Source organism: Enterocloster aldenensis, from assembly GCF_003434055.1.
In the GTDB taxonomy this organism is placed as follows: domain Bacteria; phylum Bacillota; class Clostridia; order Lachnospirales; family Lachnospiraceae; genus Enterocloster; species Enterocloster aldenensis.
In genome coordinates, this window is the sequence record NZ_QVEX01000024.1 from 1 (window position 1) to 57,021 (window position 57,021).

The 57,021-nt window shown below is 49.2% G+C and carries 59 protein-coding genes and 2 pseudogenes; 46 read left to right on the forward strand and 15 right to left on the reverse strand.

Going from position 1 to position 57,021, the window contains the following annotated elements; all coding sequences use genetic code 11:
• Positions 1-142: 142 nt before the first annotated feature.
• From DWX59_RS26100 to DWX59_RS26115, 4 genes are all read left to right on the forward strand, one after another.
• Positions 143-544, forward strand: a complete 402-nt coding sequence (locus DWX59_RS26100; protein ID WP_117563084.1) for an RrF2 family transcriptional regulator — start codon at positions 143-145, stop codon at positions 542-544.
• Positions 545-676: 132 nt separating this feature from the next.
• Entirely contained in the window at positions 677-2,560 is a 1,884-nt protein-coding gene (gene cooS, locus DWX59_RS26105) for an anaerobic carbon-monoxide dehydrogenase catalytic subunit (RefSeq protein ID WP_117563085.1), read from the forward strand.
• A gap of 11 nt (positions 2,561-2,571) precedes the next feature.
• Positions 2,572-3,024, forward strand: coding sequence for a 4Fe-4S dicluster domain-containing protein (locus DWX59_RS26110; RefSeq protein ID WP_117563086.1), 453 nt, complete (start codon positions 2,572-2,574; stop codon positions 3,022-3,024).
• The gene (locus DWX59_RS26115) at positions 3,021-4,253 is read left to right on the forward strand and encodes an NAD(P)/FAD-dependent oxidoreductase (protein WP_117563087.1); all 1,233 of its coding nucleotides are present in this window, start codon (positions 3,021-3,023) and stop codon (positions 4,251-4,253) included. The genes DWX59_RS26110 and DWX59_RS26115 overlap by 4 nt, the downstream gene beginning before the upstream one ends.
• On the opposite strand, the gene DWX59_RS26120 is transcribed toward DWX59_RS26115, so the two are convergent.
• A complete protein-coding gene (locus DWX59_RS26120; RefSeq protein WP_235845198.1) occupies positions 4,248-5,108 on the reverse strand; it encodes a Nif3-like dinuclear metal center hexameric protein in 861 nt (286 codons plus the stop codon). The genes DWX59_RS26115 and DWX59_RS26120 overlap by 6 nt on opposite strands.
• Positions 5,109-5,342: 234 nt before the next feature.
• On the opposite strand from DWX59_RS26120, the gene DWX59_RS26125 reads away from it, so the two are divergent.
• Positions 5,343-6,179 (forward strand): Mrp/NBP35 family ATP-binding protein, encoded by an 837-nt coding sequence (locus DWX59_RS26125; protein WP_117563088.1) that lies wholly within the window; start codon positions 5,343-5,345, stop codon positions 6,177-6,179.
• Between the two features lie 171 nt (positions 6,180-6,350).
• Positions 6,351-7,064 carry a GTP pyrophosphokinase gene (locus DWX59_RS26130; RefSeq protein WP_117563135.1) on the forward strand — a complete coding sequence of 238 codons (714 nt, stop codon included), beginning with the start codon at positions 6,351-6,353 and terminating at the stop codon, positions 7,062-7,064.
• Between the two features lie 44 nt (positions 7,065-7,108).
• Here DWX59_RS26130 and DWX59_RS26135 read toward each other — a convergent pair whose 3' ends face one another.
• Positions 7,109-7,930 (reverse strand): GNAT family N-acetyltransferase, encoded by an 822-nt coding sequence (locus DWX59_RS26135; protein ID WP_117563089.1) that lies wholly within the window; start codon positions 7,928-7,930, stop codon positions 7,109-7,111.
• 236 nt (positions 7,931-8,166) lie between these two features.
• Here DWX59_RS26135 and DWX59_RS26140 point away from each other — a divergent pair, with 236 nt between their 5' ends.
• Genes DWX59_RS26140 through DWX59_RS26160 form a run of 5 tightly spaced genes read left to right on the forward strand, consistent with a single transcriptional unit; the run spans position 8,167 to position 13,007 of the window.
• Positions 8,167-8,547, forward strand: a complete 381-nt coding sequence (locus DWX59_RS26140) for a CidA/LrgA family protein (RefSeq protein ID WP_117563136.1) — start codon at positions 8,167-8,169, stop codon at positions 8,545-8,547.
• A 5-nt stretch (positions 8,548-8,552) separates the two neighbouring features.
• Positions 8,553-9,260: an LrgB family protein gene (locus DWX59_RS26145; RefSeq protein ID WP_117563137.1), complete on the forward strand. Its 708-nt coding sequence runs from the start codon at positions 8,553-8,555 to the stop codon at positions 9,258-9,260.
• A gap of 47 nt (positions 9,261-9,307) precedes the next feature.
• Positions 9,308-11,092, forward strand: a complete 1,785-nt coding sequence (gene pepF, locus DWX59_RS26150) for an oligoendopeptidase F (RefSeq protein WP_117563090.1) — start codon at positions 9,308-9,310, stop codon at positions 11,090-11,092.
• Complete coding sequence (locus tag DWX59_RS26155; protein ID WP_117563091.1) at positions 11,089-12,480, forward strand: MATE family efflux transporter; 1,392 nt, start codon at positions 11,089-11,091, stop codon at positions 12,478-12,480. The genes pepF and DWX59_RS26155 overlap by 4 nt, the downstream gene beginning before the upstream one ends.
• Before the next feature lie 23 nt (positions 12,481-12,503).
• Positions 12,504-13,007 (forward strand): GNAT family N-acetyltransferase, encoded by a 504-nt coding sequence (locus tag DWX59_RS26160; protein WP_117563092.1) that lies wholly within the window; start codon positions 12,504-12,506, stop codon positions 13,005-13,007.
• A 90-nt stretch (positions 13,008-13,097) separates the two neighbouring features.
• Here the strand turns inward: DWX59_RS26160 and DWX59_RS26165 are convergent, their stop codons facing one another.
• The gene (locus DWX59_RS26165; protein ID WP_117563093.1) at positions 13,098-14,642 is read right to left on the reverse strand and encodes a phospholipase D family protein; all 1,545 of its coding nucleotides are present in this window, start codon (positions 14,640-14,642) and stop codon (positions 13,098-13,100) included.
• Between the two features lie 121 nt (positions 14,643-14,763).
• On the opposite strand from DWX59_RS26165, the gene DWX59_RS26170 reads away from it, so the two are divergent.
• Both DWX59_RS26170 and DWX59_RS26175 read left to right on the forward strand, forming a co-directional pair.
• A complete protein-coding gene (locus DWX59_RS26170) occupies positions 14,764-16,422 on the forward strand; it encodes an amidohydrolase (protein WP_117563094.1) in 1,659 nt (552 codons plus the stop codon).
• Complete coding sequence (locus DWX59_RS26175; RefSeq protein ID WP_117563095.1) at positions 16,380-16,604, forward strand: hypothetical protein; 225 nt, start codon at positions 16,380-16,382, stop codon at positions 16,602-16,604. The genes DWX59_RS26170 and DWX59_RS26175 overlap by 43 nt, the downstream gene beginning before the upstream one ends.
• A 90-nt stretch (positions 16,605-16,694) precedes the next feature.
• Here DWX59_RS26175 and DWX59_RS26180 read toward each other — a convergent pair whose 3' ends face one another.
• The 3 genes from DWX59_RS26180 to DWX59_RS26190 all read right to left on the reverse strand — a co-directional run bounded on the left by DWX59_RS26180 (position 16,695) and on the right by DWX59_RS26190 (position 19,422).
• Positions 16,695-17,138: an Hsp20/alpha crystallin family protein gene (locus DWX59_RS26180; RefSeq protein ID WP_117563096.1), complete on the reverse strand. Its 444-nt coding sequence runs from the start codon at positions 17,136-17,138 to the stop codon at positions 16,695-16,697.
• A 417-nt stretch (positions 17,139-17,555) separates the two neighbouring features.
• Positions 17,556-18,494, reverse strand: coding sequence for a GNAT family N-acetyltransferase (locus tag DWX59_RS26185; protein ID WP_117563097.1), 939 nt, complete (start codon positions 18,492-18,494; stop codon positions 17,556-17,558).
• 37 nt (positions 18,495-18,531) lie between these two features.
• Positions 18,532-19,422 (reverse strand): class I SAM-dependent methyltransferase, encoded by an 891-nt coding sequence (locus DWX59_RS26190; protein WP_117563098.1) that lies wholly within the window; start codon positions 19,420-19,422, stop codon positions 18,532-18,534.
• A 162-nt stretch (positions 19,423-19,584) separates the two neighbouring features.
• On the opposite strand from DWX59_RS26190, the gene pyrF reads away from it, so the two are divergent.
• The 6 genes from pyrF (at position 19,585) to DWX59_RS26220 (ending at position 24,205) form a co-directional block, all read left to right on the forward strand.
• Entirely contained in the window at positions 19,585-20,502 is a 918-nt protein-coding gene (gene pyrF, locus DWX59_RS26195) for an orotidine-5'-phosphate decarboxylase (RefSeq protein ID WP_117563099.1), read from the forward strand.
• Between the two features lie 60 nt (positions 20,503-20,562).
• On the forward strand, positions 20,563-21,423 hold the full coding sequence (locus DWX59_RS26200) for a dihydroorotate dehydrogenase electron transfer subunit (RefSeq protein WP_117563100.1): 861 nt from the start codon (positions 20,563-20,565) through the stop codon (positions 21,421-21,423).
• Between the two features lie 17 nt (positions 21,424-21,440).
• Complete coding sequence (locus tag DWX59_RS26205; protein WP_117563138.1) at positions 21,441-22,343, forward strand: dihydroorotate dehydrogenase; 903 nt, start codon at positions 21,441-21,443, stop codon at positions 22,341-22,343.
• A 223-nt stretch (positions 22,344-22,566) separates the two neighbouring features.
• Positions 22,567-23,244: a helix-turn-helix domain-containing protein gene (locus DWX59_RS26210; protein ID WP_117563101.1), complete on the forward strand. Its 678-nt coding sequence runs from the start codon at positions 22,567-22,569 to the stop codon at positions 23,242-23,244.
• Positions 23,241-23,897, forward strand: a complete 657-nt coding sequence (locus tag DWX59_RS26215; protein ID WP_147325869.1) for a DDE-type integrase/transposase/recombinase — start codon at positions 23,241-23,243, stop codon at positions 23,895-23,897. The genes DWX59_RS26210 and DWX59_RS26215 overlap by 4 nt, the downstream gene beginning before the upstream one ends.
• 11 nt (positions 23,898-23,908) lie before the next feature.
• Positions 23,909-24,205: an integrase core domain-containing protein gene (locus DWX59_RS26220; protein WP_268878129.1), complete on the forward strand. Its 297-nt coding sequence runs from the start codon at positions 23,909-23,911 to the stop codon at positions 24,203-24,205.
• Positions 24,206-24,280: 75 nt separating this feature from the next.
• Here DWX59_RS26220 and DWX59_RS26225 read toward each other — a convergent pair whose 3' ends face one another.
• Both DWX59_RS26225 and DWX59_RS26230 read right to left on the reverse strand, forming a co-directional pair.
• On the reverse strand, positions 24,281-25,198 hold the full coding sequence (locus tag DWX59_RS26225; RefSeq protein WP_117563104.1) for an adenine-specific methyltransferase EcoRI family protein: 918 nt from the start codon (positions 25,196-25,198) through the stop codon (positions 24,281-24,283).
• Positions 25,199-25,207: 9 nt separating this feature from the next.
• A complete protein-coding gene (locus DWX59_RS26230; protein ID WP_117563105.1) occupies positions 25,208-26,038 on the reverse strand; it encodes an EcoRI family type II restriction endonuclease in 831 nt (276 codons plus the stop codon).
• A gap of 285 nt (positions 26,039-26,323) precedes the next feature.
• On the opposite strand from DWX59_RS26230, the gene DWX59_RS26235 reads away from it, so the two are divergent.
• Positions 26,324-27,538, forward strand: a complete 1,215-nt coding sequence (locus DWX59_RS26235) for an IS110 family RNA-guided transposase (RefSeq protein ID WP_117563106.1) — start codon at positions 26,324-26,326, stop codon at positions 27,536-27,538.
• A gap of 133 nt (positions 27,539-27,671) precedes the next feature.
• Here DWX59_RS26235 and DWX59_RS26240 read toward each other — a convergent pair whose 3' ends face one another.
• The 4 genes and pseudogenes from DWX59_RS26240 to DWX59_RS26255 all read right to left on the reverse strand — a co-directional run.
• A complete protein-coding gene (locus DWX59_RS26240) occupies positions 27,672-28,595 on the reverse strand; it encodes a DNA-methyltransferase (RefSeq protein ID WP_117563107.1) in 924 nt (307 codons plus the stop codon).
• 29 nt (positions 28,596-28,624) lie between these two features.
• Positions 28,625-28,786, reverse strand: a complete 162-nt coding sequence (locus DWX59_RS29095) for a DNA-binding protein (protein WP_235845200.1) — start codon at positions 28,784-28,786, stop codon at positions 28,625-28,627.
• Between the two features lie 540 nt (positions 28,787-29,326).
• Positions 29,327-29,407: a hypothetical protein gene (locus DWX59_RS26250; RefSeq protein ID WP_117563108.1), complete on the reverse strand. Its 81-nt coding sequence runs from the start codon at positions 29,405-29,407 to the stop codon at positions 29,327-29,329.
• Between the two features lie 947 nt (positions 29,408-30,354).
• Positions 30,355-30,551: pseudogene (locus DWX59_RS26255) on the reverse strand (VapE domain-containing protein); the annotation flags it as partial.
• A 212-nt stretch (positions 30,552-30,763) separates the two neighbouring features.
• Here DWX59_RS26255 and DWX59_RS26260 point away from each other — a divergent pair.
• The 3 genes and pseudogenes from DWX59_RS26260 to DWX59_RS26275 all read left to right on the forward strand — a co-directional run.
• Positions 30,764-31,345: pseudogene (locus DWX59_RS26260) on the forward strand (IS5/IS1182 family transposase); the annotation flags it as partial.
• Positions 31,346-31,842: 497 nt separating this feature from the next.
• Positions 31,843-32,106 carry a helix-turn-helix domain-containing protein gene (locus tag DWX59_RS26270; RefSeq protein ID WP_117563110.1) on the forward strand — a complete coding sequence of 88 codons (264 nt, stop codon included), beginning with the start codon at positions 31,843-31,845 and terminating at the stop codon, positions 32,104-32,106.
• Entirely contained in the window at positions 32,107-32,820 is a 714-nt protein-coding gene (locus DWX59_RS26275; RefSeq protein WP_117563111.1) for a DNA-methyltransferase, read from the forward strand. It begins immediately after the preceding gene.
• Between the two features lie 37 nt (positions 32,821-32,857).
• Here the strand turns inward: DWX59_RS26275 and DWX59_RS26280 are convergent, their stop codons facing one another.
• Positions 32,858-33,145: a hypothetical protein gene (locus DWX59_RS26280; protein WP_117563112.1), complete on the reverse strand. Its 288-nt coding sequence runs from the start codon at positions 33,143-33,145 to the stop codon at positions 32,858-32,860.
• Between the two features lie 202 nt (positions 33,146-33,347).
• On the opposite strand from DWX59_RS26280, the gene DWX59_RS26285 reads away from it, so the two are divergent.
• The 6 genes from DWX59_RS26285 (at position 33,348) to DWX59_RS26305 (ending at position 37,508) form a co-directional block, all read left to right on the forward strand.
• Positions 33,348-33,560 (forward strand): hypothetical protein, encoded by a 213-nt coding sequence (locus tag DWX59_RS26285; protein ID WP_147325871.1) that lies wholly within the window; start codon positions 33,348-33,350, stop codon positions 33,558-33,560.
• A gap of 119 nt (positions 33,561-33,679) precedes the next feature.
• Entirely contained in the window at positions 33,680-34,357 is a 678-nt protein-coding gene (gene pyrE / locus DWX59_RS26290; protein WP_117563114.1) for an orotate phosphoribosyltransferase, read from the forward strand.
• Between the two features lie 31 nt (positions 34,358-34,388).
• On the forward strand, positions 34,389-34,538 hold the full coding sequence (locus DWX59_RS28935) for a hypothetical protein (protein WP_025486672.1): 150 nt from the start codon (positions 34,389-34,391) through the stop codon (positions 34,536-34,538).
• A gap of 15 nt (positions 34,539-34,553) precedes the next feature.
• Complete coding sequence (locus DWX59_RS26295) at positions 34,554-35,027, forward strand: VanZ family protein (RefSeq protein WP_117563115.1); 474 nt, start codon at positions 34,554-34,556, stop codon at positions 35,025-35,027.
• A complete protein-coding gene (locus DWX59_RS26300; RefSeq protein WP_117563116.1) occupies positions 35,024-35,347 on the forward strand; it encodes a hypothetical protein in 324 nt (107 codons plus the stop codon). The genes DWX59_RS26295 and DWX59_RS26300 overlap by 4 nt, the downstream gene beginning before the upstream one ends.
• Positions 35,348-35,363: 16 nt before the next feature.
• Entirely contained in the window at positions 35,364-37,508 is a 2,145-nt protein-coding gene (locus DWX59_RS26305) for an aminopeptidase (protein WP_117563117.1), read from the forward strand.
• 30 nt (positions 37,509-37,538) lie between these two features.
• Here the strand turns inward: DWX59_RS26305 and DWX59_RS26310 are convergent, their stop codons facing one another.
• Positions 37,539-38,177 (reverse strand): CatA-like O-acetyltransferase, encoded by a 639-nt coding sequence (locus DWX59_RS26310; RefSeq protein ID WP_117563118.1) that lies wholly within the window; start codon positions 38,175-38,177, stop codon positions 37,539-37,541.
• A gap of 144 nt (positions 38,178-38,321) precedes the next feature.
• Positions 38,322-38,996 (reverse strand): FadR/GntR family transcriptional regulator, encoded by a 675-nt coding sequence (locus DWX59_RS26315; protein ID WP_117563119.1) that lies wholly within the window; start codon positions 38,994-38,996, stop codon positions 38,322-38,324.
• A gap of 230 nt (positions 38,997-39,226) precedes the next feature.
• Here DWX59_RS26315 and DWX59_RS26320 point away from each other — a divergent pair, with 230 nt between their 5' ends.
• The 17 genes from DWX59_RS26320 to DWX59_RS26400 all read left to right on the forward strand — a co-directional run bounded on the left by DWX59_RS26320 (position 39,227) and on the right by DWX59_RS26400 (position 56,919).
• A complete protein-coding gene (locus DWX59_RS26320; protein WP_117563120.1) occupies positions 39,227-40,342 on the forward strand; it encodes an ROK family transcriptional regulator in 1,116 nt (371 codons plus the stop codon).
• A 4-nt stretch (positions 40,343-40,346) separates the two neighbouring features.
• Positions 40,347-41,327, forward strand: coding sequence for a BadF/BadG/BcrA/BcrD ATPase family protein (locus DWX59_RS26325; RefSeq protein ID WP_117563121.1), 981 nt, complete (start codon positions 40,347-40,349; stop codon positions 41,325-41,327).
• Positions 41,324-42,553, forward strand: coding sequence for a hypothetical protein (locus DWX59_RS26330; RefSeq protein ID WP_117563122.1), 1,230 nt, complete (start codon positions 41,324-41,326; stop codon positions 42,551-42,553). Before DWX59_RS26325 ends, DWX59_RS26330 begins: the two co-directional genes overlap by 4 nt.
• Positions 42,554-42,569: 16 nt before the next feature.
• Entirely contained in the window at positions 42,570-44,066 is a 1,497-nt protein-coding gene (locus tag DWX59_RS26335; protein ID WP_166460311.1) for a sugar ABC transporter ATP-binding protein, read from the forward strand.
• Positions 44,067-44,097: 31 nt separating this feature from the next.
• On the forward strand, positions 44,098-45,039 hold the full coding sequence (locus DWX59_RS26340; protein ID WP_117563140.1) for an ABC transporter permease: 942 nt from the start codon (positions 44,098-44,100) through the stop codon (positions 45,037-45,039).
• 33 nt (positions 45,040-45,072) lie between these two features.
• On the forward strand, positions 45,073-46,149 hold the full coding sequence (locus DWX59_RS26345; RefSeq protein ID WP_235845201.1) for a sugar ABC transporter substrate-binding protein: 1,077 nt from the start codon (positions 45,073-45,075) through the stop codon (positions 46,147-46,149).
• Between the two features lie 227 nt (positions 46,150-46,376).
• Positions 46,377-47,108 carry a sigma factor gene (locus DWX59_RS26350; protein WP_117563124.1) on the forward strand — a complete coding sequence of 244 codons (732 nt, stop codon included), beginning with the start codon at positions 46,377-46,379 and terminating at the stop codon, positions 47,106-47,108.
• On the forward strand, positions 47,105-48,181 hold the full coding sequence (locus tag DWX59_RS26355) for an anti-sigma-I factor RsgI family protein (RefSeq protein ID WP_117563125.1): 1,077 nt from the start codon (positions 47,105-47,107) through the stop codon (positions 48,179-48,181). The genes DWX59_RS26350 and DWX59_RS26355 overlap by 4 nt, the downstream gene beginning before the upstream one ends.
• Positions 48,182-48,227: 46 nt before the next feature.
• Positions 48,228-49,052 (forward strand): nitroreductase family protein, encoded by an 825-nt coding sequence (locus DWX59_RS26360; protein ID WP_117563126.1) that lies wholly within the window; start codon positions 48,228-48,230, stop codon positions 49,050-49,052.
• Between the two features lie 135 nt (positions 49,053-49,187).
• A complete protein-coding gene (locus DWX59_RS26365) occupies positions 49,188-50,069 on the forward strand; it encodes a PepSY domain-containing protein (RefSeq protein ID WP_117563127.1) in 882 nt (293 codons plus the stop codon).
• A gap of 324 nt (positions 50,070-50,393) precedes the next feature.
• Positions 50,394-50,699: a PTS sugar transporter subunit IIB gene (locus tag DWX59_RS26370; protein WP_117563128.1), complete on the forward strand. Its 306-nt coding sequence runs from the start codon at positions 50,394-50,396 to the stop codon at positions 50,697-50,699.
• A gap of 10 nt (positions 50,700-50,709) precedes the next feature.
• On the forward strand, positions 50,710-51,939 hold the full coding sequence (locus DWX59_RS26375) for a PTS sugar transporter subunit IIC (protein ID WP_117563129.1): 1,230 nt from the start codon (positions 50,710-50,712) through the stop codon (positions 51,937-51,939).
• On the forward strand, positions 51,932-52,342 hold the full coding sequence (locus DWX59_RS26380) for a PTS lactose/cellobiose transporter subunit IIA (protein WP_227117020.1): 411 nt from the start codon (positions 51,932-51,934) through the stop codon (positions 52,340-52,342). Before DWX59_RS26375 ends, DWX59_RS26380 begins: the two co-directional genes overlap by 8 nt.
• Entirely contained in the window at positions 52,335-53,771 is a 1,437-nt protein-coding gene (locus DWX59_RS26385; protein WP_117563130.1) for a glycoside hydrolase family 1 protein, read from the forward strand. Before DWX59_RS26380 ends, DWX59_RS26385 begins: the two co-directional genes overlap by 8 nt.
• 57 nt (positions 53,772-53,828) lie before the next feature.
• Entirely contained in the window at positions 53,829-54,854 is a 1,026-nt protein-coding gene (locus DWX59_RS26390; RefSeq protein ID WP_117563131.1) for a DMT family transporter, read from the forward strand.
• A gap of 688 nt (positions 54,855-55,542) precedes the next feature.
• Positions 55,543-56,646, forward strand: a complete 1,104-nt coding sequence (locus tag DWX59_RS30305; RefSeq protein ID WP_390417718.1) for a BglG family transcription antiterminator — start codon at positions 55,543-55,545, stop codon at positions 56,644-56,646.
• Between the two features lie 15 nt (positions 56,647-56,661).
• Positions 56,662-56,919, forward strand: coding sequence for an HPr family phosphocarrier protein (locus DWX59_RS26400; protein ID WP_117563133.1), 258 nt, complete (start codon positions 56,662-56,664; stop codon positions 56,917-56,919).
• Positions 56,920-57,021: the final 102 nt, after the last annotated feature.

Below are 57,021 nucleotides of genomic sequence, written 5' to 3' on the forward strand. Positions count from 1 at the left end.
AGGTACTAGGGTGTGTTTGAAAATTGCTTTCCGTCAGATGGTATTTATATAAATATGACTTTCTTACTTGATAATTTTTGTCAAATTTGGTATAATATTACATATGAATTGTTATATCTTTAACAATTAAGGCGGAATGGACATGATGATAACAAGAGAATCCGATTATGCGGTGCGCATGATCCGCGCCCTGAAGGACGGGGAGCAGCTGACCATTGAGCAGATATGCCGGAAGGAGCAGGTGCCGAGGCAGTTTGCCTATAAGATTTTAAAGAAGCTGGAGAAGGCAGGACTGGTGCGTATCCGCAGGGGAGCGGGCGGCGGATGCAGCCTGGGACGCGGCCTTGATGTGCTTACGCTTCTGGATGTCATACGTGCCACGGATGAGGAATTTTTCCTTAATCCCTGCCTGAAGCAGGGGTATCGGTGTGAATATGCAGAGGGCAGCGGCCATAATTGCCTGGTCCACTGTGAACTGGCCAGGGTACAGGCAATCCTGGAGCGGGAACTGCAGCACAGGACGCTGGCAGAGCTGTTTTGCTGACCGGGAAATCCATATCCCCCTATTTTTTAATTGAAAAGTGGACTGTTTTTATCCACTTTACGGTATAGATTATTTTACCATTTAACCCAAACCAATAGTTTCATCCAAAACTTCAAGTAGGAGGTATTTACCATGAACAATTGTTACAGCTGCACAACCTGCAAAAGCGCAGATAAACCACTGGAAGGATACATAGCAGGACTTCCAATGGAGACATCCCACCACAGGGTGGAGGGCCAGTCCGTCAAATGCGGCTTCGGGCTTCAGGGTGTCTGCTGCCGTCTCTGTTCCAACGGTCCATGCCGCATCACCCCGGAAGCGCCCCATGGCATCTGCGGCGCGTCGGCAGACGTAATCGTGGCGAGGAATTTCCTGCGCGCCGTTGCGTCCGGCTCCGGCTGTTATATCCATGTCATTGAGACCACTGCCCTGAACCTGAAGCAGACCGCCCTGGCAAAGGGGGAGATAAAGGGCATGAACGCGTTAAAGCATCTGTGCGGGCTTTTTGGAATCCGGGAAAGCGACCCGTACACAGAGGCAGCGGCCGTGGCCCAGGCCGTGCTGGATGATTTATACCTGCCGGATTACGTGCCCATGAAGCTGCAGCAGAAGCTGGCCTACGGTCCGCGCCTTGAAAAATGGAGGGAGCTTGGCATCCTGCCCGGCGGGGCCAAATCCGAGGTCTGTGCAGGCGTGGTAAAATGCTCCACCAACCTGAACTCGGATCCGGTTGACATGCTGCTCCACTGCCTGAAGCTTGGTATATCCACCGGTGTGTACGGCCTTATGCTGACCAATCTCCTCAATGATGTGATGCTGGGGGAACCGGAAATCATGCCTGCTCCTGTTGGGCTTGGCGTCATTGACCCGGATTACATCAATATCATGATAACAGGCCATCAGCACTCCATTTTCGTGCATCTTCAGGAACAGCTTAAGAAGCCGGAGGTCCAGGAACTGGCCAGGTCGGCCGGCGCAAAAGGTTTCCGTCTGGTTGGCTGTACCTGCGTGGGTCAGGATCTGCAGCTGCGGGGCGTGCATTACCAGGATATATTCAGCGGTCATGCCGGCAATAACTATACCAGTGAGGCCGTGCTTGCCACAGGGGCCATTGACGCGGTGCTCAGCGAATTCAACTGCACCCTTCCGGGAATTGAGCCCATCTGTGACTCACTGCATATTAAGCAGATATGCCTGGATGACGTGGCCAAGAAGCAGAACGCCCAGCTGAAACCATTTATATTTGAGGAAAGGGAACGGATCAGCAGGGAAATCATAGAGGAAGTGCTGGCTTCTTACAGGGAGCGCAGGTCATGCGTGCCCCTCAACCTTCTTAAGGGCCATGGCAACCAGAACACCATTACAGGCGTAAGCGAGGTTTCCCTGAAAAAGTTCCTGGGAGACAGCTGGAAACCCCTGATTGACCTGATTGCATCCGGCGATATCAAGGGGATTGCAGGTGTGGTGGGATGCTCCAACCTGACAGCCGGAGGCCATGATGTGCTGACCGTGGACCTGACAAAGGAACTGATTGCCAGGGACATCCTGGTACTGACCGCCGGCTGTTCCTCAGGCGGCCTGGAAAACTGCGGCCTTATGAGACCTGAGGCGGCGGAGCTTGCAGGACCAAAACTTAAGGCAGTCTGTCAGTCCCTTGGGATTCCGCCCGTACTTAACTTCGGGCCATGCCTTGCCATCGGAAGGCTGGAGATGGTGGCAACCGAGCTTGCGTCCGCCCTTGGGGTGGATATCCCCCAGCTCCCCCTGGTGCTTTCCGCCGCCCAGTGGCTGGAAGAACAGGCCCTGGCCGACGGCGCCTTTGGCCTGGCCCTGGGGCTTCCCCTTCATCTGGGGCTTCCTCCCTTCATAACGGGCAGCAGCCTGGTGACCAAGGTCCTTACAGAGGATATGAAGGCCCTGACCGGAGGCCAGGTCATTGTCAACAGCGATGCAGTGGAAACCGCAGGGATATTGGAACAGATCATTGAAGAAAAACGGAAAGCGCTGAATATATAGGAGGGGTGGCTATGAAACGAATATGGATTGACGCCTGCAAGTGCGATGGCTGCCTGAACTGCACACTTGCCTGTATGAATGCCCACAGGGCGGACAAAGGCAGCATATATGACCTGGATCTGGCGGACCCGTCCAATGAGGGCCGCAATTTCATCCACAGGCAGCCGGACGGCACGTACCGGCCCGTGTTCTGCCGGCATTGTGATGAGCCGGAATGTGTAAACTCCTGCATGAGCGGCGCACTAAGCAAAAATCCGGAAACAGGGATTGTGGAGTATGACGAAAGACGCTGTGCCGGCTGTTTCATGTGTGTGATGAACTGTCCCTTTGGCGTCCTGAAGCCGGACAGCGCCACTAAGAGCCGGATCATAAAGTGTGATTTCTGCAAGGACAGCGGCAGTGAGCCAAGCTGCGTTAAGGCATGTCCAAAAAAGGCAATCTGGGTAGAGGAGGTGCGGTCATGAGGTATGTGGTTGTTGGAGCCGGCGCAGCCGGGATCAGCGCGGCAAGGACGCTGCGCCAGCTGGACCGGGAAGGGGACATTGTCCTGGTATCCAAAGATGATAAAGTCCATTCCCGCTGTATGCTGCACAAATATCTGGGCGGCCAGAGGACGGCGGGGGAGATTGACTTTACGCCGCCGGATTTCTTTGAGTCGTTGGGCATTGACTGGATTGCAGGAAAGGCCATGACAAGGCTTCACTGTGAGGAAGAGAGGATTGAACTGGACGATGGGACATTGATACCATATGACAGGCTATTGATATGCAGCGGCGCATACTATCTGGTCCCCCCCGTGCCGGGGCTTAGGGAGGCAGGAAATGTTTACGGGTTCCGTGACCTGTCAGATGCAGAAGCAATTAAAAATGCCGCCGGCCCGGGGATGAAGGCTGTGATCATAGGTTCGGGCCTGGTGGGCATGGACGCTGCGTATGCGCTTTTAGAAAAGGGGATAAGCCCTGTGATCGTGGAGATGGCAGACCGTATCCTTCCGCTTCAGCTGGATGGCCTGGCCGCAGCCGAATACCAGAAGCTCTTTGAAACCCATGGCTGCAGGTTCCGGCTGCCAGCCAAGGCCTCGGGAACACGTCTGGATGCTGACGGGAATGCGCGGGCCCTGATCCTTGACACCGGGGAAGAACTGGAATGTGATTTCATCATAGTGGCGGCAGGGGTCCGCCCGGAAATCCGATTCCTGGAGAACAGCAGGGTTGGGACCGGAAGGGCCATAACCGTGAACCAATACATGGAAACCACGGTTCCCCATGTCTATGGGGCCGGTGATGTCTGCGGCCTGTCCGGAATCTGGCCCAATGCAATGAAGCAGGGAGTGGCCGCGGCCAAAAACATGTGCGGGATCCCCACGGTTTATGACGACACCTATGCCATGAAAAATACCATGAATTTCTTTGGCCTGCCCGCCCTCTGTATCGGTGACATCAACCGCAGGGGGGACGGCACCCAGGTCATCACTGAGGAAGACAGGTGCAATTACAGGAAGGCGCTGGTGGAGGATGGGATCCTTAAAAGCATACTCCTGCTTGGCGACATATCGGGAAGCGGCATCTACCAGTACCTGATTAAGAACCAGATAAAGCTGCCAGTCACTGGCCGGGATATCTTCCGCCTTTCTTTTGCGGATTTTTACGGGTTTGACAAGGCAGATGGAGGATATGCCTGGAACTGCCTATAAATCCTCCAGATACCAGGTCCCCTCCAGGAATTCAGCCGGAACCCCGGCCTTTGCAAAATAACCGGTCATGGCCATGCAGGCAAATTTTTCCGTGGAATAATGGGTTGCCCCAATGACATTGACCCCATGGTCCCTGGCCAGCCGGTGGAACGCAAGGGTCGGCTCAAAGTGGGGCAGGGGTTTGGTGAAACCGGTGATATAACAGTGTACGTCCTTCTGCGCAAGTTCGGTAATGACAAATGGGTAGCTTCCGCCGCCTGCGGCAATGGCTACCCTGCCGTCCTTGATGGAGGGCTCACCGTATGGGTACAGCTTTGTATCGTGCCCCACCGTGCGTGACACAAGGTCCTGAAGTTCCAGGACAGAAGACATATCGGTCCGGCAGATGACACCCGCCTGGGTATGTTCATCATACCGGCAGAAGGGTTCCGCAATCCGCAGTCCCAGCGCCTTTGCAAGACTGACAGAAGTGGAGTATTCCCCGTACTGGTCCAGGGGCGTGTGCAGCATGTAGAATGAAATCCGCCGTTTTTTCATTTCCTTAAGATAATCCAAGGGAATGTCATGGAACGGGAAACCTTCATCTGATGCAATGTATTCCATTGCATGATGGGCGAACAGCAGCACATCTGTCTCATTTCTCCTAAAAATCTCATCTATGACTGCCTTGTCTGGAAATGTGGCAGTATAAACTTTCCGGATGTGTTCCGTGTTATCAGCCACCAGTCCCATGTACCTGCTTTTAAATTCAGGAAAAATGAAATCATTGTCAAGGGACATGAAGCTCCAGTCATCCTTCATGTCCTTCAGGTTAAAATCCAGTTCCAGTCTGCGGTACAGGCTCCGTGAATCCATAGGCGTCCTCCTTTGGGCGGTTTTGATTATTTTACCTATTCTATCACATTGCAGATTTACCTGCCACCTAAAAATAGGTCTGTTTCCATTTCAAGAGTTTTTTACTTTCATGTATATTTTATTGATGAAAGAATGGACAATAGTTTCAAATGGTTTTATAATGTACATGATATGGTTAGTGTTTGAAACCTTTGAACAGACACAGCCAAACAAGAATTGGAAGGAGAACGAAAAATGAGTGAATGTAACCACGACTGCGGTTCCTGCAGTGCCAATTGCGAGAGCCGTACCGTTGATAAAAGTGAATTCCTGGAGGCGCTGAATCCAGCCAGTTCCGTGAAAAAGGTAATCGGTGTGGTCAGCGGCAAGGGAGGGGTGGGAAAATCCCTGGTAACTTCCATGATGGCTGTCAGCATGAACCGCAAGGGCAGGAAGACTGCCATCCTGGACGCGGATATTACGGGGCCGTCCATCCCCATGGCATTCGGCATAGGCAATGAGGGCGTCATGACTTCGCCGGACGGCAAGCTGATGCTGCCGGCCAGATCCATGGAAGGTGTGGAAATCATGTCCGCCAACCTGCTTCTTGATAAGGATACGGATCCTGTTATCTGGAGAGGGCCTGTGATTGCGGGCGCTGTTAAGCAGTTCTGGTCAGAAACCCTGTGGCAGGACATTGATTACATGTTTGTGGATATGCCTCCCGGGACAGGCGATGTCCCGCTGACCGTATTCCAGTCCCTGCCGGTGGACGGCATTATCATCGTTACCTCGCCCCAGGAGCTGGTAAGCATGATTGTGGCAAAGGCAGTGAATATGGCCAAGAAGATGGATATCCCCATTGTGGGAATCGTTGAGAACATGAGTTATCTGGAGTGTCCTGACTGCAAGAAGCGCATCAGCGTATTCGGCGAAGGCCATGTGGAAGAGGTGGCGAAGGAACACGGCATACAGGTCCTTGCGCAGATTCCCATTGACCCCATGATTGCCCAGATGGTAGATGCGGGACGGGTGGAATACCTGGATATGCCGTGGTTTGGGCATGCAGTGGAGATAGTCGGGGCACTGTGATACCTATGGTGCGGTATCATGCGCAGTAGTATCATGAGCAGCGGCATCGTACACAGCGGCACCATGAGCAGCGGCATCGTACGCAGTAGCATCATGTGCAGCGGCGCCTGAGGGTATCGGACAGGATGTATGAGATAAAATTGCAACAGATAATGAGGCGAACCGATGAATATGAACATTAACATGAATCCCAACAGCGAACTTCATCAGTCCATCGTCAATGTGCCGGATCTGGTACAGGTGCCGGAAGTCTGGGTAAACCAGGCGCGTCAGTTTCAGCAGGCAATGATGAGGTATACCTGCGCAATCCGTGAAGTGAAGACAAAGCTGGAAGTGCTCAATGATGAATTGTCTGTGAAGAACCAGCGCAATCCCATTGAGATGATTAAATCCAGGGTGAAGAAACCCGTGAGCATTGTGGAGAAGCTTCAGCGCAGAGGGTTTGAGGTTTCGCTGGATTCAATGGAAAAGAACCTGGATGATGTTGCGGGAATCCGCATCATCTGCTCCTTTGTGGATGATATCTATGAAGTGGCCGACATGCTTGTGCGCCAGGATGATGTGACTGTAATCATGGTCAAGGACTATATTAAGAACCCGAAGCCCAACGGCTACCGGAGTTACCACATGATCATAGAGATTCCTGTGTTTTTTTCCGACAGCAAGAAGCCAATCCGGGTGGAGGTGCAGATCCGCACCATTGCCATGGATTTCTGGGCCAGCCTGGACCATCAGCTGAAGTATAAGAAATCATTTATTGACGACAATGGAGAAATCAGTGAGGAACTGAGAAAGTGCGCTAACGTGATTGCTGAGACCGACCAGAAGATGCTTGCGATACGCAAGCGGATTGAGGCCCAGGGCGTTACGGTGCGCAGGGACTGATGACGGGCGGCAGCCCCGGTAACAGGATATTGCCCCAGAGACAGCTAATATAAGTAATAGGACAGGGTTTCCGTTATGCGGAACCCTGTTTTTCTGTAGAGGCCAAGGGCCGGTGCATTGGTTCCTGATACCTGCAGGCGCAGGCGCCGGCATCCCTGTCCTGCCAGCCTGGACATGATGTGGTATAAAAACCATGTTCCCAGACCTTTCTTACGGTGCCGGGGAAGGATTTCCAGCCCGTAGAGGTAAGCGCCGGTCCCATGGACAACAATCCGGCAGGTCCCGGCAGGCAGGCGGTCACGGGAGTCCGTAAGGGAATCGGGACACGACCTGTCCGTGGCAGAGGAATCCCCTCCGGGGGTAATCCACATGGTCAGGGACATTTCCCCATCCTCCTCCAGGCATTCTGCAAAGACATGATAGCGGCTGTCCAGGTTCTGCAGCCCCGGTCCTTCCTCTGCCAGGGGGAGGTCAATCTCCATCATATATTCATCATATAAGAATTCCGCATCCAGATGCCGGAGCACCTTAAGTGTATCCGGGCATCGGTTGTCCGTGACAAAGCACAGGTCAGGTCCGCCTTCCTCCTGGCTGTCCCTGCACGCCTGTTCCAGCAGCGCATGGAAATACCCCTGGTTCCGGCAGCCGGGACGGGTAAATGCGCTGCATTCCCAGGAGGAACCATCCATCTTATAGACAGCGAGAAAGGCCTGCATCCGGCTGCCGTCCCCATATAAAAGCCAGAAATGATCCCCGTCCCCTGGACAGGACAGGGTTGTGCCGTCTGTTTGGCGGCAGAGGTCGGTGATGGTGCGTATGTCATGGGCCTGTTCCCGGGATAATGATGGTGTATGGATGATCTTCATGGCGTTTTCCTTTCTTTTTCCATCCGCACAGACCCTAAGGTCTGTGCGGATGCAGCAAAATGATATCTTCTTATTGTAGGGGATGGGACGGAAAAATGCAACGGTGCAGGATTGTATTTCTTGTGTATTTCGCAATCTACGGGTTGAATCTGGAAAAACCGGGTGGTAGAATAAAAGCCATGTGCGGGGCAGATCCGACATTTCTCCGCCAAAAGCATCAGAAGGAAGGCATAAAGATGAAATATGTAAAACAGATTGGAATTGTTCTGGGCATTACCATGGCAGGCGAGGTCCTGTACCAGGTGCTGCCCCTGCCTGTCCCGGCAGGCGTGTATGGGCTGTTTATCATGCTGGCAGCCCTTATGGGCGGGGCAGTGAAACTGGAAAGCGTGGAGGGAACCGGCAATTTCCTCATGGACACCATGACCATGATGTTCATACCAGCCACCGTGGGAATCGTGGAATCCATAGCCGAGGTCAGGGCTGTGCTGGTTCCGTTCCTTGTGATTATAGCTGTCAGCACCGTACTGGTCATGATCGTGACCGGCCGGATGGCCCAGTGGGTCATGGGGCGCAAGGAAGCAAAGCAGGGGATAAAAGGGGGAAATGCAGCATGAGCACTATAAGGGACAGCATCCGTCTTATATTAGAACAGTCCCAGTATTTTGGCCTGGTCCTAAGCATCGGGGCGTATCTGTTTGCCTGCTGGCTGAAGAAAAGGACCGGACTGGCAATCCTGAATCCGCTGCTGGTTTCCGCCGCGCTTATAATTGCCTGTATATTTGGAGTAGGAATGGATTATGAAACATATAATAAGGGTGCATCGTATCTGAGCTGGCTTTTGACCCCTGCAACCGTATGTCTGGCAATCCCGCTTTATAAGCAGCTGCATCTGCTCAAAGAGCATGGGGATGCGGTTGTCCTGGGAATCACGGCAGGTGTGGCGACCAGCGCGGTCAGCGTTTTCCTGCTGTGCCGGGTCCTGGGGCTGACCCACACACATTATGTGACCCTGCTGCCAAAGTCCATTACCACGGCAATCGGCATGGGCGTCAGCGAGGAGGCCGGCGGCATCGTGACCCTGACGGTGATGAGCATCGTGCTCACCGGCGTCCTGGGCAACATGGCCGGCGAATCCATATTAAGGCTTGCCAGGATACACCATCCCGTGGCCAAGGGCCTTGCCCTTGGAACCAGCGCCCATGCGGTGGGGACGGCCAAGGCCCTGGAGCTGGGGGAAATCGAAGGCGCCATGAGCAGCCTTTCCATTGCAGTGGCCGGGCTGATGACCGTGATTGTGGTGCCTCTGGCGGCAAATCTGATAAAATGATAATAAGACGGTTCAACAGACATTAGTTAAGAAGGGAGCGTGGCCGCATGAAGAAACGCAGTGAAGTGGAAATCAAGGACACATGGAAGCTGGAGGATATGGTTGCCAGCGACAGCCAGTGGGAACAGTTGTTTGAGGAGGCATCCTCCAGGGTGAAACAGTATGCGGATTATAAGGGAAGGCTGGATGAATCCGCGGATACGCTGTACGCGTGCCTGAAGTTTGACGATGAGATATCCAGGGAGACGGAACTGCTCTATGTATACTCCAGGATGCGCTCCGACCAGGACACGGCAGACCAGAAATACCAGGATATGTTTTCAAGGGCCCAGTCCCTGTCCTACCGGGCCTCTGAGCATTCCTCCTATATCGTGCCGGAAATCCTTGCCATTCCAAAGGAAACGCTGGACGCATACATGAAGGCGGACAATGGGATCAGCCATTTTAAGCGTGCGCTTGAAATGGTGCTGAACAAAAGGGAGCATACCCTTTCCGGGGAAATGGAGGAACTGCTGGCCCAGTCCTATGACGCTACCCAGGGAGCCAGCCAGATATTTACCATGTTCAACAATGCGGATGTGAAATTCCCTGTGATTACAGGAGAGAACGGGGAGGCTGTGCAGATAACCCACGGCAACTACATTTCCCTGATGGAGAACCAGGACCGCAGGATCAGGAGGGATGCCTTTGAGGGGCTTTACAGTGTGTATGCCCAGTATTCCAACACCTTGTCAGCTGCATTTTCCTCCAATATCAAACAGGCCGTGTTCTATGCCAGGGCAAAGAAATATGAGTCCGTCAGACAGTATTACCTGGCGGAAAATGAGGTCCCGGAACTGGTTTATGATAATCTGGTCCGGGCGGTGAGGGATAACCTTCCAAAGCTTCACCGCTACGCAAGACTGCGCAAAAAGCTTCTGGGCGTGGAGGAGCTTCATATGTACGACCTGTATGTGCCCATGGTAGCTGAATTTGACCGCCGTTATACCTATGAGGAGGCCAAATCCATTGTAAAAGAGGGTCTGGCCCCGCTGGGAGAGGAATATCTGTCCATCCTGCAGGAAGGTTTTGACAGCCGTTGGATTGATGTGTATGAAAATGAAGGGAAAAGAAGCGGGGCGTATTCCTGGGGGACTTATGGCAGCCATCCTTATGTGCTCCTTAATTTCCACGGCACGCTGAATGACGTGTTTACACTGGCCCATGAGATGGGACACTCCATACACAGCTGGTATTCTGATAAAAACCAGCCGTTTACCTATGCCGGTTATAAGATTTTTGTGGCGGAAGTGGCATCCACCTGCAATGAGGCGCTTTTGATCCGCCACATGCTTAAGAAGGCGGGAAGCAGGGAAGAGAAGGCATATCTGCTGAATCATTTCCTGGAAAGCTTCCGTGGAACCTTGTTCCGCCAGACCATGTTTGCTGAGTTTGAGGACATGGCCCACAGGAAAGGGGCTGCCGGGGAAAGCCTGACAGCGCAGAACCTTTGCCAGATGTACCGCCAGCTGAATGTGGATTATTTTGGGCCGGAAATGAATGTGGATGCCCAGATCGACTATGAATGGGAGAGGATTCCCCATTTTTATACCCCGTTTTATGTATATCAGTATGCAACCGGGTTTTCCGCGGCAGTGGCAATCAGCAGCAGGATCATGAAAGGGGAAGAGGGCGCGCTGGAGGGCTATAAGAAATTCTTGAGCGGCGGCTGTTCCATGACGCCCATTGAACTGTTAAGACTTTGCGGTGTGGATATGTCCACCACCAGGCCTGTGGATGAGGCGCTGTCATTTTTTGGGGAGCTGCTGGATGAATTTGAGGGGCAAAGATGAGTCGGGATACGTTAAGAGAAAACGCCTCAGGGCGTCAGCTGAAAAAACAGGTTGACCTGACAGGGGGCAATCCGGGCAAAAGTCTCCTGATGTTTGCATTTCCCATGATTCTGGGCAACCTGTTCCAGCAGTTTTACAATATGGCGGATTCCATGATTGTGGGTAACTTTGTGGGGGAGGACGCACTGGCGGCAGTGGGTGCCTCCTATGCCCTGACCAATGTGTTCATCATGATTGCCATTGGCGGCGGCAACGGCGCCTCGGTGCTCACCTCCCAGTACCTGGGCGCCAGGCAGCATGGGAAGATGAAGACATCCATCTCCACCGCCCTTATCACATTCCTGGCCGTCAGCCTGGTATTAGGCGGCCTGGGATTTGCCATGAACGGGACAATCCTGACAGCCCTTAATACGCCGGAAAACATAATGGGCCAGGCCAGGCTGTACCTGGGGATTTATTTCCTGGGACTGCCGTTCCTGTTCATGTACAATGTGCTGGCAGCTATTTTCAATGCCCTGGGGGATTCCAGGACGCCCTTGTATCTTTTGATATTTTCCTCCATCCTGAACGTGGTCCTGGATATCATCTCCGTTACATGGCTGGGCATGGGCGTGGACGGGGTTGCAATTGCCACGGTCATGGCCCAGGGCATCTCAGCCCTGATTTCCTTTGGTCTGCTGCTGAGGAAGCTGAAGGGGTATGAACGCGCCCAGGAGGACGGTTTCCGGTTCTATGACAGGGCCATGCTGGGCTCAGGCACCAGGATTGCGGTGCCGTCCATCCTGCAGCAGTCCATTGTTTCCATCGGAATGCTGCTGGTACAGTCTGTTGTCAATGGATTCGGCTCCGCGGCGCTGGCCGGATACTCTGCCGGAAGCCGCATCGAATCCATCTGCGTGGTGCCCATGATTGCCACGGGCAATGCAGTGTCAACCTTCACGGCCCAGAACATTGGCGCGGGAAAGCTGGAGCGTGTAAAGGAAGGGTACCGTGCAAGCTACCGGATCATATTGGGGTTTGCTGTCATCATTGCAGTGGTGGTATCCCTGTCAAACGGCGCGGTAATTGCATCCTTCCTGGGCGGGGATATGAGCCCGGAGGCATATGCGGCGGGTACGGGATATCTGTCCTTTATCGCTTACTTTTTCCTGTTCATTGGGCTTAAGGCGGTGACGGACGGTGTGTTGCGCGGGTCCGGTGATGTGCTGGTATTCACCATTGCCAATCTGGTCAATCTGGGAATCCGCGTTTTCGCGGCATTCCATTTTGCGCCTGTGTGGGGCGTTGCGGCTGTGTGGTACGCAGTGCCTATGGGCTGGATTGCCAACTATGTGATTTCCTTTAGCCGGTATCTGACCGGGAAGTGGAAGGATAAGAAAGTGATATAGGATAGGAAAGGGATGCAAAAAGGATGGGAAAGATTGAGTTAAGGAAATGGACGTTCCATGATAAGGAAAACCTTATGGCAATATGCAATGCGGTCAACCGAGGTTACCTGTCCAACCGGCTGCCGTTTCCATATACGGAGTCAGATGCCAAATGGTGGCTGGACATGGTGGAAGAGCACGATGGAAAAGACGGTATCTTCCGCGCTGTCTTGGTGGATGGGACCATTGTGGGCAATATTTCTGTTGAACAGAAATCAGATGTTTATGGGAAAGATGCGGAAATCGGCTACCTGCTTATTACGGAGAAATGGTCGCAGGGAATCATGACAGAGGCAGTGGGACAGATATGCAATCTTGCATTTTCCTCATTAGATATCATCCGTATTACCGGGCTGGTCTATGAACCGAACAGCGGTTCACGCAGGGTCCTGGAAAAGAACGGGTTTATATTGGAGGGAATCCTGAAACATGCAGTGGTAAAGGATGGCAGTATTTATAATCTCTGCATTTATGGAAAACTGAGATAAGTCCATGGTCCATCATACCATATCCGATCCACCCATATGGACAGACAGCCGGAGGAAAACGCCTCCGGCTGTCTTTTTAAAGGGGAATATCTATATTAAAAACCGGAAGGGCTGCATCACAAAGCCGACCACCTTCCATGCCGCCCTTTTATAAAACGGGACATAGGCCACCGTGATGTGTTCCGGTATGTCATAGGTGCCGTCCGGCAGGAGTCTCCTGCAGTCCGCCTCATAGGATTCCATATAATCCTCCAGCTGGGATGTAAGCTCAGGACTTTGGATGACCAGCATCAGTTCCGTGTCCATATAAGTGCTTCTCAGGTCAAAATTATAGGAACCAACGGCACACAGCTCATGGTCAATCAGAAGGGACTTGCCATGGTAGGAAAGGCCGCCGTCGTATTCCAGGATTTCCATACCGGTCCCGATGAAGGCTTTCTTATGCCTTGGATAATCGCTGGAAGCAAAGAAATTGTCCCCGTTTTCAACTGAATTGATCATCATGGTTACCGGCACATGGGACGTGACCTCTGTCAGGGTGTCATACATGTAGTTGTTGAATACCGCATAGGGGGTGTGGATCACCACCTGTTCCCTGGCGCTCCTCATCAACTCAGTCATGGTGTAGAAAACCACTGGTTCCTTTGCATAGATGTCAGTGGGGTTGGATACAAGTGTTATCTTCCCGGCAGGAACCGTGTGTTCTTCATAATAGGCAAGGGGAGCCGGCTGGGTGGAGGCCGGTATCTCCCTGTCATTGTCATTGATGTCCGGGTCAATGGGAAGGGCCGGACAGGCGGGCTGCCCAGGATTTTCCATTTCCCAGCCCAACAGTTCCGGATTTTTGTTTGCCAGCATATTATATCTGTCCCTTAAAACCCCGGCTGCCTTTTTAACGGAATCCTTTTCAGCCAGCGTTTCATCATCATGGAACAATGAGGATACATCCAGATTCCACACCTGGTTAAAGTAAGCCTCCACCTGGTTCAGGGAACTTTGGCTGGTCCCGGCAGTGCCGTGGGCTGTGTTATAGACCAGGACTTCCCGGTCATGGCTGCGGGAATTGGTGGGATAGGAGCCAATGAAGTAGTCAAAGGTATTACGGCCCCCAAGGATATAGCCGTAGTCATCGGCAATCACATATTTGTCATGCATCCTGCCCTGGGTCTTCCAGGGAAGGAGCAGGTTGATTTTGTTATAAATCTTAATCTCTATATTGGGATGGCTGGAAAGCGCGTAAAAATAGCTGTTCCGCTCCATGCGCACCAGCCCGGAAAAACCGTCAACCAGAATCTGTACCTTTACCCCCTGGTCTGCTTTATGGAGCATGACCGCCATGATATCCCTGGGGCTTTCACCGTCCCTGAAATCAAATGTGGACAGTATGATCCGTTCCTTTGCCAGGCTCATGAGGCGCATCCTCTCATCCCATGCGCTCTGATTGGTCTCCAGGATCATGGCCCTGTCACAGCCCGGTCCATCCTGATAAAAGGCGGAAGCAGAAGTATTGGCTTTCGTTATCCCGGAAACCGGTTTATAATGGTAAAAGGGTGCGGCCGCACCGATGACCAGATACAGGAATATAAATAGCAGGACGGTCATGGCCCTGTGTTTTTTAATCCATTTGATAATCATAAGGAACTCCTTTTGTGAGCATACTTTAAACAAATGGGAAACAACCTATAGGGTAATATACTAAGAATGGACAAGAAAGTCAAATCATTTAAAACGCATGAATGGGAAGGGAGCGCAGTACATGGGACAGACACTTTATCATAACGGGACCATACTGACCATGGAGGACCAAAAGCCGTGTGTGGGTGCGGTACTCACTGAAAATGGCAGGATTCTCGGCACCGGGGACTATGAAACCTTAAAGGACATGGCGCAGCCAGGGGTACAGACAGCAGATTTACAGGGAAATGTGATGCTGCCCGGATTCATTGACCCCCACAGCCATTTCACGGCCTGTGCCAGCCAGACCATGGAGGTGGATTTAAGCCATGCCGGGGATTTTGGGGAAATCATCCAATGCATCCAGGTTTTCATAAAGGAGCAGAAGATACCGGAGGGACAGTGGATACAGGCGGCAGGATATGACCACAACAGCCTGAGGGAAGGAACCCATCCCCGAAGGAAGGTGCTTGACAAAGCAAGTCCCAGGAACCCGCTGATTGTAAAGCATCAGTCGGGCCATATGGGCGTGTTTAATACCATGGCATTAAACCAGCTGGGCGTGGATGCCCAGACCCGGTCACCCCAGGGCGGATTCATTGAAAAAGAGGATGGGATTCCCACCGGATATATGGAGGAACGGGCGTTCCTGGAGTATCAGGATAAGGTTCCCATGCCATCGCCCGAGGCGTTCCTGAAAGCCTATGGCCGCGCCCAGGAGCTGTATGCATCCAACGGTATCACCACGGTCCAGGAAGGAATGCTGCCTGCAAAGCTTCTGCCGCTTTACCGGATGCTGGAAGGGTCCGGACTGCTGAAACTGGATCTGGTGGCTTATGCCGATATCCGGGAAAGCGATGCAGTGGCAGAGGCCATGAAGGATTATGTGAAATGTTACAAGAACCATATAAAACTTGGGGGCTATAAGATGTTCCTGGACGGATCCCCCCAGGGCAGGACGGCCTGGATGCGGGAACCATATGAGCAGGTGGAAGGGTGGGACCAGCCGGCTGATTATAAAGGGTACGGCACGCTCTCTGATGAGGAGGTATTGGCCGGCATCCTGAAGGCGGAAACGGATAAAATGCAGCTGCTGGCCCATTGTAACGGGGATATGGCCTGCCAACAGTATCTGAACCAGCTGGAGGCCGCGTACAGGTCTTTGGAGGAGCAGAAGGGCAATGCATGTTATCCCGGGGATATCCGTCCTGTCATGATCCACGCACAGCTCCTTTGTCAGGACCAGCTTCCCAGGGTAAAGGAATTAAAAGTAATCCCCTCCTTTTTCCTGGCCCATGTGTACCACTGGGGCGATGTGCATGTCCGCAATTTCGGCATCAGAAGGGCCAGCCATATTAGCCCGGCAGGCTCTGCCTTAAAGGAGGGGATTATATTTACCCTGCACCAGGACAGCCCGGTCATCAGCCCGGACATGCTGGAAACCCTATGGTGCGCCGTGAACAGGGAGACAAAAGGCGGCATGGTCCTTGGCAGGGAGGAATGCCTGCCTGTATGGGAAGCATTGAAGGCCCTGACCATAAACGGGGCTTATCAATATTTTGAGGAAGATGAAAAAGGCTCCATTGTCAACGGAAAGGTGGCTGATTTTGCAATCCTTGACCGCAATCCCATGTCCGTGGAACCGGAGGCCATAAGGGACATCCGGGTATTGGCCACGATTAAGGAGGACAGGCTGATATGGAAGAGACAGCAGGGCGGGGTGTGCGGAATGACAGGCTGATATGGATGAGACAGCAGGGGACGGCAGGATGTGAGGAATGGCAGGTCATATGGAGCGATAGGGCATATGGAGCGGCGGGGCATATGGAGCGGCGGGACACATATAAGAATAAGCCGCTTATGATGACAGAATGCAGGATGCCGTCCAGGTTGGGGGACCTGGCGGCATCCTGCATGACATAAGATATATATTAAAAGGGAGTGGTGGTAAAAAAAGTGGAACGGTTATAATATACGCGGGATTGTTTACTGCATGCAGTACCGTCAGCCCGATTACAGTATATCGATATACTTTGGCGTATCTTCTACCTTAGGACTATCCTTTGGTACCTGAAGCTTTAGGATGCCGTTTTCAAAACCAGCCTTGATATCTTCCTGTCTGATCTGTTCTCCCACAAAGAAGGATCTCTTGCAGGAACTGGTGTAGCGTTCCTTATGGATAACAGTACCACGCTCGTCCTTGTTTTCAGCGGAGCTGCTGGATTCAGCCGTAATGGTGAGATAGCCGTCCTTTAATTCAGCCTTGATATCTTCTTTCTTAAATCCGGGAAGTTCAATCTCCATTAAGTAGTTGCCGTCTTTTTCCATGATGTCGGTACGCATGATGGGAAGCTTCTTGCTGTCATTGCCCTTTTCGGTGGAACCGCTGAAAAATGGGTCATTGAAAAATTCATCAAATAAATTAAGTCCATAATTTCTTCTTGGGATTAACATCATAATCATATCCTCCTTACATATATGAAACTGTTTGAGTTGTTTTATTTTTCATAACTGTATTATAACACGATTGTTAGCACTGTCAAGAGGTGAGTGCTAATAAAAATATAAAAAAATTATTAACTCAGATCCATCCAGCAGTTTTACCTGGGAAGAATCTTTCTGCCTGAACCGCAGGGGACCATCATCCACTATTTCAGATACATGGTGATACGTTCCGCTGTCAGTATGAACTGTCCAGGTCTTCCTGCTGTACATTCACGCCGTCCACATAAAATTCACGGTAGTGCAGGGAGAGTGATATGGATTCATTGCCCTGGCTTGTTCCCCTCCCCATACATCCGTCTGGTCCTTGATTTCATGATATCATAAATTTTTTTTGGGTGAGGGGGGGGGCATTAACATTCCTTTAAGTAATCATTGAGATTTCTCACGCCAGAATAATCCTTCCGACTGAGCCAGGGGTTTTAAGATTTCCCGTACCCCGCTGCTTGGCTGGTATACAGTCATATGGAGGGAACGGCCTTCCAGGCAGATTAAGGTCTGCTCCTGTGTAAGAAGCAGGCCCAGTCCTCCCTTGCTGTTTTTCACGGCGTGGCGCACTGCTTTTTCCAGCCTTTCAGCGGATACGCCGCTGTGCCAGCCCTCTGTGTGCATGTCCATATCAAAATAACAGTGCAGTTTTACCAGCATGCGTGCCAGTTTACGGGCAAGACGTTTGGATTCACCGTTATCCAGGAACAGGCTTTCTGTTTCCAGATATATGCTGCTCCGGTCAGCCGGAACCTGTACCGGGAATACATCAATCACGGCATAAGGCTTCTGTAAAAGTCCTTCCATCAGGGAGTCCCTTTGCCTGTCCGGCGTTTTCCAGAAGTCTTTAAATTCCTTTTCTGTTATGGTTCCCCCTGTAATCAGAAGTTCATATGTCACGCCGCGCCAGCGGTAGGTGATGCCGGACCCGGTGTACCCGTTCTTCAGGTAAAAATCCCGGCGCTTCAGGCGCTGGCTGTGGTTGTCCGCATGTTTGTCCACGGCCTCGATATCCAGGATGATGCGGTTATCCGGTTTCAGGCTTCGGATGGCCTGAAGCGCCCTGGTGCCGCAGCCATTGCCCCTCAGGGATTCCTCAACCGCCAGGAACAGGATGTTAGTAAGGTCACCAAAGGTCAGCAGATAGAAAAATCCGCAGAATACATCCCCCTGGTAAAATGCAATGAAGTCCCCGTTTCCCTGGTGGCCATTTTCCAGATAACGGATAGGGATGCGTTCCTCTGGAGGAAATGCATTTTCATATAACGTTCTTACCTTTGTATAATCCTTGTGGCCTGCTGTCATTGTTTCTGTCCTGAACATGATTTTCCCCTATCTTTTTTACGTTGGTTTTTTTGATTCAATATGTCTGGTGGATGTTCCATAGCAGCCGCCCATAGGTAAACAGCGAACGTTCCTGGAGGTTGCCTTCTGTGTCCGCGTGCATTTCCATCCACTGGAATATCTTATGGATATTGCGGCTGGTCCGTTCCTTCTCCGGCAGTATGATGGAAGCGGATATCTCTGCAAATTCCCTGCTGGCCGGGCGTTCATTTTCCTTGGCCTGCCGGTAATAGCTGGTCATGGGCTGATAACCTGACAGCAGAAGGATGTTGAAGGTGGTGTAAAAATGCTGTCCATTCCAGCTTTCCAGTGTTTCCTTATGAAAAACCTCCCTGGCAATGCGCTGGTGGAGTTCGTGACGGCCGGATACAATGGAGTTCATACAGCACCAGGAACGGGTGAGCCCCATGAACCGGGACAGGCCCTCCCTTCCTGAGACGGCGGGGGAGAGGGAGCAGAACGCAAGGTCGTATATACTTTTAAGGCCGGCGGATTTTAAATCAAGGGATAAAAAGTCGCTGACAAGGAAACCGGTATTCATCTGCCCGCTCTCCTTTGTAAACAGACGGGCATATTCAATGGCCCGTGGGGAAATGTCCACGCCCACCACCATACGGGCGGTGCGGGCAAACTCTGAGACAAAACGTCCCGGGCCGCAGCCGATATCAATTACATCCGTATCCGGTCCCAGGACCCCTGCCTGCTTCAGATAAGCAGCGGTTTCCCTGACCCTGGCCATGGATTTGCCGGAACCGTTGTCCTTAAGGTTGGCTGTCCAGAAGTTCTGTTTCCAGTTTTTCATCCTCTTGTCCCATATGTCTGCCGTATGGTCAGGGCAGCCGCTCCTGTTATTTCCCTGCAGTTCAAACATGTGCTCCAGTTCCCTGTCTTTGTGGAATTCACTCATGATGGTTTCTCCTGATCCTGTTCCTGATTTATGTATGGTAAAGTAGTATTAGCATACAATAAAAATCCGGAAGAGTAAATACGTTCCGCCCTTGAAACACGGTACTTTATATGTTAGAATGAGGAAAGGGTTTTTTCAGTACCCATACATAAGGAGGAAACTATGATTAGCCAGTTGATTGAAAAGATAAAAAAGACCAATGCCCCCATCTGTGTCGGACTTGATCCGATGCTGTCCTATGTGCCGGAGCATGTGGTGAAGAAATCCTTTGACACCTACGGCGAGACCCTGAAAGGCGCTGCAGAGGCCATCTGGGAATTTAATAAGGAAATCATTGACCATACATGGGACCTGATTCCGGCCGTTAAGCCGCAGATTGCCATGTATGAGCAGTTTGGCATAGAAGGCCTTATTGTATATAAGAAGACAGTGGATTACTGCCACGAAAAGGGCCTGATTGTAATCGGCGACGCCAAGAGGGGCGACATTGGTTCCACATCTGCTGCATATGCAGCCGGACATCTGGGCAAGGTGCAGGTGGGAAGCAATGCATTCAGCGGATTTGACGTGGATATGCTGACTGTGAACCCATACCTGGGAACAGACGGCGTGAAGCCGTTTGTGGATGTGTGCAGCAGCGATGACAAGGGACTGTTCGTTCTGGTGAAGACCTCCAACCCAAGCAGCGGCGAGTTCCAGGACCGTCTCATTGACGGAAGGCCTTTATATGAGTGGGTGGCTGAAAAGGTGATGGAATGGGGGGAAGCCTCCATGGACGGCGTATACAGCAACGTGGGCGCCGTGGTTGGGGCCACCTATCCTGAGATGGGCAAGATCCTGCGCAGGCTTATGCCGCATACGTATTTCCTGGTGCCGGGGTACGGCGCACAGGGCGGTACGGCAGAGGATTTGAAGCACTGCTTTAATGAGGACGGGCTGGGCGCCATTGTAAACTCATCCAGAGGCATTATTGCCGCATATAAGCAGGAGAAGTATAAACAGTTTGGGCCGGAACAGTTTGGCGGGGCATCCAGACAGGCTGTTGTGGACATGGTGAATGATATTAACAGCGTACTGTAAATAACTGCAGCACCGGCAATACCTGCCGGTGCTGTAAGAACATAAAGATGGAGATTATCTATGGCAAAGATAAAGATGACAGCTGTGGTTACAGGACAGGAGCAGCTGACTGAGGATATATTTGATATGAGGATTCAGGCGGCCCGGATTGCGGAGGACGCTGTGCCGGGGCAGTTTGTCTCCCTTTATACCAAGGACGGCGCCAGGCTGCTTCCAAGACCGATCAGTCTGTGCGGCATTGACAGGGAGGCAGGGGAACTGCGCATGGTTTACCGCATTGCCGGCGCAGGGACAAAGGAGTTCTCTAAACTGAAGGCAGGGGATACCATCGATGTGCTGGGGCCTCTGGGCAATGGATTCCCCGTGGAGCCGGGAAAGAAGGCGTTCCTGATTGGGGGCGGCATTGGTATCCCGCCTATGCTGGAACTGGCAAAAGCTTTGGCAGAGGCCAACGCACGGTTGGATGGAAGCGCTTCGGCACAGGCTGGCGCGCAGCCGGACGGGGGCTTGCCGGAACAGGACGGCGGACGGGCCGGGCTGGTTCAGTCCATCCTGGGATACCGGGACAGCCAGATGTTCCTGAAGCATGAATTCGAGGAATTTGGGCCTGTCCATGTGGCAACCGAGGACGGAAGCGCCGGCACAAAGGGAAATGTGCTGGATGCCATCAGGGAACAGGGATTGTCAGCGGATATCATCTATGCCTGCGGACCCACCCCCATGCTCCGGGCGCTGAAAGCGTATGCAGCTGAGCAGGGCATCCCCTGTTTACTGTCCCTGGAAGAGAAGATGGCCTGCGGCGTTGGGGCCTGTCTGGCCTGCGTGTGCCAGTCAAAGGATGTGGACGACCATTCCCAGGTGCACAACAAACGTATCTGTAAGGACGGTCCCGTGTTCCTGGCAGATGAGATTGAACTATGACGGAGGTGGCCCGGAAGATGAATATGAGTGTAAAGATTGCCGGTGTGGAATTCCAGAATCCGGTGATGGAGGCGTCGGGCACATTTGGCTCCGGCATGGAATACGGTGAATTTGTGGATTTGAACAAGCTGGGGGCTGTTGTGACAAAGGGCGTGGCCAATGTGCCGTGGCCCGGCAACCCCACACCCAGGATTGCAGAGACTTACGGCGGGATGATTAATGCCATCGGGCTGCAGAACCCGGGGATTGATGTGTTTATCAAAAGGGATATCCCTTTCTTGAAACAATATGACACTAAGATAATTGTGAATGTCTGCGGCAGGACCACGGAGGATTACATTGACGTGGTGGAGCGGCTGGGAGATGAGCCGGTGGATATGCTGGAGATTAACATTTCCTGTCCCAATGTAAAGGAAGGCGGCATTGCCTTTGGACAGGACCCGAAATCGGCCCTGGCCATTACCAAGGCGGTGAAGGCACATGCAAAGCAGCCGATCATCATGAAGTTAAGCCCCAATGTGACGGACATCACGGTTATGGCCAAGGCTGTCCAGGATGGTGGAGCTGATGCCATTTCCCTGATTAACACCCTGACCGGCATGAAGATTGATATACACAAAAGGGCTTTTGCCCTGGCCAATAAGACGGGAGGACTTTCCGGTCCCGCCATCAAGCCCGTGGCCCTGCGCATGGTCTACCAGACAGCCCAGGCAGTGCAGGTGCCCATTATCGGCATGGGCGGTATCATGAATGGGGAGGACGCCCTGGAATTCATCCTGGCAGGAGCCAGCGCAGTGGCAATCGGCACAGCCAATTTCCACAATCCTTATGCCACGGTGGAGGCAGTGGAAGGAATCCGGTCCTATATGGAGCGGTATGGGATTGACGATATAAAACAGCTGATTGGGGCTGTGAGATAGCTGATTGAGCCGGCGGGGCGGCTGTGGCTGTGAGATAGCTGATTGAGACGGCGGAAAAGGTGGCCGCGGCATGAAAGCTGACATGGTCCGTATGTATGAAGGAGACCTGGATGGGGGATTCAATCCCCTGCCGGGTCTGTTTGTGTCACAGTAAAAATAAACTGATATGATACCTCTTAAGTAGACAAGGTAAATAACCAAAATGTACTTAGGAGGTATTTTCATGTCCAAATCAGCACATACGCCAGAATTTAGAGCAATGGTTTCCCAAGAGTATCTTAACGGATTAGTCTCATATAACTCTCTGGCCACTAACTATCAAATCGGTACTAAAACATTAAAAGAATGGGTTGCCAAATATAGGCGGCATGGTTTGTCTGCCTTCCAGAGTAAACAGGGGAACGCTTCCTATTCATCAGATTTTAAAATATTGTGTGCGGAAGCCGTTTTGTCCGGAGAAGGAAGTGTTGATGACATTGTAGCTAAATATAATATTTCAAGCCGAAAGGTTTTGCGAAACTGGATTTCCATGTATAATGCCAATAGAGAACTTAAGGATTATAATCCGAAACGGGAGGTCTATATGGCGGAAGCACGCAGGAAAACAACAATTGATGAACGCATGGAAATCGTTAAATATTGTATTGGGCATAATTGTAATTACAAGGATACAGCCACTTTATTTGATGTTTCATACAGCCAGGTCTATTCCTGGGTAAAGAAATATGAAGCTAACGGAGAAGAAGGCCTGCCGGACAAGCGTGGATATCACAAAACGGACAGTGAAGTCGATGAATTAGAGCGTTTACGGCGTGAAAATCTACGTCTGAGACGCAAGCTTGAAGAAAAAGATATGGTGGTTGAATTATTAAAAAAAGTGAAAGAATTCGAAGGGATGTGAAGCTGGGAAAAGTACGTTACGAATCAAAATATCTGGCAGTAAAGCATTTCTATGAGGATAAGAAATGGAGTGTAAACTGGATGTGTAAGCAGCTTGGAATTTCCAAAGCCGGATACTATAAATGGCTGCACCGTGACATCCCAGAACCGGAACAGGAAAATCAAAAGCTGGCTGTTTTGATTAAGGAGTATGATGAACGGTTCTGCCACATACTTGGCTATCACAGAATGACATCATGGCTCAATCATTTCAACCATACTTGTTACAGTCGTAACCGGATTCATAGGATTATGAAAAAGTTGAATATTCATGCTGTCATCAGAAAGAAAAGGAATAAATATAAATCTTTTTCTCCGGAAACAACAGTAGAAAATAAGTTAAGGAGAGAGTTCTATGCGGATGCCCCAAACCAGAAATGGGCAACGGATGTCACGGAATTTAAAGTTCCCGGAGAGAAAAAGAAACTGTATTTAAGTGCTATCCTGGATTTATATGACCGGTACCCGGTTTCCTATATAATCAGCCGCAGAAACGACAATCGATTAGTATTTAAAAATTTGACAAAGCGATTGCTGCCAATCCGGATGCAAAGCCCCTCTTTCACAGCGACAGAGGATTCCAGTATACAAGCAGGGTATTTCAAAGGAAACTGAAAGACCAGAAAATGGAGCAGTCCATGTCAAGAGTAGGGTATTGCATAGACAATGGCCCTACAGAGGGATTCTGGGGTATAATCAAGTCCGAGATGTATCAAATGTATGACATAACAGATGAAGCCTCTTTACGGTATGCAATAAAGGATTATATACGATTTTACAGTGAAGAACGTCCTCAGGACAGGTATCAGTGTAAGGCGCCTCTGGAAGTACGGATTGAAGCAATGGCCTGCGATAAACCGCCAGAATATCCTATAGCAGAAAACAAACGAATGAAGAAATGGAAAGAAAAGTGGTGTGCATAGAAAAACCTCCAAACTGAGTCATTCTATCTTACATCAGTTTGGAGGTTTACACAATCTTTGGGATACACCCGGAATTTATGCTATTTTTCGTCTGATGAGAATACGGAAATATGGAGCTTTCCCATTAACCCTCAAGTCCTTATCGTCATCACCCTTTCTAAATTTAATAATTTCAAATTGTTCAGGATTATACTTATTTAAGAAAGTGATGGGTACTCCCATTGCTCCCATATAATCTGCAGGAATATCTTGAGTTTTATTAACATTTATTCCGTAATAGTTATCGTAGAACGGATAAACTTCTTCATTTCCTTCGTATTTTTTTACTAGTTTAATAGGTTGATGTCTCTTTTCGTTATCTAACGAAGTTAGCCACATACAATTATTGGGAGAAATTATTCTGTTACCATTTTCATCTACCATTGTTTCTGTACCATATAATTCATAATTTTCTGGAACAATAAACCCAGATATTCCTCTTCCAAAACAAATTCCTAACCATACTTTATTTGCCTGGATTAAAGGAAAGACTTCTTTATATGTAATTGCATTAATATTACTAATAATTAGAAAATCTTTATTGTGACTATCCAATTGACTTATATACTCACGGAATAAAGAAAATGGTGGATTCGTTACAACAACATCGCTCTGCTTTAAAATCTGGACACATTCATCACTGCGAAAATCACCATCTCCTTGAAGCGGCGTGATACCCAAGTTTTCGCCATCATACCGATAAAAACTTGCTCCGAATCCATAAAATGTTGCATATAATTCCCTCAATTCCAATTCATTAAAATGGTCATAAAAGTATTTCCAAAAATTAGACATCTTCGGATTATCACAATTACAATATATAACCTTATCTCTAAAATGCTTTGTATAATGAATCATTTCCCTCTCGATGTCAATTAGCTGAGTGTAGAACTCATCTTTCTTATTGACCTTTGCTTTATCCAAAAGGGCATGATTAACTACTCTTTTTTTCATAACAATTCCTTACTTCTTTGTAATCTGAGAAAACAAATCCTTTCCTAACATTTTCAATGATGTCCTTGCAACATCCAACATAACCTCAATCATATCTTTATCATGCCAATGACCGCCCTCGCCCTTTGTATAGATTGATGCCGCCTGTAACATTATAGTAGCACCACTGCTTTTTACAAATTTGTTCTCACATAAATTAGTGTTTATAGGCATACCGTAGTTTGCAGCAGTCAATCTATCAAGACGATTTAAGGTTCCGTCATTATAAACCAATGTAACTTGTCTTCCGTCAGGTCTTGTAACAACAACATCCTGTGTCAAGAAATTTGAGCCTTCAAGGAACAAAAGATATGGGAAGTAACACTCTGAAAGCATAAAATTAGCTATCTCATTCACGTTTTTATATGCTCTTTCAATAGCATTACCAGCAGCCATAAGGTCTTGATTGTTTTTCTTTCCCACAAGTTTTCCAGCCTTAATGTTTTCAATATCTTTTCCTTGATGTTTAGCCTCTGATACAAGAACAACACGCCAGTTACCATTATCATCTTGTACTTCAATAATACCGCCATCTGGCTTTATACTCGCACTTTCCACAAAAAGTGTTTGACCAAGAAAAGCATCAATCTTTTTAAGTGCTTCATTTATTTCCTTCTTTGATAAATCCTTTCTGTATCTAAACTTCAACATAGGAAATTCAAATTCAAGCTGCTGTTTTACAAATAGAGATGTATTTCCTACCTCTGCATCATGGATTTGAGCATCCTTATGAAAGATTGTAATAGGACCTTGTCCCTCTTTTTGCTGCTCTGTTAATCTGTTTGATTGTCCCTTTTTCATTTGCTGTCCCTCCTCCTAATATATAAGTGTAGGGTTTCAGTACCCAACAGCCAGTTGGGACTTATTCCTCTCATTGTTTAAGCTGTATAATGATTAGGCATCGGTCTGACGACACCTCCTAGGACCATTAGCGTCCGTACGAAAGCCAGTCAGCCAGCCTGTCATTGCAGCTGTTCGATTTATGCAGGTTGAACTACCACTTACGTTCGTTTGACACCCCAGGAGATTGAATCGGCAATGAGGAATGCTGGAAACCATGCAGATTCACTTTTGGAGGTACATAGAATGTACAACGCAGTAGGTATTGATGTTTCAAAAGGCAAGAGCACCATCGCAGTCCTGCAGCCTGGCGGCACTGTCATCCGCAAACCTTTCGATGTCTCCCATACATCCCAGAGCCTCATTGAACTTGCACATTACCTTGGTTCATTAGAGGGCTCAACCAAAATCGTTATGGAATGTACGGGCAGATACCATGAGCCCATGCTCAAGGCTCTGTACGAAACCGGATTATTCGTTTCCGTTGTGAATCCCCACCTGATCAAAAACTTCGGCAACAACTCCCTGCGCAAGGTCAAATCTGACCCCGCAGATGCCCGCAGGATTGCACGCTATACTCTTGACAACTGGGCAGAATTGCGCCAATATTCAGGTATGGACAATACACGTACCCAGTTAAAAACCTTGAATTCCCAATTCAGCTTCTTTATGAAGCAGAAGGTTGCCGCAAAGGCAAACCTCATTGCACTGCTGGATAATACTTATCCCGGTGTGAATAAACTCTTTGACAGTCCGCCCCGTCAGGACGGAAGTGAAAAATGGGTGGATTATGCTTATTCTTTCTGGCATGTGGACTGTGTCCGCAGGATTGGGTTAAAAACCTTCACAGAGCGCTACAAGGCTTTCTGCAGGAAACACCACTACATCTTCCAACAGGACAAGCCCGAAAAACTGTTCAATGCCTCAAAAAAACTGGTTGCTGTCTTCCCAAAGGAAAAGACTTACAAACTGTTGATACAGCAGAGCATCCAGCAGTTAAATCTTGCTTACGGGCATGTAGAGCGTCTCCGTCAGGAAATGAATGCGCTGGCATCCACCCTTCCTGAATACAGCACCGTGATGGGCATCTATGGCGTTGGGAAGACTTATGGCCCCCAGCTCATCGCCGAGATTGGCGACGTGTCCAGATTTACCCACAGGGAAGCACTGACCGCCTTTGCAGGCGTTGACCCCGGCGTGGATGAGTCCGGCCAGCACAAGTCCAAGAGCAACAGGGCTTCAAAAGTTGGCTCTGCCAGGCTGCGCAAGACCTTATTTCAGGTCATGACGACCCTGCTCCAGAATGCCCCTGAGAACGATCCGGTATATCGTTTTCTTGATAAGAAGCGGGCACAGGGAAAGCCTTACTATGTCTACATGATCGCCGGAGCGAATAAGTTCCTCCGCATTTATTATGGCAAGGTCAAAGAGTGCCTGCGGAACTTGGAGCAGGCAGAGTAACGCCCATTTCTATATCACCCCTTTCAAGGCCGGCAGTCCTGGTGGCTTAAAAGTTATGCCCTAAAATATCAAATCGACTTTTTGAAATTTCCTTCAAAAAACACTTGACTTTTTATTAGCAGGCTTTTGTATTTTATTCGAAAAATTCATCAACATTATCAATTTTTATATAGTTTCTATTTTGTCCAAGTCCTTCCATTAGTGAGAGATGCTTTTTAAAGTATTCAAGGGATGTTCTATCACTGTCACACATCAAACAGTTTCTTCCCTCTTTTATACACACTCTTCCAACCGTACCACTACCTGCAAAGAAATCAAGAACAATAGAACCTGGATAAGATAATGCTTTCACAAAGCGTTCTATAATCTTAACTGGTTTCTGTGTTGGATGTCCTACACGCTCCTTACTATTCCCATTTAATCTTCCTATTTCCCATACATTCGTTGGATTCTTCCCTTTCCTTGTGGTTTCAGGATTCAATCTCTTATCTCTTAATGCAACTTTTAAATCTTCTTCTGAATAAGGCACCCTGACTGAATCCAAATCAAAATAGTAATCATTTGATTTAGCCAACCAAATTGCTTCTTCGTGCCTGTTGGCAAAAAAACGGTGTGCAGACATGCCATTTTTATAATGCCATATTATTGTGTTTATTAGCTTGAACTTCGTATTCTTCTTTACATACTGTATTATGTCTAATAAATCTCCCGATTTGACATTTCTGAATTGTATACCACCAAAAATAACCATACTTCCATTATCTGATAACACTCTGTATGCTTCATCTATCCATTTCGATGCCCATTCAATGTAATTATCATATATGTCCCACCCAGCAATTTCTAGGTTATATGGTGGATCGATACAGACTAATTGAACTGAGTTATCAGGCAATTGTTTTAGGAAATCTCCACAATCCGAAACGTTGAGAAGTAACTTAATCTCAGTTGGTGTTTCAAAATCAGCTGCGGATTTGTACTTTAAGCTATCATCTTTCCGCATCTTATTCAATGACATCAGCGCATGATTATTATGGGATTTATTATGAATCGCCATAATAGCAACCTCCCTTTTATTAGGTAACACTATCTCATAGCATTATCTTGTTTTTTTCTTCCTTTTTGGAACTCTTCTGGTTTCAGTGAGTTTTCTGGTATTAGCCACAGATTGCCCTTTTGAACTGCACCCTCGAATCTTCCTTCTCCGCATAGTTTTCTAACTTTACGACTAGAAATATCCCATTTCACTGGATGTTAAATATTCTATATCCATTCCTCCACATGCCCTTTTATTATATTCCAAATGCGGAACAAATTCAATGATAATTGAACATGAAAACTTATCCCCTGAAAACTTATCCTCTAATTACAACAAAGCCACACCCCAGTAGTATTACTACCAATGATTGTGGCTTTTAATCGCTCTATTCCTTTAAGCATCCAACCTTGCTCCCTTAGTAGTAAGGTCGGTAGTACCTCTCTTTCTATCTGCTCTATTTTGCCTCAGTCTACAAAGGTATGCATTGTCATAAAACTGGAGTGCCATGGCAGATAAATAGTATTTTTATCATCTTGTTTATATCCCTTCATAAGCCTTTAAACCTTGATATAATAGTCTGTTCGGCGCTTTTTTCGTTTTTCGTGTTTTGCCCCAAACCTACGATATTCTTTATAAATCTACGCAAATTCACGGGCAACTGGTGTAGTATTTTGTTCGTTTTCAACCTGATTTTCTCTGCTTTTCCTGCATATCGGCGGACTTAAAGTCCATGACTTTTACCATCTGTTCTAGACATTCAGCGTGACACCCACATCAGAATGTCTCATCACATATTGTAAGGTTTTAATATCCATACCGGTATTTGCCATATTCGTGCAGAACGTATGACAGAACACATGGGCGTGATGTTTGGCAGCGGTTTGTCCGGGTGCAACTTTCTGTATTTCTTTATCGCCTATCTCATTTCATTTTTGATACGCAGCGCAACCTTGGGCTTATCGTCCTTATCTAGTAAAATGAAGCCGCTGTACCCGTCTACTAAGATTTCCGTTTTTACTCTCTTGCGGCGGGCAAGGATATTTTTCAGACTTTGATAGACTTCCTCTGTCATAGGAATAAAGCGGCAGCCACATTCTGCAATAGCAGCAAGAACTCTTCCTCGCCTAAAAAATATATGAAATTCACAGAATTTATGCTACTCTGTACATGAAGCTTATTGCCTTCTTAATCTTCATACCCCTTGGACGGAATCGGCCAAGACGGATTGGAGTTATGTATCGCGCAATCAGTGCTTCTATATCAGGTGGAGTATTTTTACCTAATAGAAATTCCCGTCATATGTGTGCTGCAACAGAGAAATTGGCTTTGTATTCATGTTTTCTGTTTTTCTTTTCTATGACTACGTGCGAGGTAATCAATTCAGAAAAGTTATACATTATAAGTCTGGCGTAGATTTCTTGAAGATGCAATAAATCAATTGTATATTTTAAATCCCGAAAACGGCGTTTAATCAGCCGCTTCTTCCAGATTCAGATTACTTTTTTCCAAAATTGGGACTTCTTTCATAGGCAGTTATCCTCCACATATGAAAATAACCGGGCAGGGAAATGCTCGGCAACGAGCTTCAAAAAACTTCGCAAATAATCCCTGTCTGGTTATTATTTACCTTTTCTTTAATTCTCTGTTGCTTTGGTTCTCAAAGAGAAGAAAAACCCGTAGTTACGGGGGTGGGGGAGGAAAACGGCTCGACAGCGGGATAGCAACGAAGTCGGCAACGGAGTGGATTTTTAGAAGAGAAGTTCCATTTGTTCCGTGACGGCTCGAAGTCAAGGGCGTTGGACGTACAGCCGAACACACACTGGCGAGGGCGGTCTGCTGGGTGGTTTTCCCGGGTCCCTGACCGCCCACAAGGCAGAGTATGATCTAAAACTTGCAGCCGGGGCAGAACGCCTGGTGAATGGCTCCCATCAGGAACAGATTTAAGGCTTCATAGGTGTAATCGTCTGCGACGGCTCACACAAAACCGTAGAGTGGAAAACGGAAGAGGCAATGGATTATTGCTGGGAGGTGGTAAAAACCTTAAAGAAGGATTCGGCTATTTCAGAAATGTCGGCTTTATAAGAAAAAATGAATAATCTGGAAGAAGTCCTGGGTGAAATGGAGCATTTCGAAACGATATCAGATACAGATGCAAGGCTGGGGCATAAGTCACAGGAAAACACTTTTTTGGATATAAACTGCAACTGGCAATGAGCAGGGAACGGATTTTAACAGCAGCAGTTTTTACATCTGGAAATACAATCGATGGATATAAAATGGAAAAACTGGTTTGCGGCAGCCGGGAAAATGGGATGAAAGCCAGACAGGTGGTAGCAGATTCTGCATATGGAGATGGGCCAAATCTGAGATATGCCAAACAGCAGGGAAAAGAAGGAGAAAAAAATCCGGAACCACTAGACCTGGTAGCCCCATTAATGGTAAGTGAAACCCATGAAACGAAAGTAAAGGAAGAATTTGAATACAATAAAGATGCAGGAATGTATATATGCCCAAATGGACATATGAGTACAGAAGAAAAGCACAGAAAAGCAGGGGTTTCGAAGGAAGGAAAAGAGAGAACAGCAGTAGATACTTATTGCTTTGACAAAAGGAACCGTAAATACTGCCCGAAAAAGGAAGGCTGTTATAAAGAAGGAGCAAAAAGTAGGACATACAGCATATCGATACGCAACCAATTGATAAGGCCCATCAGGAGTATGTCAATACAGAAGAATTCCAGAGTGCGTACAAAGAACGTTATAGAATAGAGACAAAAAATAGTGAGTTAAAGAATCGATATGGTTGTACCCGTGCAACAGGCAGGGGTCTATTTTCGATGCAATTACAGGAGGAGCAGCAATATTTATATCCAATATAAAAAGCATACTGAGGCTTCAGGACGAAGAATGAAGGAAATGAGGGGAAAAGCAGAGGAATAACGGAACGGTATTGGCCAAAAAATCAGAGACTTTTATTGCATTTATGACTTTTTGCGCCAATATCATTTGAAATACCTCTACTTTTTCAGCAGCCGCCTCTGATGTCGGTATTCTGCGGATATTTTGCTTCAATCTGATTTTAGTGAGTATCCTCCATTGTTAAATTCTGCGAAGATTCGCATGAGGGGTGGTGGCATCGGTCTCCTAATCAATTATCTGTAGAAATTTTCCCTCCCCCTCCCTAATTAAGTTCCCTTCATTTTATTCTCATGTTTTTGTTGATTTTTTCATAGAAACGTGATATTTTCTATTATGGAGGTGCCACTATGAGTGTAAATTATAAAAAGCTGCAGCATATTTTAATCGAGCGCAACATATCAAACTCTCAGCTGATGAGATTAGCAAATATCTCTGCAAATATAATATCCAAAATTAAGAATGGTCAATATATTGCTCTTGATAAAGTTGAAAGCATATGTACCGCATTGGATTGCACCCCAAATGATATTCTTGTCTTCTTACCTGATGATGAAAATGTGGAAGAAGACTCTAATTCAAATCAAAATAAAGAACTAACACAGGAGGATTAATTGTTCAGTACAAATAAAAATAGATACAAATTATTCAACGAGAATAATCTCAACTTCATGAAGAGATTACCCGATTCATCTATAGACCTTATTCTAACAGACCCACCATATAACCTTGCACCTTTTTCCAGAGGCAATATCCATCTTAACAATGGGAAAACAATCCATAACAATATTGCAGAATGGGATAATACACCTCTCTGTCCAGACGATTACATCGAACCCTTTGCTCGAATAATAAAACCAACTGGTAACATTTTCATATTCACCAGTTATTCATTACTTGGTAAATGGTATGATGCTTTCAATCCCCTGTTCTCGACAGTTCAATTGTTCGTTTGGCATAAGACAACTCCTACACAAAGCGTATACCATAACAGTTTTCTTAATAGCTGTGAACTTGTTATTTGCCTTTGGAATAAAGGCCATACTTGGAATTTCTCTTCCCAAGATGAAATGCACAATTTCTATGAATGTCCGTCTTGCCTCCCTCCAGAAAAACTCACTTCTCCAAAACATCCAACCCAAAAGCCTCTTGCACTTATTGAACATTTACTTTTAATTGCATCAAATCCCAATGATATCGTTTTCGACCCGTTTATGGGTGTTGCCACAACCGGTGAGGCATCATTAAAGAATAATCGACGTTTTATCGGAACGGATATAGATGACAGATATGTGAAAGCCTCACTTGAAAGGCTGTCAATGTATTAATCCCACTGTAGTAACATCCCAACATCAATAATTTTGCCTAATTACGGGTTCCGTAATAGGGCATGCCCTGATGCCCTGATTCCCTGGCAATACCGGGCAGCTGGTAAATTTTTAAAATCTTACCCAATAAATAGCTGACAGATGCAGCATGCCCTTTTGCAGCCTCCACTTTCCATTCACCTTCGTACTCCAAGATGAAGTCCTGGATTTCTGGCAGAAGGTGAATTCCTGTTCCATCCGCCTCTGTTTCCAGGCCGCATTGACTGCAATGGTATGTGGCATACCATCGGTACACCCCATCCTGTATGGAGTCGCCTGCATCCATGCGCAAAAGGCCGCCGCAACTGCATTTCGTTTTAAAACCTTCCTTCCATACCTGGTTTGGAACATCATGAGGTTGCCGCGCTTTTCACCTCGCTGTGTATCCTGTTGTGGATTGGTTTAGTATACCATCCGGTGTAAATATTCTACCATAAGCTGTCAGCCATGTCTATTTGGTCCGTCAATTCCGTGACATGGCCCGGGCCATGGATGAAGGGCAGTGGAACAGTTTTTCAGAAACAAATTCATTGAAACAGATTCCATGGGACAAATTCTATAAGGATTGCAGATTGAAAATATATACCAGGTATGATAGAATCAAGGATGAATGTCCTGATTACGGTTCTTTCCCGATTATTATCGCTGAAAGGAGGGGACACTGGCAGATCTCCCGGGGAAGGGATTGGGAAAAGGAATGACAGGCTGTTAAGCTGGATATAAAATGACATTTTGATGATACGGTAAGGCAGATATGAAAATGAAAAATAGAAAATAGAAATGGCGAAAATGCCTATAATAATAAGGAGCGTATGATAATATGGAGAGTTATAAGCAGGAATTTATAGAATTTATGGTTGAGAGCAATGTACTTAAGTTTGGTGACTTTACCCTTAAGAGCGGACGCAAGTCCCCCTTCTTCATGAATGCAGGAAGTTATGTGACCGGAACCCAGTTAAAGAAGCTGGGCGAATACTATGCAAAGGCAATCCACGACAATTTCGGACTGGATTTTGACGTGCTCTTCGGGCCGGCCTATAAGGGGATTCCCTTAAGCGTTGCAACCACCATGGCAATCAGTGATTTATACGGCAAGGATATCCGCTACTGCTCCAACCGCAAAGAAGTGAAGGACCATGGGGATACGGGCATTTTGCTTGGCAGTCCGGTAAAGGACGGGGACAGGGTCATGATTATCGAGGATGTGACCACCTCAGGCAAGTCCATTGAGGAAACCTTCCCAATCCTCAAGGCACAGGGCAATGTGGAGATTAAAGGCCTTATCGTATCCCTGAACCGCATGGAACGGGGCAAAGGGACGAAGTGCGCACTGGACGAGATCAAGGACTTATATGGATTCCCCACAGCAGCCATTGTGTCCATGGAGGATGTGGTCGGGCATCTTTATAACAGGGACTGCGGCGGCAAAGTAGTCATCGACGATCAGATAAAGGCAGCCATTGACGCTTACTATGAGCAGTATGGCGCCCAGGCATAACAGCATGTTACCAACAGGAAAGGCGATGAATATGGAGAAAATATATAAAACAATGCGCAACACAGGCGCGGGATGTATTGTTATCGGCATCATCATTGCAGTGACAGGACTTACGGTGGGAGTCATTTCCATCATAAACGGGGCCCTGCTTTTAAAGCGTAAATCAGATATTGTATTTTAACGAACGGGGCTGCCAATGATCAGAAATACAACGAAACGCCAAAAACTGGGCTGGGTGCTTTTTATCCTGTATCTGTGCCTTCTGGCTTATTTTATGTTTTTTTCAGAGAGTTTCGGGCGCACGGACACCAGCAGGGGGTACCAGTATAATCTGGTGCCCTTTAAGGAAATTTCCAGATACTTCCGATATTACAGTACCATCGGACCCCTGCTTTTTCTTGTCAATATGATTGGAAATGTTGCAGCCTTCATGCCTTTTGGTTTTTTCCTCCCCATCATCAGCAGAAGGAGCAAGAAATGGTATAACACGGTCATGCTGGGATTTGGCTTCAGCCTGATGCTGGAGACATTACAGCTCATATTCATGGTGGGCAGCTTTGATGTGGATGACATGCAGCTCAATACCCTTGGCGCTGCCCTTGGATATCTGGCATACAGGTTCGTCCAGTGGGCCCGGGTCAGCATAAGACGCAGGAGGTTGATGAAGTGAAACAGATTGGGGATAAGGTATCTTATGTAAGAAATCCCTTTGCAAGGAACAGCTATTACTGCCTGGGGCTTGCCGTCTTAAGCCTTGGCCTTGGGGCGGGCAGCATGTACCTGTCCGTGGCCAGGGCTGGCCAGGGCGGTCTGAATACGGGCGCATTCGGTTTTGCCAGCATTGCGGCGGCCTTTATGGGAATGTGGTTCGGGCTGCTGTCATTTACGGAAAAGGAACGTAATTACATACTGGCAAAAATTGGTATCAGTATCAGCCTGGTGCTGCTGATTGTTTGGATTGTCATCATAATCACCGGGTTTGTAAGATAGATGGGAGTAAATTCGTATGGATTACAGAACTTTATTACAGGAAGAAAATGATGCCGTAAGGGAACGCTACCAATTATCCATGGAACGGATTAAGGCCATGGGGACAGAAGAGATGAGGCAGCCTTACGGCAGTTATTTTAAGAAGACAGCTGCATTCATCCTGCAGGTGGGGGAAGTGGTCAGGAGAAGATGGGAAGAAGGCGGGGCAGGTCATGCAGACATGGACCTTAAAGGACTTAGGAGGGAAAACCATGCCCTGTATGAGGACATCCTGCCTGAAAACTATGGGGAGAGCTATGCCAATCCCGACTATGCGGTCAGCCGGCTTTCAGATGGAATGGGACAGCTGCTGTCATTTCTCTACACGGAAATACGCGCCGACATCGTGTATGCCTTTGAGATGCGGCTGGCCCATATGACCATCCTCAGCGAGGTATTCCTGGAGGTCTATAACCTGTTTGTCCTTGCATGGGAAGAGGGCAGGGAAGCGCCGGATAAACAGGCGGTCAAGGACGCCCTGTACTGGTTTGTCAGCGATTACACGGACCTGACTGTTACCTGGCGGGTGCGGGAGGGCCTGGACCCCGGCCTGTCCTTTGCCAGGGAAATCGTCATGGACAGTGATTTAAGCAGCCCGGGGTATCTGTATCAGTACGGTGAATATATATCGGATACCGAGTTAAAGGTGGCATCCTTTATGAACAGCCTGCCCCAGGAAACCATTGACAGGATGGCGGACACATATACCGAGGGCTACCGCAAAGGGTTTGAGGTCATGGGCCGGGACCTGTCTAAGAAAAAGACAGTGGTGGTGGAATACCAGCTGGGTTTTGAGCGGATGATACGGAAGGCAGTGGAGAATTTCCGCGCCATGGGCCTGGAAGCGGTTTTCTACCGGGCGGCAGTGGAGTCCGTGAACCGCAGGCCTGGGGGGAAACGCGGTTATTATGGGACTTCGGCCAACCGGCAGTATGATTATGACCACCGCTATGACAGCGCCCTGTATATGGGCAATGGTTTTAAGGAACGCAGGCTTTCTGTCCTGAAGGCTGCCTATGAGGAGTTTAAGGAGCTGGCTTCCTGGTGCGCAGGACCGGCCCTGGTGGAGACATTCGGAGAGGCAGGATTCACACCAATCAATAAGAAAACCGCCCTGGCCCTGAATGGACATCAGGAGGAGCTGACCGTCTCTTATGCCAATGAATCCAGGCAGGTCGTGAACCAGTATATGCCCGGGGATGAGACCAGTTTTACCATCATTGCATTTCCAAAACCTGATATCGGGCCGGATTTTGAGGAGATATTCAGGGAGACCATCCGGATTAACACCCTGGATTACGGCAAATACCAGCGCATCCAGCAGCATATCATTGACGCCCTGGATCAGGCCGGGCATGTCATCATAACTGGCCGGGATGATAATGAGACCTGCATGAAGGTGATGCTCCATCCTTTGCATGACAGAAGCAGGGAAACGAATTTTGAGAACTGTGTTTCCGATGTGAATATTCCGCTGGGAGAGGTATTTACCTCCCCTGTCCTGACCGGGACAGAAGGGCTTCTGCATGTGCGCAATGTGTATGTGGGGGATTATCAGTTCAAAAACCTTAGGATGCGGTTTAAGGATGGAAGGGTCACGGAGTTTTCCTGCGGCAATTTTGAAAAGGACGGGGCTGCCGGGGACGGGTCTGCCCGCGGTGAGGCTTCCCAGGATGAGGCTGCCCAGGGCAGGGCGTTGGTGAAGCAGGTGATCATGCACAATCATGAGTGGCTGCCGCTGGGGGAATTTGCCATCGGCACCAACACGGCTGCTTATGCCATGGCCAGGAAGTTTGGCATTGGAGATAAACTGCCCATCCTTATTGCGGAGAAGATGGGGCCTCACTTTGCAGTCGGGGATACCTGCTACAGCTTTGCAGAGGATTCGCCTATGTATAACCCGGATGGCAAGGAAATCATTGCCAGGGATAATGAGATATCCCTTCTGCGCAAAGAGGATATGTCAAAGGCTTACTTCAGCTGCCACACGGATATTACAATCCCTTATTCCGAACTGGGGGATATCAAGGCCGTGGGGGAGGACGGGCAGGAGGTTTATATCATCCGGCAGGGCAGGTTCGTGCTGCCGGGCACCGGTGAACTGAATGAAGCGCTCTCATGATATCAGGACCGGTTGATTTACGGACCGGCATCAGGCTTTAAAACCATCCAGGTAAGACTGTACCAGATCTGCCATTTTCCCGATATGTATACCATCCACAAAAGAATGGTGTACCTGGACGGAAAATGGCAGTTTTATCCTGCCGTCCTTTTCGTAGAATCTTCCCCAGTCAAACAGCGGGACGGCATTGTGGCGGCTGCCGGAATCCGTATGGGAAATATGGGTAAAGGATACCCAGGGGAAAGGGGAAAACTGGAATATGTCATTGCCCATGGGGCCGGTAAAATATTCCTTCTGGTTCCTCACTGTTTCGGCGGCAAGGGCCACGTATTCCTGCAGGGTATCCTGCATGTCCACATTGACTACTTTAAACAGTTCCGTATCAGGAACCAGGTATGTGAATGAGGTGTTGATCCTATCAAGGACAGCAGGCTTCCCGTCCACGAACCGGCACCGGAACGCCTCTACCTGATTGGCACACCTGGTAACGGCATATATCATGGAAAAGGTAAAGGAGTATCCTTTCTCCTTAATCCACGGAAGGAACTGCGTGATGTCAAGTTCAAATGTCACACAGTACTGAGGCTGGGGAATGCTGCGGAATATCTCATAATGCGTGGCCCTGTCCCAGGTTGGCACGTCAATCCAGTTTATCTTTGGTTCTCCCATCTTTGCATACCTCCGTTATGAATGATTTATGATATGGATTATACGCCTAAAGACATAGTATGTCAATCAGACATAATATGTCTTTGGGCGCGGTTTTCCTGTTGGATTTACCCGCCGCGGCACAGTGGTGTGCCGGTGCACGCCTTACTCCATGTCCAGTTCCTTCATGGCGTGCATGATATGGATCTTCATGGCATTCCTTGCGCCCTCGGCATTGCGCTGGTCCAGGAATTCCATGATCAGCCGGTGGTCCGTGACGGTGTCCTGCAGGGCCTTGGCGCTGCCGGAGGCCAGGCAGACGCCCTTGGCAATGGCCTGGTACAATATGGGCATTAACTGGTTCATGAATTCATTGTGGGTTGCCTGGGCAATGGATTTGTGGAACCCATGTTCATCGCCGGTCCTGTCCTGCCCGTTCATTATCTCTTCCTCAATCCTCTTTCCATATCCCATGATGCGCCTGATTTCAGCATCCGTGCCTCGGACAGCAGCCAGATAGGCGGCCTCGGGCTCAAATATGAGCCGCATCTCATAGAGGTCCCTGGCATTGACCTTTACGGCTGTCAGGGATTGGAGCCCCGGGGATTGGGGCAGGGTATCCCTGGTTACATAGGTGCCCCTTCCCCGCTGGATTTCCAGGACGCCGTATGCGGTTAGTATTTTGACTGCTTCCCTTAATGTGGTCCTGCTTATATTCAGTTCTTCTGCCAGTTCTGTTTCATTGGGCAGCCTGTCCCCGGTTGAGAAACGTTTTTCAACGGTTATCATGGATAATATGGATTCGGCTGCGTTCTGTGAGAGCATTTTATCTTGATTCATCTTACCACCTGATTCTTTTTTGTTATTATACTATTTTTATCATTGCATGTATACGGGCAAAGGTAAAAAACAGAGTGGATATGGCAAATGCACAAAAAGATGTGTCGGCAGAAAAATAAAATGGATAAATTGACGGATAGGTATTGACATATGCCTGGTTTCTGCATATAATATAGCCATACTTAATTAATAAAGTTTATTTATTAATTGCGTGGTGAGGAGATGCGGATATGGCTGAGATGGTAGGGACTCCCAGAATGATTAAGCTTTTGAATAAGGATGTGATAGAGGGCATCATCAAGGTGAACGGCCCCATCACAAAGCCGGAGATTGCAAGGCTGACCAACTTAAGCCTGGTGACGGTGAACAAGACCGTTGATATCCTGGTAAAGGAGAATAAGGTAAAGCTCAGCAGCGTACAGGATTCATCGGTTGGGCGCAGGGCCCAGTATTTTGAGATAAATGAAGAGCTGCATTATATCATAGGGCTTCATTATGACTGTAATATGTATATAGGCGCGGTGTCAAACAGCATAGGGGATATCATATACAGGAAGGAATTTCCCGTAAGGCCGGATTCCTATGACCAGGTGATGGAGGACACGTACAGTGCCCTGGATGTCCTGTGCGGGTTCTGCACGGGCCATGAGATTGCGGCCATAGGTCTTGGCGTGCCGGGTGTGGTGAAGGACGGGGTCGTGACCAGCATCCCAAACATCCCAAGCTGGGAGGGCGTGGATGTTGCCCATGTCCTGGAAGAAAAGTACGGCGCGCCGGTGCTTCTGGAGAATGACATCAATCTGGCTGCCATGGGCGTGTATTATGGGCAGTACAAGGAGAAGGTGGACAGCCTGGCCCTGGTATACCTGGAACAGGGGATTGGTTCCGGTCTGATACTGGGAAGAGAGCTGTTTAAAGGTTCCACTAACTTTGCAGGAGAGCTGAGCTACCTGCCGGTGAGCCAGGGGGTGGGACGGCAGGACGGGAACAGCCGGTACAAAGGGGATTTTGAACATACCATGAGCCATCTGGAAGAGGAAATCAGACAGAGCAGCGGCACACGCAGGAAAGAACTTAAAAGCCTCTTAAGGCGCACGGTTGCAGGCGGGCTTCTCAGCATCATCTGCGTCATCAACCCGGAGGTGGTGGGACTGGTGTGCAGCCAGATTTCAAGGGCGGATGTAAAGGGAATTGAGGATTTGTTAAAAGAATGCATTGGCGAAGAGCATGTTCCCAAGCTGATTAAGCTGGATGATATCAGGGAGCAGAGCATTTATGGTCTGATTGGCATGTGTATCCGTGAAATTACGCCGACCTACTCTTTGTCAAGCAGGAAACGGGGATAAGGAAATGGCTGATTATATACTTTCCGTGGACGGCGGAGGAACTAAGACGGAATTCTGCATCAGCGATATGGAGGGCCATATAAAAGAAAGCGTGGTGGTGGGATGCAGTAATTATAAATCCGTGGGCCTGGGAGCGGTGGGTGAAAGCTTTCAGGCAGGATTGAACCTGTTGGAAAAGAAAGGAATACGGCGTGGCGATCTGCGCTGCAGCGTCTGGGGAATCTCGGGATGCGATTCAGAACATGATTTCGCCCTGGTACGCGCGGTCCTTAAGGATCTTGGGATTGACGGGAAAACGTGTTACCTGTGCAATGACGGCATACTCGCCTACTATGCCCAGGCCATGGAGCCCGGGATGGTGGTGATTGCCGGGACTGGTTCCATCATTCTTGGAATCGGCAGGGACGGGGAATATAAACGGGCCAGCGGATGGGGATATAATATCAGCGACATCGGTTCCGGGTACTGGATTGGGGCCGAGGCCCTTAAGCATACGCTGCTTTACTGCGACGGCTGCGGTGAATATTCACCGTTTTACGATTGTATCAGGGAGTATTTTAAGGCAGACAGTTTTGAACACCTGCCCTACGTGGTTACGGAGGTAACGGATTATTATGAGATTGCCAGGCTGGCCGAACTGGTGACAGAGGAGGCCGGACGCGGGGAAGAGGTGACGCTTGGGATATTAAGGCATGGGGCGGAGGTAATTGCACGGCTCATGGGCAGCATCCACAAGCGGATGGGATTTGACGGCGGCACGGAACTGAACATTGTTTTTTCGGGCGGTGTGCTGAAAAGCAGGATTTACCAGCAGCTGATTAAGAATGAGCTGGCACGGCAGATCCCGCTGGAGCATGTTGCATTTTCCCTTCAGAAAAATGCGCCTGCTTACGGTGGCATACGTCTGGCGCAGAGGATATTGGAGCAGAGGACGCGGGAGAAGGACGCAGGGACAAGGCAGGCTCTCAAGGGAGGATTCTCATGAATAAACAGGAAATCATTGTCCAGATTTCAACCGGAGGTTATCTGGAACATAAGGTTACCCATGACGCGGTGTGCGGAAGGCTTAAAGCGCTGCTTGAAACAATTGCGGTCAGCAAGGTAATCATCGGCTGGTCCTGCGACCGGGAATTATATGAACATGTCATCCGGTTCCTGAAACAGCATGGCATTGAATGTTATCTGTGGCTTCCCGTGTTTTCGGAGACAGGGATATTAAAGGCAGATACCGGGAAGCTGATTGACGATACAGGCAATGAGGTGAAGAGTTACTGCCTGTCGGAAGGAGAGAATTTTGAATTCTACTGTCCGGAACAGCAGCGCAATATAAGGGCATTCCTGGAGATTTACGAGGAGAATTTCGAAGGCCTTGGTTTTGACGGGGTGTTCCTGGACAAAATCCGCTATGGGTCATTTTCCAATGGTCTGGGCGGTGTGTTCAGCTGTTTTTGTCCGGCATGCAGGAAGCGGTACCGGGAGTATGGGATTGATGTGGATGAGCTGAAACACCAGATGGGACTGGTGCGCGAAGGCGCCGGGGGATATGGGGAGCATGTCCTTGGGATAACTGCTTATGATCAGGGGAATTACACGTTCCTACACCCTGTATGGGAACCGTTTTACAGGAAAAAGGCAGAGGATATCGCAGGGGCGCTAAAGCCGGTGACCCGCTATTTCCGCCAAAGGGGGATGAAGGTGGGGATGGATACATTTGCCCCGTACCTGGCGTATTTTGCAGGGCAGGACATGAAGCTGCTGGCGTCCATGGCGGATTTTATCAAGCCCATGATGTACCGCATCACCAATGCCCCGGCAGGGATGCCCTTTGAGACGGACTGCCTGATCCGGGAAACGGTGCAGGGGAATGGGATGCAGATGGAAGGGGATGCCAAAACCAGGGCGCGGAACGCTTTTTTTGAAATACTGGGGTGCCATGACACTGGAACAGGGGCATTTGACCTTAATTTTACAGCCAGGGAGCTTACATATATGGCCGGCCTGGGCGTGCCGGTATACTGTGGGATTGAGGTAAACAGCAATGAGGCCGCACCGTCCAATCCGGGATATCTGCGGGAGACCATGGAAGGCCTGAGGCTGCTGGATATGGAAGGATACGTCCTTTCATGGGACCTGATGTGCGCCACGGATGGGAACCTGGCCGCGGTCCGTGGGTGTCTGGACCCAGGACCGGCTGCTGAAAGACCGTTTTGACAGGGGGAGGTTGGATATGGAATATATTCTGGAAATGAAAGACATTCATAAAAGCTTCGGCCCGGTTAAGGTTCTGGAAGGCATTGATTTCTCCCTGGTACAGGGCGAGGTAAGGGCTCTTCTCGGGGCCAATGGAGCCGGTAAATCCACATTGATTAAAATCGTGGGCGGCGTACACAGCCAGACCTCAGGTGAGGTGTTCTTAAAGGGCAGGAAGGTGGCGTTTAAGAATGAACATGACTCCAAATCCCATGGAATCAGCATCATTTACCAGGAACTGAGCCTGGTGCCTACCCTTACGGTGGTGCAGAACATGTTCCTTGGGCGGGAAAGCGCTGGGGCAGGCGGGTTTTTAAAGAAGAAGGAAATGTACCGGGAATATGGACGCATCTGCAAGGACTTTGATTTTGACATTGACCCGGATACAGTGGTGTCCCGTCTCAGCATTGCCAAGCAGCAGATGGTGGAGATCATGAAGGCGGTATCATGGAATGCGGACCTTGTGATCATGGACGAACCCACCACCTCACTGACCAATAATGAGAAGGAAGGCCTGTTCCAGATTATCGGGCGGCTGAAGGAGATGGGCAAGAGTATCATATACATCACCCATATACTGGAGGAGGTGTTCCGTGTCTGCGGCAGCGCCAGCATCATGAGGAACGGGAAACTGGTGGGAAGCTATGATATCGGGGAACTGACAAAAGCAAAGATAACCCAGCTGATGACAGGCAATACGGACAGCCGGATCAAGGATTCCAAGGATTACCACTACGCGGATTATAATGCTGGCCCCGTGCTGGAGCTTAAGGGCGTGTCCAGGGGAAATGTGGTCAGGGATGTGAGCATGAAGGTACATAAGGGCGAGGTAGTGGGGCTGGCCGGGCTGGTGGGTTCCAAACGGACCGAGACAATTAACCTGGTTTATGGGATTGACCGGAAGACAGGGGGAGAAATCCTGGTGAACGGTAAGGCTGTGGATATCCGGTCGCCCCAGCAGGCCATTGCCCACAGGATTGGCTATATACCCGAGGACCGGAAGAATCTGGGCCTTATACTGGACCAGGAGATTTATAAAAATGCAACCGCGGTGCAGGTAAGCAGGTTCAGGAGGCATGGATTCCTGGACAGGAACCAGGAAATCCATTTTGCAGAGGACGGGGTCAGCAAGCTGGGAATCAAGATAAACAGCGTGACCCAGAAGGTCAAGGAATTAAGCGGAGGCAACCAGCAGAAGGTTGTTGTCTCAAAGTGGCTGGGACAGGACATGGATTTAATCATCTATGACGAGCCCACCAAAGGTATTGATATTGCAGCCAAAGAAGATATATTCCGTACCATACAGGATTTTTCCAGCCAGGGCATAGGGGTCATCTTTATCTCATCAGACCTGGAGGAGGTAATCAGGGTATCTGACCGCATTATAGTGATCCGGGATGGGATGGCTGTCTGTGAGATGGAGAACCGGGATCTGACGGTGCAGGATATCATGAATAAGATATTTAATGTTTAGCGGGGTGAAGAATATGTCTGATGGGAAACGTATGAGGGAAAAGATAAATTTAAGAGAGTATGGTGTGGTCATCGGCTTCCTGGCCCTGTGTGTGATGATAACCATAGCAACGCCGGCATTTGCAAGCCACAAGAATATATTGAACCTGCTGAGGCAGTCCTCCATTATCGGCATCATATCAGCGGGAATGACCTTTGTCATCATATCCGGGAATTTTGATATATCCGTGGGAGCGGTGGCAGCCCTTTCAGGGGCAGTGATCATGAAGCTGGCAACTTCAGGTGTGAACCTGTTCCTTGCCATGATACTGGCGCTTGCCGTGTGCGGGGTAATCGGAAGCATTAACGGCTTTGTGGTGGCTAAGATAGGGATTCCTTCCCTGATAACCACCATGGCCATGGTCAGCATTGTGAAAGGCTCCATGCTGATGCTTACGGGCGGGTACCCTATCACTGAGACATTTGTGGTGCTGGACGCCATTGGCAATGGCTACCTGATGGGGATTCCGGTCCCTGTGGTGATATTTGCGCTGACCGTGCTGGGGGCCTGGGTCGTGCTCAGCAAAACGCGGTTCGGGCGGTATGTGTATTCGGTGGGCGGCAATGCGGATGCCAGCAAGTTAAACGGCATTAATGTGGACGCGTACAAAATAAAAGTATTCATCATTAACGCGGTGCTGGCAGGACTGGCGGGCATCGTGCTGGTGGGAAGGATGGGCACGGCCAGCCCTGCGGCCGGAGACGGATATGATATGGACGCCATTGCATCGGTGGTAATCGGCGGCACATCAGTGGCAGGCGGTTCCGGTTCAGCGCTTAAGACGGTAATCGGCGTCCTGATGATGAGCGTGATTAATAACAGCTTCAATCTGCTGGGGGTGGATATGTATTTCCAGTACATATTCAAGGGACTAATCATCCTGATTGCAGTGGGATTTGATTCTTACAGCAAGAAAAGGCTTGCTACAAGATAGAAAAAAGTATTTTGAAAGGAAAAGGTGAGGATTATGAGGAGAACAGTAAAACGTGCAGTAGCAGTGGGGATGGCATGTGTGATGGCAGCAGGGCTGGCAGGATGCACCAGTTCCGCCAATGCCACCAAGGCGCCGGAGACAACGGCAGCGCCGGCTGACCAGGCCCCGAAGACAGAGGTGGCAAAGACAGAAGCAGGAAGCACCGGGGAAGACACCAAGGCGGCTGAAACCACAGGGGAAAAGAAGGATTATAAGATAGCGGTACTGCTTCCGGGCCCCACGGGATATTTTGTGGCAACCAAAGAAGGCGTGGATGCTGCCGCAGCCGAATACGGGGTTACCATTGAGTATGCGGATGCCCAGTGGGATGCATCCAAACAGCTGTCACAGGCAGAGGATTTCATGGTTAAGGGAGTTGATCTGATTGCACTTTGCTGTGTGGATTCTGGTTCCGGTGAGAAAATAGTTAAATCCGCCCAGGAATCCAACATCCCGGTGCTGGCATTTACCAATGCCATTGGCTCTGAGGAAACCGGTGAGTATGCGGGGCTGGTATCCTATGTAGGACAGAACGAGGTCAATACAGGCGCTGTTACGGGCGAGATTGCAAAGAACCTGCTGGGCGAGGCAGGCGGCAAGGCAATCCTGATTGAAGGCGTTCCCGGGACCACGCCACAGATAAACCGCAAGAAGGGGCTGGAGCAGGCCCTTAAAGGCAGCAATATCGAGATTATCTACAACCAGACCTCCAACTGGGAAAAGGAGCAGGCATTAAAGATTGTGGAGGACCTGATTCAGAAGAAGATGGAATTCAATGTGGTCATCTGCCAGGATGACAACTCCGCAACCGGCGCAGGCCAGGCGCTTAAGGAAGCCGGGATGAAGGAAGAGGTTAAGGTAATCGGACTTGGCGGAAGTAAGGACGGACTGCAGGCGGTCAAGGACGGCGTGATTGACGGAACCACTTATATGTCGGCAGTGGAAGAAGGACATCTGGCCATTGAGACATCTGTTAAGTATCTGAACGGTGAGAAGGTGGAGCCGGTAACGGAAATCAGGCAGGTGGAAGTCAATAAGGATAATGTGGACACATTTAAGGGCGAGTGGTAAGAACCTGGATTGTCCCGCCATTGATTGGAATCATGAAAGGCATCCGCGCGGCGCCATGAGGGCTTACAAAGCAGTGGTATATCACGATTAAAGTGTGGATTTTTTAAAAGGACTGTCGTTATCAGCGGCAGTTCTTTTCATTCTATGGTAAAATAAAATCATAATTACCCGCATTACCCCGAAAAGGCGGATATGAATCCGTATCCTATATTAGATGGAGGTGCAGGATGGGAGGAGAACATGCAATCGTTCAGATGGTATACAGGGCAAAAAAGGATGCGCTGGCTGCCGATGAACTGATTTCCCAATACATGAATTTCATACGGTCTGAGACAGCCAGGCATACCCACGCCCTATCTTCTGAGGGCAGGGATGATGAGCTTAGCATTGCCATGTTTGCATTTTATGAGGCTGTTCAGGGATATCAACGGGAGAGAGGCAGTTTTCTTTCCTATGCTTCTGCTGCCATCCGCAACCGTCTGGTTGATTATCATAGAAAAGAGGAACGCCACCAGGGGACGGTTTCCTATGACGCGCCATCAGGGGACGGGGAGGAACAGCCGCTTTCTGACAGGATTCCTTCCGGGGAAGACGGGATGAAGCAATGGACGGTAAGGGAGGCCACCAAGGAGGAACTGGAGGAATTTGCAAGCAATCTTATGGAATATGGCCTGAGCCTGTCCGAGGTGGCGGATAATTGTCCGAAGCAGGAACGCACGCTGGCTGCCTGCCACAGGGCATTGCAGGCAGCCAGGGAGCATCCGGGAATCCTGGAGCGGTTTGTGAAAAACAGGCGGCTGCCCCTGGCGGAACTGACCGCTGTTTCAGGAGTCGCAAGAAAGACCCTGGAACGGCACCATTCCTATATGATGGCTATTTTACTTGCATATACAAATGGTTACGAGATTATCCGGGGACATCTTTGTCAGATATCCAGGGGAAAGGAGGCGTCCATATGACATATCTGGTGATGGAATGCCATCCCGCATACGCAGTGGTGCTGGATCAGGCAGGCCGTGTCATAAAGGTGGCAAATATGGGGTATGAGGTGGGGCAGAAGGTGGATTATGTCATTGAACAGCAGCACAGGCCGGCTCTGCTTCCAATGAGGGTTGTATCCATGGTGGCTGCGGCCTGTCTCTGCCTTGCCGTTCTGGGAGGAGGGGGATATGGGGCCTGCTTCCTCCCCTACGGAACCGTGCACCTGACCATCAATCCGGATGTCCGGATGTACGTGAGTTACATGGACCGGGTAGTGGGGCTGGAAGGGCTGAATGAGGATGGGGACAGACTGATTGATCAGGTGCCCTACAAAGGAAAACATGCAGAGGAAATCACAGGGCTTCTGGTTGGACGCGCCGTGGACATGGGGTACCTGACTGATGGCGGAACCGTGATGGTCAAAGCAGATGGGGGCAGCGCACGGTGGAAACAGAAGCGGGAATCCGACATCGGCAATGGACTGAGGCAGCAGTTTGAAGGCAGGATGGAAGTGGAGATAAAGGTAGGGGACGATGCAGGGGATAGGAAGGATACGGACGTCAACAACCGGACCCCTGGGCAGGAGGTCCCGGTGGGCCAGCCCGCGGCCCGCCCTGCAGCCAGCCATCGTCCTTCTGTACCCGCCCGTCCGGCAGCCGCCCCGGCTGTGCCAAAGGATGCTGAAGAGGTGGAAAAAAATCCGGGGGGAGGCGGAACGGGTGACCGGGATAATAGGGATGACGAGGATGACGGCCGGGATGATAGGGATAAGGACGATGGCGGCCGGGATGACGAGGATGAAGAAGACGGCCGGGATGACGGGGATAAAGAGGATAGAGGCCGAAATGACCGGGATGAAGAAGATGACGGCCATGATGATGAGGATGAAGAAGATGGCGGCCGGGATGACGGGGATGAAGAAGATGGCGGCCGGGATGACGGGGATAAAGAAGATAGCGGCCGAAATGACCGGGATGAAGAAGATGACGACCATGATGAGGAGGATGAAGAAGATGGTGGCCGGGATGGTGGGGATGAGGAAGATGATTAAGGGATAATCATTATGCAAAACAAGGATTATATGGAAGGGAAATGTAATGGAACAATTCGATGCACAAATCAAAAAGGACGGTTCAGACCGTCTGACGATTATGGAAATCCCGTTTGATGCAAAAGCGGTATTCCGTAAACCTAAGGGAACCATTTATGTAAGCGGCACAATCAATGGCATAGGGTACCGAGGTATATTATTATCCCGCGGCAATGGTAAATTTATCATGGTTTTAAATAAGGCGATGCAGAAGTCCATCGGGTTTGACGGGCAGGCCATGACTGCAAGGGTTACCATGTCCTGTGAGGATTTGGATGCTGTCAGGGAGGACCATGAAAAAATGGCTGATATCACAAGTGATATGGATGTGCTTACTGCCATAAAGACACGGCAGAGCATACGGAAATTCACCTCCAAGCCAGTCAGCCAGGATATGGTTAATGCCATTCTTTGCGCGGGCATGCACGCTCCTACGGCAAAGAATAAGCGTCCGTACCATTTTATTATGATTAGGGACAGACGTGTCCTGTCAATGCTGGCCCGGCACAATTCAAATGCTGCGATGATGGAAGGATCGGCAGGGGCAATTGTTGTCTGCGGAGATAAAAATATTGAAGGGATACAGGAGTTCTTATATGCGGATTGCGCGGCTGCCACGCAAAACATGCTGCTCAGTATCCATGGATTAGGACTGGGAGGCGTCTGGTGTGGCGTGGCGCCTAATTCTGATTGGAGAAAATTGTGCATCCATCAATTAGGACTCCCTCCTAAGCTGGAACCCATTTCCGTGATTGCTTTTGGCTGGCCCGACGAAATAAAGGAATCATGTAACCGATGGGAATCTGCCAAGGTTCATTATGAAAAATGGTAGCTGATTGCAGATATGGGGATTTATGTCCGGAAAAATAAATATAAAAAAATCATTTCTACCCCGGTTTTAAAAATATGCTTCCGTAATCTATGTATATAAACAAAATCAATCACAGATTACAGGAGGAAAATGAATATGTTAAAAAGAAGATTAAACAGGGCAGTCGTATTTGCATGTGCCGCCATATTGGCAGCAGGGGCAGCAGGAGCAGGAAATACAGCCTTCGGGGCCCCGTCTTACAGGGCATCAAGCAATAAGGAGGAGGTGAAGGGGCGGATTCTGGTGAGCGGGGGACCGGATATATCCATTTCCTATGATAAGGATGGTACGGTGCTGGAGATAAAAGGAATTGACCGGGACGGTAAAAATTTCCTGGAAGGACAGGAGGGATATGTGGGCAAAAGCTGTAAAACAGCAGTGGGAAGACTGGTCAGACGCCTGGATGAAAAGGGATGGTTCGGTGAACATGCGGACGGTTCCAGAAAGAGCCTGGTGGTAAAGGCTGAAAAAGGCTCTGAGTACCCGGACGACCAGTTTATGAGGGAGATAGAGGATGAAGTCCGTGACGTTGTAAAAGACCGGGAAATCAATGTGTATATCAAGGTTGTGGGAACCCATTCATTGGATGGCAAGGGGTATATTGACCGGGAAACAGCTGAGAAAATTGTATTGGAACAGTTTGGATTAAAGGCAGACAGCCTGAAATTCAAGGAATATGAACTGGATGACGGGGTTTATGAGATAGAGGTAGTGATTCAGGGGGTTGGGCATGAAGTGGAACTGGACGCGGTAACCGGTGCAGTCCTGGATATTGACAGGGACGATGACCATGATGGGCGTTATGATGACGATGACCGCGATGACGACCGTGACGATGACCGGTATGACGACCATGACGATGACCGCGATGATGACCGTGATGACGACCATGACGATGACCGGTATGACGACCATGACGATGACCGCGATGATGACCATGATGATGACGACAACGACAATGACCGCGATGACGACTGATACATCACATTAACGGAACATTTTGCAGAAACAGATGATCTGCAGATATATCAATCAAACAAAGGGTTGAGGGAATACGGATTAAAGGAACAGGAACGGCATACTGGGATTCTGGTATGCTGTTCCTGTTTGTTTTGCATCCATTGGGTGGCATGTTCTATTTTGATTTATCCCCCTGATTTATGCTATTCTGATTTTCCTATCCGCCAAAAGATTGTTTTGCACTCCTTTCGGTGAAATCAAAGATTTGTCACCGCCTGTGTTTTTAAATATACTGAAGATATCAAAAATGATTGTAACAGGGAAATGGAAAGGAGAGGCTGTATGAAGAATATTCTGCTTGCCTGCGGAGCAGGCGCTTCCAGCGGATTTATCGCGCAGAAGATGAGGAAGGCGGCGCAGAAACAGGGACTGGAGGTCAGTATCCGTGCGGTAAGCGACACGGAAGTCATGGAGAACATCGACGGGGTGGGTGTACTGCTCATTGGTCCGCATCTAAAGCATAAGTTTGCGGAAATTGAGGAGGAGGTCGGCGGGATGGGCGTGAAAGCGGCCATTATTGACCGGAAGTCTTATGCAACGCTGGACGGGGAAGCTGTACTGAAACAGGCGATGGGGTTAATGGAATAGGAGGAACGGTATGGAAAAGTTTATGAACTGGATGAGCGATGTGGTCGCTCCCAAAATGGAGGAACTGACGGGGAATGCATGGCTTTCTGCAATGCAGAAAGCCATCATCAAGACACTTCCCATGGTATTGGTGGGATCACTGATTACTATATACAACGTGCTTCGAAACTTCATACCGGCGTTGCCGGTACTTACCGCGCTTCGAGATTATACCTTCGGGTTGATTTCCCTGTTTATGGTATTTCTAATCCCCTATTATGTGTTGGAACTGAAAAAAAACAACAAGATGAAGCTGATTGCCGGATTTACCGGTGTGGCGTTATTCATGATTCTCGTGAACCCGGAGATTACTGACACAGGGTATGTATACCAGTTTTCAGCTTTTGGCGCAGGGGGTATGTTCGTTGCAATTGTGGCGGGTCTGTTTACTGCATTTGTCATGAACCTGTATGCAAAATTCACCTTTTTTAAGGAGGATTCCGTAATACCGGATTTTGTGAAGGAGTGGTTCGATTCCATGCTTCCAATCGCTACGGTGGTGCTGATTGGATGGCTGGTGGTCATCCAGCTTCACTTTGACATGTATGCGTTTATCGTGAATTTCTTCTCACCGTTAAACAGCATTGCGCAGTCCCTGCCGGGCATGATTCTTCTGTATCTGATTCCAACTATCCTGTATTCCATGGGAATCAGCGGGTGGGTATTCCAGCCCATCTTAAATCCAATCGCGCTGGTGGCAATCACGGCCAATGCGGATGCGCTGGCGGCGGGCCTTGGCGCTTCACAGCCGTTTACCAATGAGGCGGTCTATGCATGGCTCAGCCTTGGTGGTCGCGGTGCAACGCTGCCTTTATCATTTATGCTGCTATTCGCGGCTTCCAAGCAGCTCAAGGCTCTTGGGAAAGCTTCAATCGTGCCAAGCCTGTTAAATATTAATGAACCGGTAGTGTTCGGGTGCGTGGCATGGAACCCGCTTCTGATGATTCCCATGTGGATTACGGCAATCGTGCTTCCGGTAATTACCTATCTGGCGCAGGTGACCGGTATGGTGGCGATTCCGGTGGAAGTGTTCAATATGTGGTACTGCCCGGTATTCATCAGTTCCTGGCTGGTCAACCATAGCCTGTCCGGGCTGGCTCTGACTGCCATAAACCTGGCGGTGGCGGCGATGATCTTCTTTCCGTTCTTCAAAATTTATGACAGGCAGCAGTTGAAGCTGGAGCAGGAAGAAAATGAGTAAGGATAAGGAGTTTGCTATGAGTGAGATTATGAACAGTTATGAGGAAGAAAGAGAAAAAATGGCGTCCGTCGCCATGCAGATTGTGATTCACGCCGGGGATGGCAGGAATCTGATTATGGAAGCGCTGGACTGTACCGCAGAGGGGAAGTATGACCAGGCGGAGGATAAGCTAAAGGATGCGAAAGAGGAGTTGCGCCAAGCACATATCTTTCAGACCGAGATTGTCCAGTCCGAGGCAGCAGGAAAGAAATATGAGTATTCCCTGTTATTTACCCATGCCCAGGACACGGTGATGACGGTTTGTACGGAAATGAATCTTGCCCGAAAGATGATTACCATGTACAGGGAGCTGGACAGGCGTTTAAACGTGCTGGAGAAAAAGGACGGGGGCAGGTATGATTAAGGTGCGGCGGGAATTTCCGGAGGATTTTTTGTGGGGTGGTGCGATTGCTGCAAACCAGGCGGACGGAGGTTTTGGGGAGGGCGGCAAGGGGATGTCCATTGCCGACTTCCATCCTTACCAGGATATCAAGAACCGGGATGACAGGAAGGAGGACAGCACCATCCGAAACGATGAAAGTGTCCTTGTGACCAAGCCGGGGCTTTACTATCCAAAGCGTCACGGGATTGACTTCTACCACAGGTTTGAGGAGGACCTGGGTCTCATGGAGGAAATAGGGCTGAAGGCTTTTCGCACTTCGTTTGATTGGAGCAGGATTTATCCCAATGGAGATGATAAAAAGCCCAGCGAGGCAGGACTTGAATATTACAACAGGCTGATTGCCTCCATAAGGAAACATGGCATGGAGCCATTCATGACCCTTTCGCATTATGAAATGCCGGTGAACCTAGCGGTAAAATACGGGGGCTGGATGAACCGCAGGCTGGTGGGACTTTTTTCCAGGTACTGCGAAACACTGTTTGAGCGGTATCATGGGCAGGTGCGTTACTGGATTGTGTTTAACCAAATTAACCTGACCACGTTCAATTCCCTTGGAATCCTGGGAAACCGGGCAGAGAATTTCATGCAGGCGCAATATCAGGGAATCCATCACCAGTTTCTGGCCTGTGCCAGGGCAAAGGAACTGGCGGGGAGATACGGTGGGGAGATTCAGGTAGGGACCATGCTTAGCGATAAGCTGGCCTATCCGGCGACCTGCCGTCCGGAGGATATGCTTTTTAATACTAGGAAAAATCAGATGCAGTATCTTTTCCCGGATGTACAGTTTAGAGGATATTATCCCGGCTATGCGATGAGGTTTTTTGAAGATAATGGCATCAGTCTGGTACTGGGGGAGGACGATGAGCGTATTCTGCGAGAGAACACGATGGATTTTCTTTCTACCAGCTATTACTATACAAAGGTCAATGACGTCTCAAAAAATACTTTTGAGCCCATGGACAAATGCTCCAACCCGTATCTGGGGAAAACCCAGTGGGGGTGGGAGATTGATCCGGTGGGGCTTCGGGTGAATTTGAACAATTATGGGGACCGCTATCCCGGTGTGCCCATCTATATCACGGAAAACGGCTGTGGGGCGGTGGATAAGCTGGAGCCGGACGGGACCGTGCACGACCCGTACCGCATCGAATATCTGAAGGAACATGTAATCCAGATGCAGGAAGCCATAGCGGACGGCGTGCCTCTGAAGGGATATCTGATGTGGACCCCAATTGACATCGTCAGTTGTTCTTCGGCGGAGATGAAAAAACGGTATGGATTGATTTATGTAGATTTAGATGATGAGGGAAACGGCAGCGGGAAGCGGTACCGCAAGGACAGCTTTTACTGGTATAAGCAGGTGATTGATTCTAATGGTGAACGTTTATAAGCGGGGAGAGTCCACAAAAAAGATGGGATACTAACAAAAACAGGGAGTGACAGATACATGGAGAAGCAGAGAATAAAAGCGGTGTGCTGCGCGGCGTCAGCGGGAGGTATGTGGGGGACAATCGGTCTGTTTGTCAGTCTTGCCGGGCGCCATGGCGTCCACTCCCTGGAGCTGACCGTGGTACGGATGGTAATCGGGGCAGCGGCTTTAGGGATAACGCTGCTGCTTTTAGACCGAAAGCTGCTTCGGATTAAAGTGTCGGATTTTCCATGGTTTGGAGCTGCGGGAATCTTGTGCCTGCTGCTTTTTAATGTCAGCTATGGAATTGCCATTGAAAAATCCTCTATGGCAGCGGCAGCGGTTCTTCTATATACGTCCCCCGTGTTTGTGACCGTCATTGCGGTGCCGGTATTCGGGGAGCGGATTTCCGGCAGGAAGCTGACGGCGGTCCTCCTTGCCATCACAGGCTGCGCCTTTGTGTCGGGAATCATGTCGGGAAATGTGACATTTCCGGCTGCTGCATTTTTCTGGGGAATCCTGGCCGCATTCGGATATGCTATGTACAGTATCATAGCAGGTGCGCTGCTGAAACGTTATCATGCGCTGACGGTACTGTTTTACGCATTCTTTTCGGCGGCCTGTGCGGGATGCTTTCTTGCAGATATGGGACATGTGGTGTATAGTATTACTCAAAAGCCGCAATTAGTACCAATTTTGGCAGCTGCGGCGTGTGTTTGCAATATTTTTTCCTATCTGCTTTATAATACGGCGCTGAAATACATGGAGCCGGGCAGCGTGTCGGTCATTGCATCGGTGGAGCCGGCCGTGGCCGCCATTCTGGGGGAGCTGATGCTGGGGGAGCATATGGGATTCTTTGGCGTGGCAGGTATTTTGTGCATTCTGGCTGCGATTGTTGTGTTAAACGGCCGGACAGGGAGAAGGGCATATGAGAGAAAAACATCTGGCGCTTATCCGGATCCTTGTGAATCGGGAGGAGTGGATGACGGCAAAACAGCTGTCCCTCCAGCTTCACATTTCGGAGCGCAGTGTGAAGAATTATATAGGGGAAATAAATTATTTTGAAACTAATCTGATTGAAGGTTCCAGAAAAGGTTATAGGATACAGCGGGAGCGGGGGCGGGAACTTTTGGGGAAACAGCAGCAGGCGAGCCTGCCGGAGACGCCGGGAGAACGGGTTAACTATATGATTGCGCAGCTTCTCACAAATGACAGTGAAAATGGAGGAGGCATCGACCTCTATGATATCAGCGAGGAAATCTTTGTAAGTTTAGAGACGCTTAAAAAGGATTTAGTCAGAGTGAGGAAAAAACTCAAGGAATACGGGCTTTATGCCAATGTGGCAGGTTCGGAGGTAACGCTGGAGGGGAGGGAGCTGGACAAGCGCCGTCTCTTAAGCGGCATTCTCTACGAGGAGTTCAATAAGAATATAATGAGCCTGGATATGGTGCAGAAAGCATTTCCGGACTATAATATGGAACTGCTTCGGGATATTGTTCTGACGGAATGCAAGCGGTATCACTATTTTATCAATGACTACGCCATGGTGAACCTGATTCTGGATTTGGTCGTCAGCATGGACCGGATACGGAAGAATTGCACATTCCGCACCCATGTGGCGGAAAAACACCGGTATGGAATCCGTGAGACAGAGTTTTCCGGGAGGATTGCAGGCCGGATCAAAGAGGCGTTCGCTGTTCGGTTTACGGAGTTGGAGATGGAGGAGCTGACCGCACTTCTGGTGAGCCATCTGATGAAGGTGGACTATGATACCTTAAACCGTGATAATATCCAGGACTTTATTGGGCCGGAGTGTTCAAAAATCGTTGGAAAGATTCTGGATTATCTTAATGAGAATTATTTTATTGATACGGAGAATGATGAGTTTGTAGTGAAATTTTCCGTTCATATCCACAATCTCTTAAGGCGTCTGGATAATGAATATTCCACCAAGAATCCGCTGACAGAGCATATCAAGAATTCCTGCCCGCTGATTTTCGAGTGCGCAGTGGGCGTGGCAAACTGCTTAAGCCAGTTGACGGGATACCGGGTGGACGAGGATGAGATTGCCTATATCGCTCTGCATATCGGCGGAAATCTGGAAACCTGGGAGAATCAGAAGGACAAGCTGGGCTGCGTCCTCCTGTCCCCGCAGTATTATGATTTGGCAGATATCATGATGGAAAAGATTGAGGGAAGCTTTTCTGAGGATCTGGTGGTCAAGACAGTAGTTACCAAGCCGTCAGAGCTTAAGCAGGTGCGCAGGGAGGAACTGATTATCTCCACCATAGCAGTCGAGCCGGAAGAGGGGCAGCAGGTGGTGCAGGTCAATCCATTTCTGCACGAGAGGGATCTTGCCGCAATCCGGAAAAAGATTGCAGAAATGAAGCAGGCTGGAAAGCAGAAGCGTCTGCGGGAGATGCTCTTGCAGATTACTTCCCCTGAGCTGTTCTGCAAAAATGGGGATATGGGGGACCGGAAACAGGCGCTCACCCATATGGTACGTGCCCTGGAAGAAAACGGTTATGTGGAAGAGGGCTTTATGGCGGAGGTAGAGGACCGGGAGGCTCATTCCTCCACGGCATTTGGAAGGCTGGCTGTGCCGCATTCTTTGAAAATGGAGGCCAGCCGTACCGGAGTATATATCCTGCTTAGTGATAAGCCGATTTCCTGGGGAGAGCATATGGTGAATGTGGTGCTGCTGTTTGCAATCAACCGCCGGGACAGGGAGCTGTTCCATGAGATATTTGACAATCTGATTGTGCTTCTTTTGGAATACCAGAGCCTGGAAAAGGTGCTTGGCAGCAATAGCTATGAGGAATTTATTGAGGCGATACTGATGTGTGAACCGATATAAAGGGAGAGAAATAGGATGAAGGGATACCGGTATGTGATTACGAACCCGGAAGGGCTTCATGCAAGGATTGCTGTAAATCTGGCGAAAATCTGCCGCGATGCGGAGGGCCGGATTGTGGTGTCTGCCGGAGACAGGAAGGCGGACGGGAAGGAAGTTTTTGCAGTGATGAATCTATATGCTGTGAAAGGGGATGAGTTGGTATTTCTGGTGGAGGGTGGAGACGAGGAGGAAATCTTGCGGCAGATTCAGGAGTTTTGCGTTTCACAGCTTTAGCAGTCAATCATAACCGGAAGATATTTGGAGAGAGACACTCGGGATATCTTCCGGTTTTTTGTTATGGGCTTTAGCCTGTTGAGTATGTCGGAGTTTTTCGTG

Excerpts from the sequence above, each read along its gene's own strand:
- pyrE (WP_117563114.1), top strand. The coding sequence starts at position 33,680 with ATGGAGAGTTATAAGCAGGAATTTATAGAATTTATGGTTGAGAGCAAT.
- DWX59_RS26120 (WP_235845198.1), bottom strand. The coding sequence starts at position 5,108 with ATGGATTCACGGAGCCTGTACCGCAGACTGGAACTGGATTTTAACCTG.
- DWX59_RS26320 (WP_117563120.1), top strand. The coding sequence starts at position 39,227 with ATGGCTGAGATGGTAGGGACTCCCAGAATGATTAAGCTTTTGAATAAG.
- DWX59_RS28935 (WP_025486672.1), top strand. The coding sequence starts at position 34,389 with ATGGAGAAAATATATAAAACAATGCGCAACACAGGCGCGGGATGTATT.
- DWX59_RS26230 (WP_117563105.1), bottom strand. The coding sequence starts at position 26,038 with ATGAAAAAGGGACAATCAAACAGATTAACAGAGCAGCAAAAAGAGGGA.
- pepF (WP_117563090.1), top strand. The coding sequence starts at position 9,308 with ATGAAGAAACGCAGTGAAGTGGAAATCAAGGACACATGGAAGCTGGAG.
- DWX59_RS26340 (WP_117563140.1), top strand. The coding sequence starts at position 44,098 with ATGAGGGAAAAGATAAATTTAAGAGAGTATGGTGTGGTCATCGGCTTC.
- DWX59_RS26310 (WP_117563118.1), bottom strand. The coding sequence starts at position 38,177 with ATGGGAGAACCAAAGATAAACTGGATTGACGTGCCAACCTGGGACAGG.
- DWX59_RS26280 (WP_117563112.1), bottom strand. The coding sequence starts at position 33,145 with ATGGATGCAGGCGACTCCATACAGGATGGGGTGTACCGATGGTATGCC.
- DWX59_RS26165 (WP_117563093.1), bottom strand. The coding sequence starts at position 14,642 with ATGATTATCAAATGGATTAAAAAACACAGGGCCATGACCGTCCTGCTA.
- DWX59_RS26100 (WP_117563084.1), top strand. The coding sequence starts at position 143 with ATGATGATAACAAGAGAATCCGATTATGCGGTGCGCATGATCCGCGCC.
- DWX59_RS26355 (WP_117563125.1), top strand. The coding sequence starts at position 47,105 with ATGACATATCTGGTGATGGAATGCCATCCCGCATACGCAGTGGTGCTG.
- DWX59_RS26200 (WP_117563100.1), top strand. The coding sequence starts at position 20,563 with ATGGCAAAGATAAAGATGACAGCTGTGGTTACAGGACAGGAGCAGCTG.
- DWX59_RS26170 (WP_117563094.1), top strand. The coding sequence starts at position 14,764 with ATGGGACAGACACTTTATCATAACGGGACCATACTGACCATGGAGGAC.
- cooS (WP_117563085.1), top strand. The coding sequence starts at position 677 with ATGAACAATTGTTACAGCTGCACAACCTGCAAAAGCGCAGATAAACCA.
- DWX59_RS26330 (WP_117563122.1), top strand. The coding sequence starts at position 41,324 with ATGAATAAACAGGAAATCATTGTCCAGATTTCAACCGGAGGTTATCTG.
- DWX59_RS26210 (WP_117563101.1), top strand. The coding sequence starts at position 22,567 with ATGTCCAAATCAGCACATACGCCAGAATTTAGAGCAATGGTTTCCCAA.
- DWX59_RS26335 (WP_166460311.1), top strand. The coding sequence starts at position 42,570 with ATGGAATATATTCTGGAAATGAAAGACATTCATAAAAGCTTCGGCCCG.
- DWX59_RS26110 (WP_117563086.1), top strand. The coding sequence starts at position 2,572 with ATGAAACGAATATGGATTGACGCCTGCAAGTGCGATGGCTGCCTGAAC.
- DWX59_RS26240 (WP_117563107.1), bottom strand. The coding sequence starts at position 28,595 with ATGGCGATTCATAATAAATCCCATAATAATCATGCGCTGATGTCATTG.
- DWX59_RS26350 (WP_117563124.1), top strand. The coding sequence starts at position 46,377 with ATGGGAGGAGAACATGCAATCGTTCAGATGGTATACAGGGCAAAAAAG.
- DWX59_RS30305 (WP_390417718.1), top strand. The coding sequence starts at position 55,543 with ATGAAGGTGGACTATGATACCTTAAACCGTGATAATATCCAGGACTTT.
- DWX59_RS26155 (WP_117563091.1), top strand. The coding sequence starts at position 11,089 with ATGAGTCGGGATACGTTAAGAGAAAACGCCTCAGGGCGTCAGCTGAAA.
- DWX59_RS26315 (WP_117563119.1), bottom strand. The coding sequence starts at position 38,996 with ATGAATCAAGATAAAATGCTCTCACAGAACGCAGCCGAATCCATATTA.
- DWX59_RS26235 (WP_117563106.1), top strand. The coding sequence starts at position 26,324 with ATGTACAACGCAGTAGGTATTGATGTTTCAAAAGGCAAGAGCACCATC.
- DWX59_RS26285 (WP_147325871.1), top strand. The coding sequence starts at position 33,348 with ATGGATGAAGGGCAGTGGAACAGTTTTTCAGAAACAAATTCATTGAAA.
- DWX59_RS26385 (WP_117563130.1), top strand. The coding sequence starts at position 52,335 with ATGATTAAGGTGCGGCGGGAATTTCCGGAGGATTTTTTGTGGGGTGGT.
- DWX59_RS26370 (WP_117563128.1), top strand. The coding sequence starts at position 50,394 with ATGAAGAATATTCTGCTTGCCTGCGGAGCAGGCGCTTCCAGCGGATTT.
- DWX59_RS26130 (WP_117563135.1), top strand. The coding sequence starts at position 6,351 with ATGAACATTAACATGAATCCCAACAGCGAACTTCATCAGTCCATCGTC.
- DWX59_RS26400 (WP_117563133.1), top strand. The coding sequence starts at position 56,662 with ATGAAGGGATACCGGTATGTGATTACGAACCCGGAAGGGCTTCATGCA.
- DWX59_RS26375 (WP_117563129.1), top strand. The coding sequence starts at position 50,710 with ATGGAAAAGTTTATGAACTGGATGAGCGATGTGGTCGCTCCCAAAATG.
- DWX59_RS26125 (WP_117563088.1), top strand. The coding sequence starts at position 5,343 with ATGAGTGAATGTAACCACGACTGCGGTTCCTGCAGTGCCAATTGCGAG.
- DWX59_RS26390 (WP_117563131.1), top strand. The coding sequence starts at position 53,829 with ATGGAGAAGCAGAGAATAAAAGCGGTGTGCTGCGCGGCGTCAGCGGGA.
- DWX59_RS26190 (WP_117563098.1), bottom strand. The coding sequence starts at position 19,422 with ATGAGTGAATTCCACAAAGACAGGGAACTGGAGCACATGTTTGAACTG.
- DWX59_RS26360 (WP_117563126.1), top strand. The coding sequence starts at position 48,228 with ATGGAACAATTCGATGCACAAATCAAAAAGGACGGTTCAGACCGTCTG.
- DWX59_RS26270 (WP_117563110.1), top strand. The coding sequence starts at position 31,843 with ATGAGTGTAAATTATAAAAAGCTGCAGCATATTTTAATCGAGCGCAAC.
- DWX59_RS26380 (WP_227117020.1), top strand. The coding sequence starts at position 51,932 with ATGAGTAAGGATAAGGAGTTTGCTATGAGTGAGATTATGAACAGTTAT.
- DWX59_RS26250 (WP_117563108.1), bottom strand. The coding sequence starts at position 29,407 with ATGGCAAATACCGGTATGGATATTAAAACCTTACAATATGTGATGAGA.
- DWX59_RS26115 (WP_117563087.1), top strand. The coding sequence starts at position 3,021 with ATGAGGTATGTGGTTGTTGGAGCCGGCGCAGCCGGGATCAGCGCGGCA.
- DWX59_RS26365 (WP_117563127.1), top strand. The coding sequence starts at position 49,188 with ATGTTAAAAAGAAGATTAAACAGGGCAGTCGTATTTGCATGTGCCGCC.
- DWX59_RS26140 (WP_117563136.1), top strand. The coding sequence starts at position 8,167 with ATGAAATATGTAAAACAGATTGGAATTGTTCTGGGCATTACCATGGCA.
- DWX59_RS26305 (WP_117563117.1), top strand. The coding sequence starts at position 35,364 with ATGGATTACAGAACTTTATTACAGGAAGAAAATGATGCCGTAAGGGAA.
- DWX59_RS26185 (WP_117563097.1), bottom strand. The coding sequence starts at position 18,494 with ATGTTCAGGACAGAAACAATGACAGCAGGCCACAAGGATTATACAAAG.
- DWX59_RS26180 (WP_117563096.1), bottom strand. The coding sequence starts at position 17,138 with ATGATGTTAATCCCAAGAAGAAATTATGGACTTAATTTATTTGATGAA.
- DWX59_RS26135 (WP_117563089.1), bottom strand. The coding sequence starts at position 7,930 with ATGAAGATCATCCATACACCATCATTATCCCGGGAACAGGCCCATGAC.
- DWX59_RS26225 (WP_117563104.1), bottom strand. The coding sequence starts at position 25,198 with ATGAAAAAAAGAGTAGTTAATCATGCCCTTTTGGATAAAGCAAAGGTC.
- DWX59_RS26345 (WP_235845201.1), top strand. The coding sequence starts at position 45,073 with ATGAGGAGAACAGTAAAACGTGCAGTAGCAGTGGGGATGGCATGTGTG.
- DWX59_RS26175 (WP_117563095.1), top strand. The coding sequence starts at position 16,380 with ATGGAAGAGACAGCAGGGCGGGGTGTGCGGAATGACAGGCTGATATGG.
- DWX59_RS26325 (WP_117563121.1), top strand. The coding sequence starts at position 40,347 with ATGGCTGATTATATACTTTCCGTGGACGGCGGAGGAACTAAGACGGAA.
- DWX59_RS26220 (WP_268878129.1), top strand. The coding sequence starts at position 23,909 with ATGGAGCAGTCCATGTCAAGAGTAGGGTATTGCATAGACAATGGCCCT.
- DWX59_RS26295 (WP_117563115.1), top strand. The coding sequence starts at position 34,554 with ATGATCAGAAATACAACGAAACGCCAAAAACTGGGCTGGGTGCTTTTT.
- DWX59_RS26205 (WP_117563138.1), top strand. The coding sequence starts at position 21,441 with ATGAATATGAGTGTAAAGATTGCCGGTGTGGAATTCCAGAATCCGGTG.
- DWX59_RS26160 (WP_117563092.1), top strand. The coding sequence starts at position 12,504 with ATGGGAAAGATTGAGTTAAGGAAATGGACGTTCCATGATAAGGAAAAC.
- pyrF (WP_117563099.1), top strand. The coding sequence starts at position 19,585 with ATGATTAGCCAGTTGATTGAAAAGATAAAAAAGACCAATGCCCCCATC.